This is a genomic window from Caballeronia novacaledonica, assembly GCF_900258035.1.
In the GTDB taxonomy this organism is placed as follows: Bacteria; Pseudomonadota; Gammaproteobacteria; order Burkholderiales; family Burkholderiaceae; genus Caballeronia; species Caballeronia novacaledonica.
The window spans coordinates 57,672-113,710 of the sequence record NZ_OGTP01000018.1 but is presented as its reverse complement, the minus strand read 5'-3'; the positions used below and the strand labels follow the sequence as shown (position 1 = coordinate 113,710).

General features: G+C 64.4%; 56 protein-coding genes and 1 pseudogene (2 of these 57 cut by a window edge). 19 read left to right on the top strand and 38 right to left on the bottom strand.

Going from position 1 to position 56,039, the window contains the following annotated elements; all coding sequences use genetic code 11:
- From NOV72_RS22925 to NOV72_RS22885, 9 genes are all read right to left on the bottom strand, one after another.
- Window positions 1-393, bottom strand: the 5' portion of a protein-coding gene (locus NOV72_RS22925; RefSeq protein ID WP_106856852.1) for a CopD family protein. 24 nt of this gene lie to the left of the window's left edge; 393 of the gene's 417 nt are visible here — the first part of the coding sequence; its start codon is at window positions 391-393; the stop codon falls past the left edge of the window.
- 22 nt (window positions 394-415) lie between these two features.
- A complete protein-coding gene (locus tag NOV72_RS22920) occupies window positions 416-1,687 on the bottom strand; it encodes a glutamate-5-semialdehyde dehydrogenase (RefSeq protein WP_106856851.1) in 1,272 nt (423 codons plus the stop codon).
- A gap of 115 nt (window positions 1,688-1,802) precedes the next feature.
- Window positions 1,803-2,894, bottom strand: coding sequence for a DNA polymerase III subunit delta (gene holA / locus NOV72_RS22915; protein WP_106856850.1), 1,092 nt, complete (start codon window positions 2,892-2,894; stop codon window positions 1,803-1,805).
- 19 nt (window positions 2,895-2,913) lie between these two features.
- Window positions 2,914-3,507, bottom strand: coding sequence for an LPS-assembly lipoprotein LptE (locus NOV72_RS22910; protein WP_106856849.1), 594 nt, complete (start codon window positions 3,505-3,507; stop codon window positions 2,914-2,916).
- Window positions 3,507-6,101: a leucine--tRNA ligase gene (gene leuS / locus NOV72_RS22905; protein WP_106856848.1), complete on the bottom strand. Its 2,595-nt coding sequence runs from the start codon at window positions 6,099-6,101 to the stop codon at window positions 3,507-3,509. The genes NOV72_RS22910 and leuS overlap by 1 nt, the downstream gene beginning before the upstream one ends.
- 191 nt (window positions 6,102-6,292) lie before the next feature.
- Window positions 6,293-6,733 carry an ExbD/TolR family protein gene (locus NOV72_RS22900; RefSeq protein WP_106856847.1) on the bottom strand — a complete coding sequence of 147 codons (441 nt, stop codon included), beginning with the start codon at window positions 6,731-6,733 and terminating at the stop codon, window positions 6,293-6,295.
- Window positions 6,734-6,742: 9 nt separating this feature from the next.
- Complete coding sequence (locus tag NOV72_RS22895) at window positions 6,743-7,408, bottom strand: MotA/TolQ/ExbB proton channel family protein (protein WP_106856846.1); 666 nt, start codon at window positions 7,406-7,408, stop codon at window positions 6,743-6,745.
- A gap of 5 nt (window positions 7,409-7,413) precedes the next feature.
- Window positions 7,414-8,211, bottom strand: a complete 798-nt coding sequence (gene dapB, locus NOV72_RS22890; RefSeq protein WP_106856845.1) for a 4-hydroxy-tetrahydrodipicolinate reductase — start codon at window positions 8,209-8,211, stop codon at window positions 7,414-7,416.
- Window positions 8,212-8,331: 120 nt separating this feature from the next.
- Window positions 8,332-9,132: an outer membrane protein assembly factor BamE gene (locus NOV72_RS22885; RefSeq protein ID WP_106856844.1), complete on the bottom strand. Its 801-nt coding sequence runs from the start codon at window positions 9,130-9,132 to the stop codon at window positions 8,332-8,334.
- A 189-nt stretch (window positions 9,133-9,321) separates the two neighbouring features.
- Between NOV72_RS22885 and fur the strand changes: the two genes are divergently transcribed.
- On the top strand, window positions 9,322-9,750 hold the full coding sequence (gene fur, locus NOV72_RS22880) for a ferric iron uptake transcriptional regulator (protein WP_106856843.1): 429 nt from the start codon (window positions 9,322-9,324) through the stop codon (window positions 9,748-9,750).
- Between the two features lie 138 nt (window positions 9,751-9,888).
- Here fur and NOV72_RS22875 read toward each other — a convergent pair whose 3' ends face one another.
- From NOV72_RS22875 to NOV72_RS22865, 3 genes are read right to left on the bottom strand one after another with little or no spacing between them, the layout of a single operon-like run.
- Entirely contained in the window at window positions 9,889-10,398 is a 510-nt protein-coding gene (locus NOV72_RS22875) for an ureidoglycolate lyase (RefSeq protein ID WP_106856842.1), read from the bottom strand.
- Complete coding sequence (gene alc, locus NOV72_RS22870) at window positions 10,395-11,405, bottom strand: allantoicase (protein WP_106856841.1); 1,011 nt, start codon at window positions 11,403-11,405, stop codon at window positions 10,395-10,397. Before alc ends, NOV72_RS22875 begins: the two co-directional genes overlap by 4 nt.
- 19 nt (window positions 11,406-11,424) lie before the next feature.
- On the bottom strand, window positions 11,425-12,744 hold the full coding sequence (locus NOV72_RS22865; RefSeq protein WP_106856840.1) for a C4-dicarboxylate transporter DctA: 1,320 nt from the start codon (window positions 12,742-12,744) through the stop codon (window positions 11,425-11,427).
- 227 nt (window positions 12,745-12,971) lie between these two features.
- Between NOV72_RS22865 and NOV72_RS22860 the strand changes: the two genes are divergently transcribed.
- Together NOV72_RS22860 and NOV72_RS22855 are read left to right on the top strand one after the other, a co-directional pair.
- The gene (locus tag NOV72_RS22860; protein WP_106856839.1) at window positions 12,972-13,664 is read left to right on the top strand and encodes a FadR/GntR family transcriptional regulator; all 693 of its coding nucleotides are present in this window, start codon (window positions 12,972-12,974) and stop codon (window positions 13,662-13,664) included.
- 111 nt (window positions 13,665-13,775) lie between these two features.
- The gene (locus NOV72_RS22855; protein ID WP_106856838.1) at window positions 13,776-14,165 is read left to right on the top strand and encodes a hypothetical protein; all 390 of its coding nucleotides are present in this window, start codon (window positions 13,776-13,778) and stop codon (window positions 14,163-14,165) included.
- Window positions 14,166-14,232: 67 nt separating this feature from the next.
- On the opposite strand, the gene gap is transcribed toward NOV72_RS22855, so the two are convergent.
- Both gap and tkt read right to left on the bottom strand, forming a co-directional pair.
- On the bottom strand, window positions 14,233-15,243 hold the full coding sequence (gene gap, locus NOV72_RS22850) for a type I glyceraldehyde-3-phosphate dehydrogenase (RefSeq protein ID WP_106856837.1): 1,011 nt from the start codon (window positions 15,241-15,243) through the stop codon (window positions 14,233-14,235).
- Between the two features lie 47 nt (window positions 15,244-15,290).
- Window positions 15,291-17,309 (bottom strand): transketolase, encoded by a 2,019-nt coding sequence (gene tkt / locus NOV72_RS22845; protein WP_425428759.1) that lies wholly within the window; start codon window positions 17,307-17,309, stop codon window positions 15,291-15,293.
- 501 nt (window positions 17,310-17,810) lie between these two features.
- On the opposite strand from tkt, the gene NOV72_RS22840 reads away from it, so the two are divergent.
- Together NOV72_RS22840 and NOV72_RS22835 are read left to right on the top strand one after the other, a co-directional pair.
- Window positions 17,811-18,224, top strand: coding sequence for a VOC family protein (locus tag NOV72_RS22840; RefSeq protein WP_106856835.1), 414 nt, complete (start codon window positions 17,811-17,813; stop codon window positions 18,222-18,224).
- 63 nt (window positions 18,225-18,287) lie between these two features.
- Window positions 18,288-19,025 (top strand): 16S rRNA (uracil(1498)-N(3))-methyltransferase, encoded by a 738-nt coding sequence (locus NOV72_RS22835; RefSeq protein WP_106856834.1) that lies wholly within the window; start codon window positions 18,288-18,290, stop codon window positions 19,023-19,025.
- 92 nt (window positions 19,026-19,117) lie between these two features.
- On the opposite strand, the gene NOV72_RS22830 is transcribed toward NOV72_RS22835, so the two are convergent.
- From NOV72_RS22830 to NOV72_RS22820, 3 genes are all read right to left on the bottom strand, one after another.
- Window positions 19,118-19,681: a barstar family protein gene (locus NOV72_RS22830; protein ID WP_106856833.1), complete on the bottom strand. Its 564-nt coding sequence runs from the start codon at window positions 19,679-19,681 to the stop codon at window positions 19,118-19,120.
- A 16-nt stretch (window positions 19,682-19,697) separates the two neighbouring features.
- Entirely contained in the window at window positions 19,698-20,180 is a 483-nt protein-coding gene (locus NOV72_RS22825; protein WP_106856880.1) for a ribonuclease, read from the bottom strand.
- A gap of 418 nt (window positions 20,181-20,598) precedes the next feature.
- The gene (locus tag NOV72_RS22820) at window positions 20,599-22,893 is read right to left on the bottom strand and encodes an NADP-dependent malic enzyme (protein ID WP_106856832.1); all 2,295 of its coding nucleotides are present in this window, start codon (window positions 22,891-22,893) and stop codon (window positions 20,599-20,601) included.
- A gap of 254 nt (window positions 22,894-23,147) precedes the next feature.
- Here NOV72_RS22820 and thiL point away from each other — a divergent pair, with 254 nt between their 5' ends.
- From thiL to NOV72_RS22805, 3 genes are read left to right on the top strand one after another with little or no spacing between them, the layout of a single operon-like run.
- Entirely contained in the window at window positions 23,148-24,146 is a 999-nt protein-coding gene (gene thiL, locus NOV72_RS22815; RefSeq protein WP_106856831.1) for a thiamine-phosphate kinase, read from the top strand.
- Entirely contained in the window at window positions 24,136-24,681 is a 546-nt protein-coding gene (locus tag NOV72_RS22810) for a phosphatidylglycerophosphatase A family protein (RefSeq protein WP_181291143.1), read from the top strand. Before thiL ends, NOV72_RS22810 begins: the two co-directional genes overlap by 11 nt.
- Window positions 24,682-24,706: 25 nt before the next feature.
- Window positions 24,707-25,207, top strand: a complete 501-nt coding sequence (locus tag NOV72_RS22805; protein ID WP_106856830.1) for a CinA family protein — start codon at window positions 24,707-24,709, stop codon at window positions 25,205-25,207.
- Window positions 25,208-25,272: 65 nt separating this feature from the next.
- Here NOV72_RS22805 and pyrF read toward each other — a convergent pair whose 3' ends face one another.
- The 16 genes from pyrF to mpl all read right to left on the bottom strand — a co-directional run bounded on the left by pyrF (window position 25,273) and on the right by mpl (window position 42,964).
- Window positions 25,273-26,085: an orotidine-5'-phosphate decarboxylase gene (gene pyrF, locus NOV72_RS22800; RefSeq protein ID WP_106856829.1), complete on the bottom strand. Its 813-nt coding sequence runs from the start codon at window positions 26,083-26,085 to the stop codon at window positions 25,273-25,275.
- Between the two features lie 66 nt (window positions 26,086-26,151).
- Window positions 26,152-27,255: an aldose 1-epimerase gene (locus NOV72_RS22795; protein ID WP_106856828.1), complete on the bottom strand. Its 1,104-nt coding sequence runs from the start codon at window positions 27,253-27,255 to the stop codon at window positions 26,152-26,154.
- A gap of 87 nt (window positions 27,256-27,342) precedes the next feature.
- Complete coding sequence (locus NOV72_RS22790; RefSeq protein WP_106856827.1) at window positions 27,343-28,239, bottom strand: SMP-30/gluconolactonase/LRE family protein; 897 nt, start codon at window positions 28,237-28,239, stop codon at window positions 27,343-27,345.
- A complete protein-coding gene (locus NOV72_RS22785) occupies window positions 28,230-29,015 on the bottom strand; it encodes an SDR family NAD(P)-dependent oxidoreductase (RefSeq protein WP_106856826.1) in 786 nt (261 codons plus the stop codon). The genes NOV72_RS22790 and NOV72_RS22785 overlap by 10 nt, the downstream gene beginning before the upstream one ends.
- Before the next feature lie 700 nt (window positions 29,016-29,715).
- Complete coding sequence (gene araH / locus NOV72_RS22775; RefSeq protein ID WP_106856824.1) at window positions 29,716-30,732, bottom strand: L-arabinose ABC transporter permease AraH; 1,017 nt, start codon at window positions 30,730-30,732, stop codon at window positions 29,716-29,718.
- A gap of 29 nt (window positions 30,733-30,761) precedes the next feature.
- Entirely contained in the window at window positions 30,762-32,276 is a 1,515-nt protein-coding gene (araG, locus tag NOV72_RS22770) for an L-arabinose ABC transporter ATP-binding protein AraG (RefSeq protein WP_106856823.1), read from the bottom strand.
- Window positions 32,277-32,332: 56 nt separating this feature from the next.
- Window positions 32,333-33,340 carry an arabinose ABC transporter substrate-binding protein gene (locus NOV72_RS22765; protein WP_062255355.1) on the bottom strand — a complete coding sequence of 336 codons (1,008 nt, stop codon included), beginning with the start codon at window positions 33,338-33,340 and terminating at the stop codon, window positions 32,333-32,335.
- Window positions 33,341-33,461: 121 nt separating this feature from the next.
- The gene (locus NOV72_RS22760) at window positions 33,462-34,238 is read right to left on the bottom strand and encodes an SDR family oxidoreductase (protein ID WP_106856822.1); all 777 of its coding nucleotides are present in this window, start codon (window positions 34,236-34,238) and stop codon (window positions 33,462-33,464) included.
- Window positions 34,235-34,912: a 2-dehydro-3-deoxy-6-phosphogalactonate aldolase gene (locus NOV72_RS22755; RefSeq protein ID WP_106856821.1), complete on the bottom strand. Its 678-nt coding sequence runs from the start codon at window positions 34,910-34,912 to the stop codon at window positions 34,235-34,237. Before NOV72_RS22755 ends, NOV72_RS22760 begins: the two co-directional genes overlap by 4 nt.
- Window positions 34,913-34,927: 15 nt before the next feature.
- Complete coding sequence (locus NOV72_RS22750; RefSeq protein ID WP_106856820.1) at window positions 34,928-35,902, bottom strand: 2-dehydro-3-deoxygalactonokinase; 975 nt, start codon at window positions 35,900-35,902, stop codon at window positions 34,928-34,930.
- A complete protein-coding gene (locus NOV72_RS22745) occupies window positions 35,899-36,843 on the bottom strand; it encodes an IclR family transcriptional regulator (RefSeq protein WP_106856819.1) in 945 nt (314 codons plus the stop codon). Before NOV72_RS22745 ends, NOV72_RS22750 begins: the two co-directional genes overlap by 4 nt.
- 343 nt (window positions 36,844-37,186) lie before the next feature.
- Window positions 37,187-37,945: a monofunctional biosynthetic peptidoglycan transglycosylase gene (mtgA, locus tag NOV72_RS22740; protein WP_106856818.1), complete on the bottom strand. Its 759-nt coding sequence runs from the start codon at window positions 37,943-37,945 to the stop codon at window positions 37,187-37,189.
- Window positions 37,945-38,787 carry a shikimate dehydrogenase gene (gene aroE, locus NOV72_RS22735; RefSeq protein ID WP_106856817.1) on the bottom strand — a complete coding sequence of 281 codons (843 nt, stop codon included), beginning with the start codon at window positions 38,785-38,787 and terminating at the stop codon, window positions 37,945-37,947. Before aroE ends, mtgA begins: the two co-directional genes overlap by 1 nt.
- Window positions 38,784-40,838, bottom strand: a complete 2,055-nt coding sequence (locus tag NOV72_RS22730; RefSeq protein WP_106856816.1) for a ribonuclease catalytic domain-containing protein — start codon at window positions 40,836-40,838, stop codon at window positions 38,784-38,786. The genes aroE and NOV72_RS22730 overlap by 4 nt, the downstream gene beginning before the upstream one ends.
- A gap of 72 nt (window positions 40,839-40,910) precedes the next feature.
- Window positions 40,911-41,510, bottom strand: coding sequence for a YqiA/YcfP family alpha/beta fold hydrolase (locus tag NOV72_RS22725; RefSeq protein ID WP_106856815.1), 600 nt, complete (start codon window positions 41,508-41,510; stop codon window positions 40,911-40,913).
- Window positions 41,507-42,964, bottom strand: a complete 1,458-nt coding sequence (mpl, locus tag NOV72_RS22720) for a UDP-N-acetylmuramate:L-alanyl-gamma-D-glutamyl-meso-diaminopimelate ligase (protein ID WP_425428758.1) — start codon at window positions 42,962-42,964, stop codon at window positions 41,507-41,509. The genes NOV72_RS22725 and mpl overlap by 4 nt, the downstream gene beginning before the upstream one ends.
- A gap of 136 nt (window positions 42,965-43,100) precedes the next feature.
- On the opposite strand from mpl, the gene NOV72_RS22715 reads away from it, so the two are divergent.
- The 10 genes from NOV72_RS22715 (at window position 43,101) to NOV72_RS22675 (ending at window position 51,217) form a co-directional block, all read left to right on the top strand.
- Window positions 43,101-43,748, top strand: coding sequence for a UDP-N-acetylmuramate--alanine ligase (locus NOV72_RS22715; protein ID WP_106856813.1), 648 nt, complete (start codon window positions 43,101-43,103; stop codon window positions 43,746-43,748).
- A gap of 18 nt (window positions 43,749-43,766) precedes the next feature.
- A complete protein-coding gene (locus NOV72_RS22710) occupies window positions 43,767-44,309 on the top strand; it encodes a TlpA family protein disulfide reductase (protein ID WP_106856812.1) in 543 nt (180 codons plus the stop codon).
- A gap of 205 nt (window positions 44,310-44,514) precedes the next feature.
- On the top strand, window positions 44,515-44,742 hold the full coding sequence (locus NOV72_RS32060) for a hypothetical protein (RefSeq protein ID WP_146150037.1): 228 nt from the start codon (window positions 44,515-44,517) through the stop codon (window positions 44,740-44,742).
- Window positions 44,743-44,816: 74 nt separating this feature from the next.
- Window positions 44,817-45,287 carry an acetyl-CoA carboxylase biotin carboxyl carrier protein gene (gene accB, locus NOV72_RS22705; protein ID WP_106856811.1) on the top strand — a complete coding sequence of 157 codons (471 nt, stop codon included), beginning with the start codon at window positions 44,817-44,819 and terminating at the stop codon, window positions 45,285-45,287.
- Window positions 45,288-45,441: 154 nt separating this feature from the next.
- Window positions 45,442-46,809 (top strand): acetyl-CoA carboxylase biotin carboxylase subunit, encoded by a 1,368-nt coding sequence (gene accC, locus NOV72_RS22700; RefSeq protein WP_106856810.1) that lies wholly within the window; start codon window positions 45,442-45,444, stop codon window positions 46,807-46,809.
- Window positions 46,810-46,832: 23 nt separating this feature from the next.
- Window positions 46,833-47,735 (top strand): 50S ribosomal protein L11 methyltransferase, encoded by a 903-nt coding sequence (gene prmA, locus NOV72_RS22695; protein WP_106856809.1) that lies wholly within the window; start codon window positions 46,833-46,835, stop codon window positions 47,733-47,735.
- Between the two features lie 49 nt (window positions 47,736-47,784).
- Window positions 47,785-49,029: a zinc-ribbon and DUF3426 domain-containing protein gene (locus NOV72_RS22690; protein WP_106856808.1), complete on the top strand. Its 1,245-nt coding sequence runs from the start codon at window positions 47,785-47,787 to the stop codon at window positions 49,027-49,029.
- A gap of 130 nt (window positions 49,030-49,159) precedes the next feature.
- Complete coding sequence (gene tpx / locus NOV72_RS22685; protein WP_106856807.1) at window positions 49,160-49,660, top strand: thiol peroxidase; 501 nt, start codon at window positions 49,160-49,162, stop codon at window positions 49,658-49,660.
- Between the two features lie 121 nt (window positions 49,661-49,781).
- Window positions 49,782-50,720, top strand: coding sequence for a carbohydrate kinase family protein (locus NOV72_RS22680; RefSeq protein WP_106856806.1), 939 nt, complete (start codon window positions 49,782-49,784; stop codon window positions 50,718-50,720).
- Between the two features lie 17 nt (window positions 50,721-50,737).
- Window positions 50,738-51,217, top strand: a complete 480-nt coding sequence (locus NOV72_RS22675; protein ID WP_008342914.1) for an outer membrane lipoprotein — start codon at window positions 50,738-50,740, stop codon at window positions 51,215-51,217.
- A 226-nt stretch (window positions 51,218-51,443) separates the two neighbouring features.
- Here NOV72_RS22675 and NOV72_RS22670 read toward each other — a convergent pair whose 3' ends face one another.
- The 5 genes and pseudogenes from NOV72_RS22670 to NOV72_RS22655 form a co-directional block, all read right to left on the bottom strand.
- Window positions 51,444-52,091, bottom strand: coding sequence for a histone H1-like DNA-binding protein (locus NOV72_RS22670; protein ID WP_106856805.1), 648 nt, complete (start codon window positions 52,089-52,091; stop codon window positions 51,444-51,446).
- A 31-nt stretch (window positions 52,092-52,122) separates the two neighbouring features.
- A pseudogene (locus NOV72_RS33085) lies at window positions 52,123-52,453 on the bottom strand (hypothetical protein).
- A gap of 103 nt (window positions 52,454-52,556) precedes the next feature.
- The gene (locus NOV72_RS22660; protein ID WP_106856804.1) at window positions 52,557-53,804 is read right to left on the bottom strand and encodes a ribonucleotide-diphosphate reductase subunit beta; all 1,248 of its coding nucleotides are present in this window, start codon (window positions 53,802-53,804) and stop codon (window positions 52,557-52,559) included.
- A gap of 17 nt (window positions 53,805-53,821) precedes the next feature.
- Window positions 53,822-54,064 carry a hypothetical protein gene (locus tag NOV72_RS32055; RefSeq protein ID WP_146150036.1) on the bottom strand — a complete coding sequence of 81 codons (243 nt, stop codon included), beginning with the start codon at window positions 54,062-54,064 and terminating at the stop codon, window positions 53,822-53,824.
- A gap of 409 nt (window positions 54,065-54,473) precedes the next feature.
- Window positions 54,474-54,686 carry a DUF3820 family protein gene (locus tag NOV72_RS22655; RefSeq protein ID WP_061163789.1) on the bottom strand — a complete coding sequence of 71 codons (213 nt, stop codon included), beginning with the start codon at window positions 54,684-54,686 and terminating at the stop codon, window positions 54,474-54,476.
- A gap of 122 nt (window positions 54,687-54,808) precedes the next feature.
- Here NOV72_RS22655 and NOV72_RS22650 point away from each other — a divergent pair, with 122 nt between their 5' ends.
- A protein-coding gene (locus tag NOV72_RS22650) for an MFS transporter (protein ID WP_106856803.1) crosses the window boundary here: on the top strand, window positions 54,809-56,039 show its 5' portion. It continues 167 nt past the right edge of the window; the window shows 1,231 of its 1,398 coding nt (coding positions 1-1,231); its start codon is at window positions 54,809-54,811; its stop codon lies beyond the right edge, outside the window.

Here is a 56,039-nt window from a genome sequence, read left to right as displayed (position 1 = left end):
CAGCGTCGCGCTGAGCAGTCCGAGCACCGGAAGCTCGTTATACATGCGATACCACTTGTGCGACCGCTTGTTCGCACCGCGCTCGAACGTGCGCAACAAAACGCCGCAATACGCGTGATAAACGAGCAGCAACACGACGATCGCCAGCTTCGCGTGGAGCCAGCCCTGTCCCGCGCCGATGCCGACGACGAGCCACAGCCACAGCCCGCACGCGAGCGCCGGCACGGCGATGAACGTCATGAACCGGAACAGCTTGCGCGCCATCAGCAACAGGCGCGCGGTGGCGGCGGGATCGGTTTCCATCGCGAGGTTGACGAAAATGCGCGGCAGATAGAAAAGCCCCGCGAACCACGAAGCGACCAGCACGATATGCAGCGATTTGATCCAGAGCATCGTTCTTCTTGTTCGAGCCAGCTTATTGACGGACTTCGCCGCGGCCAAGCACCACGTACTTGAGCGAGGTCAGCCCTTCGAGCCCGACCGGGCCGCGCGCGTGCAGCTTGTCGTTCGAAATGCCGATTTCCGCGCCGAGGCCGAATTCGAAGCCATCGGCGAAGCGCGTCGATGCGTTCACCATCACGCTCGCCGAATCCACTTCGCGCAGGAAGCGCATGGCGCGGTCGTGATCTTCGGTGACGATCGCGTCGGTGTGATGCGAGCCGTACGTGTTGATATGGTCGATGGCTTCATCGAGGCCGCCGACGATCTTGATCGCCAGCACCGGCGCGAGATATTCCGTGCTCCAGTCTTCGTCGGTCGCATCGACGAGCCCGCCGATCTTCGCCGCTTCGAGCGCGGCGCGCGCCTCGGCGTCGACGCGCAGCTCGACTTCCTTCGCCTGAAACGCGCGCGCCAGTCGCGGCAGCGCTTGCTGCGCGATGCCGCGCGCGACGAGCAGCGTTTCCATCGTGTTGCAGGTGCCGTAGCGGTGCGTCTTCGCGTTGTCGCAGATGACCGTCGCCTTGTCGAGATCCGCGCGATCGTCCACGTACACGTGGCAGATGCCGTCCAGGTGTTTGATCATCGGCACGCGCGATTCCTCCATCAGGCGCGCGATCAGGCTCTTTCCGCCGCGCGGCACGATCACGTCGACAAATTCGGTCATCGTGATCAGCTTGCCGACCGCCGCGCGATCCGCCGTCCCGACAACCTGCACCGCGTCCTGCGGCAAGCCCGCCGCTTCCAGCCCGACGCCGATCAGCTTCGCGAGCGCCGTATTGCATTCGAGCGCCTCGGAGCCGCCACGCAGAATGGCCGCGTTGCCGGACTTGAGGCACAGCGCGGCGGCGTCGATGGTCACGTTCGGCCGCGATTCGTAGATGATGCCGATCACACCGAGCGGCACGCGCATCTGGCCGACCTGAATGCCGCTCGGACGAAACTTGAGCCCGCTGATTTCGCCGATCGGATCGGCCAGCGCCGCGACCTGGCGCAAGCCTTCGACCATCGTGTCGATGGCTTTGTCGGAAAGCGTCAGACGGTCGATGAACGCCGCGTCGTGGCCCTTCTCGCGCGCGCGTGCGAGGTCGCGGCCGTTCGCTTCCTTGAGCGCGTCGCGCTCGCGTTCGACGGCGTCCGCCACCGCGTCGAGCGCCGCGTTCTTCGCCGCCGTCGACGCTCGCGCCATCGCGCGCGACGCCGTGCGTGCGCGGCGGCCGAGGTCGGTCATGTATTGATCGATGTTCATCGTGGGTCTCTTCCGTATGCCGCCTTCCCGAGCCGGTGCGTCAGCGCGCTCTGGAATGCGCAAAAAATCATTCTAAGCTGTTGCGCCGATTGCAACAGCATGTGACAGAAGCGTCCTAGCGACGCGGTCGTGGCGCGGGCGATGCCTGCGCCGGCTTGCCGCCGTGCGCGACGGCCATCGCGAGTTCGAACATGCCGGCCCACGGGTCCGGCGGCGGCTCGCTGCCGCGTTTTCCGGTGCTGCCGGAAAGCCCTTTCACCTGCCGATCCAGCCGCGCCGCGAGCGACAGCGCCTTTTCCAGCGCTTCGTCCGTCACGCGCGAAAGCGCCGGGCCGATCAGCCGTTCGCGCGGGCCCCAGACGCGGTTCTCGCGCATCAGCGTGGCGAGCGGCTTTCCCGAAGCGACGCCGCGCTTGATGCGCAACAGCGTGCGCACTTCCTCGACGAGCGCCCACAGCACGAGCACGGCCGCTTCGCCCTCGCCCTTCAGTCCGTCGAGCATGCGCGCGAGGCGGCCGACATCGCCCGTCAGCATCGCTTCGTTGAGCTTGAACACGTCGTAGCGCGCGACGTTCAGCACGGCGTCGTGGATCTGCTCGAACGTGAGCACGCCCTCGGGATACAGCAGCCCGAGCTTCTGGATTTCCTGATGCGCGGCGAGCAGATTGCCCTCCACCCGTTCCGCGATGAACGACAGCGCACGCCGCCCTTCTTCGCCGGGCGCGACGCGCTGCCCTTGCTGCGCGAGCCGCTGACCGACCCACATCGGCAATTGCGCGCGTTCGACCGGATCGATCTTCAGCGCGACGCCCGCGCCGAGCAACGCCGTGAACCAGGCCGACTTCTGCGTCGCGCTGTCGAGACGCGGCAGCGTGACGAGCGTGACGACGTCGGGATTGTCCGCGCCGGCGAGCGTTTTCAGGGCTTCGGCGCCTTCCTTGCCGGGCTTGCCGGTCGGAATGCGCAGTTCGATCAGTTGACGGTCGCCGAACAGCGACATCGACTGCGTTGCGCCGATGAGCGCGCTCCAGTCGAACCCGCGCTCGACGGAAAACACCGTGCGGTCCGTGAAGCCGCCCGCGCGCGCGGTGGCGCGGATGCGGTCGCACGCTTCCTGCGCGAGCAGATGCTCGTCGCCGTAGACGACGTACAGCCCCTTCAGGCCTTTCGCGAGGTGCGCTTCGAGCGCGTCGAGCTTCAGTTGCATGATGCCGGCGAACGCGCGATCAGAGCGGCGGCACCGGCAGCGGCGCGCGCGGCGCCACGCCCGGCGTCTGCTCGCCCGGCGCCGGATGCAGCGAGCGCACGGTCGCGAGACGGCGCGTCAACTGGTCGACGGCGTCGTTGCGCATGTCGTTGTAAAGCAGCGTGGCTTCCTGACCTTTTGCGAGCGTGTATTGATCGCTATAAGTCATCGAACGATTCAAGATGATGGTGCTCGGCGGAATCAGCAGCGTGCCGTCGGCGCCTAGCAGCGAATAGTTCACGTTGTAGACGAGCTCGTATTCCTGAATGACGCCCTGCGCATTCAGGCTCAGCGTGCGCAATCCCTGACCTTCGGACAGATTGAGCGTCGCGTCCGGCTTCTCGAACGGCTTGACGACCACCGTGTCGCTGCCGCCCTGAACCATGCGTTCGAGGCGCGCGACCATTTGCGGCGTGCCGCCCGTGATCGCGAGCCGCTTGAACGCGTAATCCTGCTGGCCGCGTAGCTGGAAGCCGCATGCGGACAGCATCGCCGCGCCGCCGAGGAGCGTGAGAAACGAGCGCCTGCTCGTGCTGACTTTGCCGGTCACATCCACTCCCTTGGATTTGCGCATCAGACGACCACGTTGACGAGACGTCCCGGCACCACGATCACCTTCTTCGGCGCGCGGCCTTCGGAGAATTTCGCGAACATTTCGTGCGCGATCGCGGCTTTTTCGATGGCTTCACGCGATGCATCCTTCGCCACCGTCAACGCGCCGCGCACCTTGCCGTTCACCTGCAGCACGAGTTCGATCTCCGCTTGCTCGAGCGCGGCTTCGTCGACCTTGGGCCAGGGTGCGTCGAGCAGCGGGCCGAATTCCTTCTCGTAGCCGAGCTCCGACCACAACTGGAAAGTGACGTGCGGCACGACCGGATACAGCACGCGCAACAGCACGCCGAAGGTTTCGTTCAGCACGCCGGCGCCCGCGTTCTTCGCGCCTTCGACCGCGTTGAGCATTTTCATCGCGGCGGACACGACCGTGTTGTACTGCAGGCGGCCGTAGTCGAAATCGGCCTGCTTGAGCACGGTATAGATTTCGCGGCGCAGCGCCTTGTCCGCGTCGTCGAGCGTCGAGGCATCGAGCTTCGCGTGCTGGCGCAGCGCATCGGCGTTGTCGTGCGCGAAATGCCACACGCGGCGCAGGAAGCGGCTCGCGCCTTCCACGCCCGCGCCCGACCACTCCAGCGACTGCTCCGGCGGCGCCGCGAACATCACGAAGAGGCGCGCGGTATCGGCGCCGTATTGATCGATCAGCGTTTGCGGATCGACGCCGTTGTTCTTCGACTTCGACATCTTCTCGACGCCGCCGAGCACGACCGGCTGAGCATCCGCGTTCAGCGTCGCGCCGGTCGGACGGCCCTTGTCGTCGTGCGCGACGGTGACTTCGAGCGGGTTGTACCAGGTCTTCTTTCCGGACGCGTCTTCGCGATAGAACGTTTCGTTCAGCACCATGCCCTGCGTGAGCAGATTCTTCGCGGGCTCGCCGAACTTGACGAGGCCCATGTCGCGCATGACCTTCGTCCAGAAACGCGAGTACAACAGGTGAAGAATCGCGTGCTCGATGCCGCCGATGTACTGATCCATCGGCATCCAGTAGTCGGTGCGTTCGTCGACCATCGTCTGCGCGTCCGGTGCGCTGTAGCGCGAGAAGTACCAGGACGAATCGACGAACGTGTCCATCGTGTCGGTCTCGCGCCTCGACGCCGCGCCGCACTTCGGGCACGCGCAGTTCAAGAACGCTTCCGACTTCGCGAGCGGATTGCCCGAGCCGTCCGGCACGAGGTCTTCCGGCAATACGACGGGCAGATCCTTTTCCGGCACGGGCACGTCGCCGCAGCTCGGGCAGTGGATGATCGGAATCGGCGTGCCCCAGTAGCGCTGGCGCGAGATGCCCCAGTCGCGCAGACGCCAGGTGATCTGCTTGTCGCCGAGGTCTTTCGCCTTGAGATCGGCGGCGATCGAATCGATCGCTTGCTCGGTGGTCATGCCGTCGTACTTGCCGCTGTTGATGAGGCGGCCCGCGGTCTTGTCGCCGTACCACTCTTCCCACGCGTCGGTCGAATAGGTCTTGCCTTCGACCGCGATGACCTGATTGATCGGCAAGCCGTACTTCTTCGCGAACGCGAAATCGCGCTCGTCGTGCGACGGCACGCCCATCACCGCGCCTTCGCCGTAGGACATCAGCACGTAATTGCCGATCCACACTTCGACCTGCGCGCCCGTCAACGGATGCGTGACGAAGAAGCCGGTCGGCACGCCCTTCTTTTCCATCGTGGCGACATCGGCTTCCGCGACGCCGCCGCGCTTGCATTCGTCGATGAACGCCTGCAGATCCGCGTTATCGCGCGCGAGGCGCGTGGCGAGCGGATGCTCCGCCGCGACCGCCGCGAACGTGACGCCCATGATGGTGTCGGCGCGCGTGGTGAAGACGCGCAGCAGTTTCGCTTCGCCGTCGATTTCATACGGGAAGCCGAAGTTCACGCCGAAGCTCTTGCCGATCCAGTTCTGCTGCATGATCTTGACGCGCTCGGGCCAGCCGAGGCCGTCGAGATCGTCGAGCAGTTGATCCGCGTAGTCGGTGATGCGCAGGTAGTACATCGGGATTTCGCGCTTTTCGACGAGCGCGCCCGAGCGCCAGCCGCGCCCGTCGATGACCTGTTCGTTCGCGAGCACGGTCTGATCGACCGGATCCCAGTTCACCGTGCCCGTCTTCTTGTACGCGATGCCCTTTTCCAGCATCTTCAGGAACAGCCACTGGTTCCACTTGTAGTACTCGGGCGAGCACGTGGCGACTTCGCGCGACCAGTCGATGGCGAGGCCCATCGACTGCATCTGCTTCTTCATGTACGCGATGTTGTCGTACGTCCACTTCGCCGGCGGCACGTTGTTCGCCATCGCCGCGTTCTCGGCGGGCATGCCGAACGCGTCCCAGCCCATCGGCATCAGCGTGTTGTGACCGTTCATGCGCAGATAACGGTACATCACGTCGTTGATGGTGTAGTTGCGCACGTGACCCATGTGCAGCTTGCCCGACGGATACGGCAGCATCGAGACGCAATAGAACTTGGGCTTGGCCGACGTCTCGGTCGTCCGGTAGACGTCGTTCGCGCGCCAGTTGCTCTGCGCGGCGGATTCGACGTCGGCGGGTACGTATTTATCGTGCATGGTGTGGTTTGGCTTTCGGCAAATGCTGGGAACGGACTTCGGACCGGCCGCCAACGATCTGAGCGGCGAGTCCAGGCGCTGCGGCATTGCTGACACGGCGCGGCGTCGGAATTCGGGTCTGCTGGCTACCGCAAGGCCCGCCGAACGGGGAAATGGCGATTATACCGTTCGATGCGCGCCAACCCGCGCGCTTATTGCGCGGACGCCTGCGCCCGCGGCCGCGCCGGCTGCGTGACGAAGCCGATGCGCTCCAGCCCCGCCTGCTGCGCCGCGCCCATCACCTGCGCGATGACGTCGTAGCGCGTCGCACTCGACGCCCGCAGATGCAGCTCGGGCTTTTGCGCCGCCTTGCCCGCATCGGCGAAACGCGCGCGCATTTGATCGAAGCTGACGGGCGTGTCGTTCCAGAAAAGCTTGCCGGCGTCGTCGATGGAAAGCGTGATGGTTTGCGGCGTCTCGCGCGCGGGCTGCGACGCGACTTTCGGCAGATCCAGCCGGATCGCGTGCGTGAAAAGCGGCGCCGTGATGATGAAGATGACGAGCAGAACGAGCATGACGTCGATGAGCGGCGTCATGTTGATGTCGGCCATCGGCTGGCCGTTGGATTTCTTGTCGAGTCCGCCGAAGGCCATCGCGCGCGCCTATTCGGCCGGACCGCAGACGAATGCGTGCAGATCGTGCGCGAAGCCGTCGAGCTCCTCGGAAATCTGCCGCACGTAGCGGCCGAGCACGTTGTACGCGAGCACCGCGGGAATCGCGACGACCAGCCCGAACGCCGTCATGATGAGCGCCTCGCCGACCGGACCGGCGACGTTTTCGATCATCGCCTGCCCGCTCGACGCGATGCTGCCAAGCGCGTGATAAATGCCCCACACGGTGCCGAGCAGTCCGACGAACGGCGCCGTGCTGCCCACCGATGCAAGCAGCACCTGACCGAATTCGAGCCTGCGCTGCGAGCGCAGCAACGCATGACGCAGCGCGCGCAGAACGCGTTCGCTGCGCTCCACGCGCGCGAGCAGCGCGCCGGGCATTTCGGCTTCCGACGCACGCCACGCCGCTTCGGCGAGCGGCAGAAACACACGCTCGCGATCGGCGCTGCGCAATGCGCCGATGCCGTCTTTCAGGCTCGGCGCCTGCCAGAAGCGCTGCAGCGCACGCGGGCCCTGCCATTTGGCGCGCGCGAGAATCCACGCCTTCACGAGCAGGAAGCACCAGCTCGCGAGCGACATCGCGAGGAGCAAACCCGCGACCGCGTGCGTCACGGCATCGCCGGATTGGAGGTAATGAATGACGCCCGTTGCTGCCATGAAAATCAGCGCAGGCCGAGCACGTCCTGCATGTCGAAGAAGCCTTTGTCGTGCCCTTGCAGGAAGCGCACGGCGCGCAGCGCGCCTTGCGCATAGGACAGACGGCTCGCCGACTTGTGCGTGATCTCGATGCGCTCGCCGATGCCCGCGAAGAGCACCGTGTGATCGCCGACGATGTCGCCGCCGCGAATCGCTGAAAAGCCGATGGTCGACGGATCGCGCTCGCCCGTCACGCCTTCGCGCGCGTACACGGCGCAGTCCTTCAGGTCGCGGCCGAGCGCCTTGGCGATCACTTCGCCCATGCCGAGCGCCGTGCCCGACGGCGCATCGACCTTGTGACGATGGTGCGCTTCGATGATCTCGATGTCGTAGCCGGTCGAGAAATGCTTCGCGGCGAATTCGAGCAGCTTCATGGTCACGTTCACGCCGACGCTCATGTTCGGCGCGAACACGACGCCGATCTTCTCGCCCGCCTGCTTCAACTGCACCTTTTGCTCGTCCGAGAAACCCGTCGTGCCGATGATCATCTTCACGTCGTGGCGCAGCGCGGCTTCGAGATGCGCGATCGTGCCTTCGGGGCGCGTGAAATCGATGAGGTAATCGGCATCGGCGAATACGCGCTCGATGTCGTCGGTCAGCAGAACGCCCGTGGTTTTGCCGAGGAACGCGCCCGCGTCCTGCCCGAGTTGCGGCACGCCGGGCCGGTCGAGCGCGCCGGCGAGCCGCGCGTCCGGATCGTTGAGAACGGTTTCGATCAGCATCCGGCCCATGCGGCCCGATGCGCCGGCGATGGCGATCTTCATGGCTGTCTCGTATTGAACCGCGCGCAAGACGCGCGCTGGATGATGCGGATTGGCGATGCGGCTGAAGCGGCCCCGCGCGAAAACACGTGGCGCCGCTTCGGCGTCGAACGACTGAACTGCTTACTGGCTCTGCTGCGGCAGATAGAACTGCGCCTGTCCGCCCGCGTTGGCCGGCGCCGGCGACGTACCTGCCGGGCCCACCGCGCTGCTGTCCGGGATGTTGATCGTCTGCGGCCGGCGCTGCAATTGAATCTGCGAGTTGCTGCCGCTCTGGCCGCTCGAACCGGGCGCGCCGCCCGCCGTCTGCGGCGCGTTCACGCGCACCGACGACTGCGTGCGGCCCGTCGGCGTGTCGACCTGAGCCGTCGCGCGATTCGCGGCCTGCGCGGCTTGCTGATTGGCGTCGCCCGCGAATGCCGCCGCCGTATTCGGCTGCGTGGACGGCTCGCCGGAAGGCGCGGTCACCGCCGCCGTCGATGCCACCGGCGCCGATGCCGCCGCGGTCGCAGCCGGTTTCGCGACCTTGACGCCCTTGTCGCCGTCGATTTCCGCGAGCAGTTCGAGGTTCGACGGCAGATTCTCGCCGCCCGACCAGCTCACGACGCGATCGCTCGCGAAGTTCACGACGAAGTCACGCTGCTGCACGACAGACGTCGAGCCGCGCTTGAAATAGAACACATAGTCCCAGCGATCGGCGTGGAACATGTCGGTCAGAAGCGGCGTGCCCAGGAGTTGCTTCACCTGATCCCGCGACATGCCGACCTGCATCTGATTCGCCGCTTCCTGCGAAACGAAATTGCCTTGCACGACCGTGATCCGATACGGTGTGATGCTTTGCGCGATCTTCTGCGTGGCGCTGTCGTACGCCGTGCAGCCAGCGAGCAATACAGCCAAGGTTCCTGCGATCACGGTTCCCCGCATGCGACGGCTCTCCCTGCAATTCGATAAGGATTTGGAAAACATTTCACCTCTCACGCGAGGCGCTCCGAAGTCGCGCTTCTTTCGTTCCGCTCTTTTCGTCCGATTCGCCTTGCGCCCGGACGGGATGTCAGGAATCGGAAAAACGCATTACTATGAGAACCTTGAATTGTACTCTAGGGATGCCTAGCCATGACCAATCCCGCCGATCTCAAGAATATCGGGCTCAAGGCGACCCTGCCCCGCCTCAAGATTCTCGAAATTTTTCAGCATAGCCCGGTGCGCCATCTGACCGCGGAAGACGTGTATCGAAGCCTGCTCAACGAAGAACTCGATATCGGTCTCGCGACGGTTTATCGCGTGCTCACGCAGTTCGAGCAAGCCGGCCTGTTGTCGCGAAGCAATTTCGAATCGGGCAAGGCCGTCTTCGAGCTCAACGAGGGATCGCACCACGACCATCTCGTGTGCATCGACTGCGGTCGCGTGGAAGAGTTCTTCGATGGGGAAATCGAACGCCGTCAGCAGTCGATCGCGAAGGAACGCGGCTTCAAGCTCCACGAGCATGCGCTCGCGCTGTACGGCGCATGCACGAAGGAAAACTGCCCGCACCGCAAGCATTGAGGTTCGCGCGCCGCACGCCGGCGCGCGAATGAAGAAACCGCCGTCCATCGGCTCGATGGACGGCGGTTTCGTTTCGTCTGTACGTTTCGCGATTTGCGTCTGCGTTCGATTCGCTTTTGCGTTTCGATGCAGCGCGATTCAGGCCGCGCGCGCTTCGTGTTCGATCAGCGTGTATGGCTCGGGCAGATCGATCTCGTCGCAATTCGGAAGATCGCCGCCGCGATCCACGACGATGAAGTCCGCAGCCTTGTCGAGCACGATCAGCGGGTGATGCCACACGCCGGGCGCATAGTTCACGCCTTGCCAGCCGCGTGCGTAGAACGCGCGCATCCTGGCCGGATCGAACTCGCCCGCGGGCGCGACGACCACGAGATAACGCACGTCCGCGAGCGGCACGAACGCCTGACTGCCGAGCGGATGCCGCTCCATCATCGAGATCACGACGGGCTGCGGACGCGGCTGCCCGCGAAACACGTTGATGAGCGGCCGCCCGCCGCTCTCGAAACCGACTTCCACGTCCGCGAGATCGTGAAAGCGCTCGGTCGTGCCCGCGTTGATCGGGAAATGGCGCGCGCCTTCGAGTTCGATCACGTCGCCGAATGTAGCGAAGGCTTCGCGCGTCAGCGGTTCCAGCGTGAGCGTTCTCATTCGATTTCTCCGAAGACGCGCAGCCGCGACACCCCGCCGTCCGGATAGATGTTGAAGCGCACGTGCGTCACCGGGCCGAGCGCCGCGATCTCGTTCTCGAAGCGATGCACGCTGTCCATCGACAGCTTTTGCTCGTCGAGCAGCACGGGCCAGAACATCGCCTGCGTGACGAGCGATTCGTCCGTGCCGCCTTCCACGCGCGCCGCCTGCAGCGAGCAGCGGTCCGGATAGTTGCCCTTGAAATGCGCGGTATCGACTTCGATCGCGCGGATCACGCCGGGATTCGCCAATGCGACGATCGCCCAGTCGTTGCCCGGCTCGCGACGCCGGCGCGTTTCCCAGCCGTCGCCCATGTTCACGCCGCGTCCCGGCATCAGCATCTGCGACGCCGGACCGAAGTGCTGATTGTTCGCGGCGACGAGATACGCGCCGTTTTCGATCGCCGCGAGATCGAGCAGCGTGCCGCGTTCGACGCGCGAGAAATCCGTCTTCGGCTGGCCATAGACGCGCAAGCGCGCGATGCCGCCATCGGGATAAATATTCACGCGCAGATGCGTGTAAGCGCGCGTGTCGCCGATCTCGAGATAGTGATGATTATTGCCCTGCAATGTCGTCGACGGCACGATCTCGCGCCAGTCGCCGTCTTCCTGCGGATGGCCGCTTTCGCTGTAGCACGCTTCGATCGACGCCGCCGGCGGGAAATTGCCCGTGAAGTGGCTCGTATCGATATCGATGCCGTGAATCACGCCCGCGCGCGCGAGCTTGACGATGCAGTAGTCGTAGCCCGTCGTGCGCTTGCGGCGCGTCTCCCAGCCGTCCATCCACTTGCCGTGCTCGTCGTACTTGCCGGGAATGAACACCGCGGGCTGCGGCTCCAGCATGCGCTCCTTCGGCGCGAAGAATTCGTCGGTGGCGAAGAGCGCCTGCGCGCCGAGCCGCGGGTCCGCGAGGTTCATGTAGCGGCGGGCGAAAGCGGGAGCGTCTGCGTCGAGAATCGGATTGGCCATTTCAGTGTCCTTCGTCAGTTCAGATTGCGTGGGCGTTTTCGTGGCCGTGCGCGGGTTCCGGCGCGGCGGGCACGAAGCGGTATTCGGCGTCCTGGTCGAGCACACGCTTGGCGCGCGCCCGGTCGATGTCGTTCTCCCAGACGGCGACGACCACCGTCGCCACGCAGTTGCCGATGAGATTCGTCACCGCCCGCGCGATCCCGACGAACCAGTCGACCGGCAGAATCAGCACGAGGCCGAGCACGGGAATCGCGGGAATGGCGGAGAGCGTCGCGGCGAGAATCACGATCGCGGAGCCGGGAATGCCGTGCGCGCCCTTCGACGTCACCAGCGACACGAGCACGACGACGATCAGGTCATGCAGCGACAGCGGCGTGTTGGTCGCCTGCGCGATGAAGATCACCGCGAGCGTGAGATAGATCGAGAAGCCGTCGAGGTTGAACGAGTAGCCGGTCGGAATCACGAGACCGACGGTCGAGTCCTTCACGCCCATCCATTCGAGCTTGCGCATGATCTGCGGCAGCACGGCATCCGACGAAGCCGTGCCGAGCACGATCGACAGTTCTTCGCGCAGATAGCGCACGAGCTTGAAGATCGAGAAGCCCGCGAGGCGCATCACCACACCCAGCACGACGAACACGAACAGGAAGCAGCTCGCGTAGAACACGATCACGAGCAGACCCAGTTGCTTGAGCGACGCGACGCCATACTGGCCGGTCGTGAACGCGATCGCGCCGAGCACGCCGAGCGGCGCGAGCTTGATGATGAACGCCATGATGCGGAAGAACACGTTCGACAGTTCGTCGATGAAGACCGTCACGCGCTGCGCCTTGTCGCCGAGCATCGAGAGCGCCGCGCCGAACAGGATGGCGAACACGAGCACTTGCAGGATGTCCCCTTTGGCGAAGGCATCGATCGCGGTGTCGGGGATGATCTTGAGCAGGAAGCCCGCGGTGTCCTTCAGGCTCTTCGCGTGTTCGGTGTAGGTGGAGAGCGACGCCGCGTTGAGCGTGTGCAGATCGATATTCATGCCGACACCCGGACGCGTCACCCACGCGAGAATCGCGCCGATCACGAGCGCGAGCGTCGTCATGATCTCGAAGTAGACGACCGCCTTCAATCCGACGCGCCCGACCTTCTTCAGATCGCCCGCGCTCGCCATGCCGCTCACGACGACGCAGAACACGATCGGCCCGATCACCATCTTGATGAGCTTCAGAAAGCCGTCGCCCAATGGCCGCAACGACTGGCCGAACTGCGGAAACAGCGCGCCGACCACGATGCCGATGACCAGCGCGATCATCACTCTGCCGAACAGCGAATTCAGAAATCTCGACACGACCGTCTCCTCTGGAATGTCTCAGGACTCGAGCAACTGTTCCGACTGGTCGGACCAGTGCTGTGATGGGGAATATTAGAAAGCCGATATAACCTCGTCAAGAAAGCATTCGTAGCGGTTTACCCTGCTGAAATCGGGCATGAAAATCCCGGCGAAGCGGCCGTTCACACGCGCGCCCGGCACGCGCATACAATGGCGGTCAGACCGGCCAATACTGTTTTCTTCCTATGAAAAACGTCCCGCATACCGTGACCGACGCCGCGATCGCGACCATTCGCGAGCGCATCGAATCGAGCATGTACCCGGTCGGGAGTCTGTTGCCGGCGCAACGGCAACTGTCGGACGAACTGTCGATCAGCAGGGCGTCGCTGCGCGAAGCGCTCTCGACGCTCGAAGCGCTCGGCATGCTGCATATCCGGCCGGGCAAGGGCGTGTACGTCAGCAACGCGCAGGCGAGCAACGCGCATCCGTGGCGTTTCGCGGATCAGGCATCGCTGCCCGACACGTATCAGATGCGCTTCGCGCTGGAAGGATTCGTCGCGCGGCTCGCGGCGCATTCGATCGGCGATGCGGACATCGACTGGCTCGACGACAATCTCGACTCGCTGCACGCCGCGCTGACCGAATCGGCGCTGGAGGAAGCCGCGCAACTGGATTTCGCGTTCCACATGCGCATCGTGAGTCTCGCGGGAAACGCGGCGATCGAATCGATCCTGCGCGGCAGCGCCGACATCATGAAGGAGAGTCAGCGCCTGCCGTTTTATCGGCGCGAACTGGTGTTGTCGACGTATCACGAACACGCGGTGATCATCGAAGCGTTGAAGGCGCGCGACGGAGAGAAGGCCGGCCGCGCGATCGAAGGGCACATCGTCAACGCGGCGCAGCGCGCGGGCGTGCATTTTCCGGTGCCGAACAGATAAAGCACGGCACTTCCCGACGTGTTCACAGTCTCAGCAAGGGCCGTGCGTACCGGAGGTTTCTATCCGCTTGCGCTGCCCTGCAATTGGCGAACATCAAGGGGAGCAGCGTCGATGGACATGCAACAACTCGTTTCAGAATTTCTATCCTCGGAGCACGGCGCGCAGGCCACACAAGCGCTGACCGATCAAGGCTTCAGCACCGGCGATAGCCAGCAAATGCTCAGTACCGCTGCGCAAACCGCGCACGCGCACGCCGAAGAACAGAATCAAGGATTGCTGGGCGATCATCCCGGCAAGAGCTTCTTCGCCGCGTTCGCCACGGGGCTCGTGCGAGGCGACGGCTTTCTGAAATCGATGGAGGAAGGTGGCGAAGGCGTGCTCACGGGGCGCATCGCCGAATCGATCGCGGCGCGCATGGGAATCGATCCCGGCACGGCATCGACGGTTGCCGCGGCGGCGACGCCTTACGTCGTGTCGTTTCTGCGGGAAAAGCTGGCGTAACGCCCGGTCCAGCACAAAAAACAAAGCCGCTCCGAAGAGCGGCTTTGTCATTTCAGCGGGCTGAAACTTACTTCGCGTTCGCGAGCGCCACCGCCGTGTCCAGCATGCGGTTCGAGAAGCCCCACTCGTTGTCGTACCAGCTCGACACCTTCACGAGACGGCCCGAAACCTTCGTGAGCGTGGAATCGAACGTCGACGAAGCCGGGTTGTGGTTGTAGTCGATCGAGACCAGCGGTGCATCGTTGTAGCCGAGCACGCCCTTCAACTCGCCTTGCGACGCTTCCTTCATGATCTTGTTGACTTCCTCGACCGTCGTGTCGCGCGCGGCGATGAACGACAGATCGACCACCGACACGTTGATCGTCGGGACGCGGATCGCGTAACCGTCCAGCTTGCCGTTCAGTTCCGGCAGCACGAGACCGACCGCCGAAGCAGCGCCCGTCTTCGTCGGGATCTGGCTGTGCGTCGCCGAGCGCGCGCGGCGCAGGTCTTCGTGGTACACGTCCGTCAGAACCTGATCGTTCGTGTATGCGTGGATCGTGGTCATCAGACCGTTGACCAAACCGATCTTGTCGTTCAGCGGCTTGACGAGCGGCGCGAGGCAGTTCGTCGTGCACGATGCGTTCGAGATGACCGTGTCCGAAGCCTTCAGCACGTTGTGGTTCACGCCGTACACGATGGTCGCGTCCACATCCTTGCCGCCCGGCGCCGAGATGATGACCTTCTTCGCGCCGCCCTTGATGTGCGCGCTCGCCTTTTCCTTCGTCGTGAAGAAACCCGTGCACTCCATCACGACGTCGACCTTCAGCTCGCCCCACGGCAGTTCGGCCGGGTTGCGGTTCGCCAGCACGCGGATCTTGTCGCCGTTGACGACGAGGTAATCGCCGTCCACCGATACTTCGCCCGGGAACTTGCCGTGCGCCGTGTCGTATTGCGTCAGGTGCGCGTTGGTCTTGGCATCGCCCAAGTCGTTGATGGCGACGATCTCGATGTCATGCTTCTTGCCGTTCTCATAGAGGGCGCGCAGCGTGTTGCGGCCGATCCGGCCGTAGCCGTTGATTGCAACGCGAATCGTCATGGTCTATCTCCTGATGGCTAAAAAAACCTGCTTCGCTGACGTCGGTATTACGCGGCGAGAACGGCCTTTGCCGTCTTGACCACGTTCTCCACCGTGAAGCCGAAATGCTTGAACAGCGCGCCCGCCGGCGCCGACTCGCCGAACGTGTCGATGCCGACCACGCCGCCTTCGAGGCCCACGTACTTGCGCCAGAAATCCGTCACGCCCGCCTCGATCGCCACGCGCGCCACGCCCTTCGGCAGCACGCGCTCGCGATACTCGGCGTCCTGCTTGTCGAAGACGTTCGTGCAGGGCATCGACACGACGCGCGCGCCGATGCCTTCCTTCGCCAGCGCCTCGACCGCTTCCATCGCGAGCTGCACTTCCGAGCCGGTCGCGATGAGGATGATCTTGCGCGCGGGAATGTCGTCGTTCCAGTCGCGCAGCACGTAGCCGCCCTTCGCGACGTTGGCGATCTGAATGTCGTTGCGCGCCGAGAACTGCAGGTTCTGGCGGCTGAAGATCAGCGTCGACGGACCGTGATGCGCGATCGCATGCGTCCACGCGACGGCCGTTTCGACCGTATCGGCCGGACGCCACGTCTGCAGATTCGGGATCAGGCGCAGGCTGGACACGTGTTCGACCGACTGGTGCGTCGGGCCGTCTTCACCGAGGCCGATGGAATCGTGCGTGAACACGAAGATCGAGCGCGATTTCATCAGCGCGGCGACGCGCAGCGCGTTGCGGCTGTAGTCCGAGAACGTCAGGAACGTGCCGCCGAACGGACGATAGCCGCCGTGCAGCGCGATGCCGTTGATGGCCGCGCTCATGCCGAATTCGCGCACGCCGTAGTTGATGTGATTGCCCCACTGGATGCCCGCGTGCTCCGGATTCGCGTTTTCCGCGTCTCCGGCGGCGCGCACGGCTTTCGACGCCTTCCAGTTGGTCAGGTTCGAACCGGTCAGGTCGGCCGAACCGCCGAGCAGTTCCGGCAGCGCGGCGGCGAGGCCTTCGATCGTGTTCTGCGATGCCTTGCGCGTCGCGATGGTCTCGGCCTTCTGGTTCGCGTCTTCGATGATCTTCGCAGCGGCTTCCGTCCAGTTCGCCGGCAGTTCGCCGTTCATGCGGCGCGCGAATTCCGCGGCATCCGCGTCGTACTTCGCGCGGTAAGCGCCGAACGCCTTGTTCCACTCGGCTTCCGCGTGCGTGCCCTGCTCCTTCGCGTCCCACGCTGCGTACACTTCCTGCGGAATCTCGAACGGACCGTAGTTCCAGCCGATAGCCGCGCGCGTCGCCGCGATTTCCTTGTCGCCGAGCGGCGCGCCGTGCGCATCGTGGCCGCCCGCCTTCGTCGGCGCGCCCTTTCCGATGACCGTGCGGCAGCAGATCAGCGTCGGTTTGTCCGACTTTTTGGCTTGCGCGATGGCGGCATCGACCGCATCGACGTTGTGGCCGTCCACTGCACGGATCACGTTCCAGCCGTAGGCTTCGAAGCGCTTCGGCGTGTCGTCGTGGAACCAGTGCTCGACGTGGCCGTCGATCGAAATGCCGTTGTCGTCGTAGAGCGCGATCAGCTTGTTCAGCTTCAGCGTGCCGGCGAGCGAGCAGCCCTCGTGCGAGATGCCTTCCATCAGACAGCCGTCGCCGAGGAATACATACGTGTAATGGTCGACGATCTTCGCGTCAGTCTTGTTGAATTCGGCGGCGAGCAGCGCTTCGGCGAGCGCCATGCCGACCGCATTGCCGACGCCCTGGCCGAGCGGGCCCGTGGTCGTCTCGACGCCCGGCGTCATGCCGACTTCCGGGTGGCCCGGCGTCTTCGAATGCAGTTGGCGGAAGTTCTTCAGTTCGCTCAGCGGCAGGTCGTAGCCGGTGAGATGCAGGAGCGAGTACAGCAGCATCGACCCGTGACCGTTCGACAGAACGAAACGGTCGCGGTCGAACCAGTGCGGGTTCGCCGGGTTGTGCTTCAGATGGCGCGACCACAGCGCGACGCCAATTTCCGCCATGCCCATCGGCATGCCGGGGTGACCGGAGTTGGCTTGTTGAACGGCGTCCATGGCGAGCGCGCGGATTGCGTTGGCCATGAGGGCGGACTGGCTGGAGGTCGGGATCGTCATGTCGAGTCGGGGCAGGTCCTGAAATGATCCATGGTGCTTCTCTGGCGTTACTTTTCGCTCGAGCCGGACCCGCGGGGCACAACGTTTTCAGGACCGGAACGACGAGAAACGACGAGGATCGGGAGGCCGTCATTCTAACAGACCGGTCCGATTGACTCGTGCCTGTCAGGCGCGAATCCAATGCGGCGAGGCGTCCCGGCGCGCGGGCATGTTCCGTGCAAATCACGCTCGGCGATTCGCGGGAACCGCGCCGCCCTCGCGCGCGTCGCAAGCGATACAACACTCGCACGACTCTGTGACAACGCATGACATTACATGGTATCGCGCGTCGCCAACGGACGTTCATCCGGCGAAATCCGTCCGGCGCGCGACCTTTTTTTGCAAGTTTCCTGCCGGTCCGTTATTCGTGCGGCTTCATGGCAAAATGTTCACCAATGTGCAGCAGCAAGGCTTCAAGGAGTGCTTTCGATGACCGACCCTCGCCCCGCCGACGTCCCCTGGCTGATCCCGTACCTCACCGTGCGCGACGCGCGCGTCAGCATCGCGTTCTATGAGAAGGCGCTCGGCTTCGTGGTGCGCGACAGCGTGAACGACGACGGCACGATCATCCATGTCGAGATGACGTATCGCGGACAGTTGATCGTGATGTTCGCGCCCGAAGGCGCATACGGTTCGCAGGCGCGCACGCCGAAAAGCTCGGGGCTGATGGCGCCGCAGTCGTTCTATCTTTATGTCGATGACGTCGACGCGACTTTTCAGCAGGCGCTCGCCGTCGGCGCGAAGCCGCTCATCGAGCCGCAGGACCAGTTCTGGGGCGACCGCTTCGCGCAGATCGAAGACCCGGACGGCTATCGCTGGGCGATCGCGCGACATCTGCGCTGAGCCGCCGCGTCGCCGGAAGGCATCACCACTATCCGCGAACGGAAGGTTCGCGATCGGCCATTCATGCCACGTTTTCATATCGACGGTCCGCTGTTCGCGGGCCAAACCCTTTCTCTTCCCGATGACGTCGTGCGTCACGTGCAGGTGCTGCGCCTGCAAACCGGCGATGCGATCACGCTCTTCGACGGCCGCGGCGGCGAGTATCGCGGCGAGCTCGTCGATATCGCGAAGCGCGCGGCGACCGCGCGCATCGACGAACACAGCGACCGCGAGGCCGAGCCGCCTTATCGCGTGACGCTCGCGCAAGGCATCGCGGGCGGCGACAAGATGGACTGGCTCATCGAGAAGGCAGTGGAACTGGGCGTGGCGGCCATCCAACCGATCACCGCCGAGCGCGGCGTCGTGCGCCTTTCCGGCGAGCGTGCGCTCAAGCGTCAGGCGCACTGGCAGGCGCTCACGCGCGCGGCGTGCGAGCAATGTGGACGCAACCGCGTGCCCGAGGTCGCGTCGCCGCGCGATCTGCACGCCTGGCTCGCCGGCCTGCCCGCCGCCACCGATGGCGAACTGCGCCTGCTGCTCTCGCCGCGCGCCGAAGTGAGCTTCGCGTCGCTGCCGGCCGATGCGCCGTCCAGCCCGGTCACGTTGCTGATCGGACCGGAAGCGGGTTTTTCGCCGGGTGAAGAAAGCGCGATCATCGATGCGGGATTCGCGACGCTCGGACTCGGCCCGCGCGTGCTGCGCACCGAAACGGCGGGCATCGCGGTGCTCGCGGCGCTGGCCGCGCGCTGGGGCGGCTGGTGATCCGCGTGGCGAACAAACGAAAACAGCCCGATGGACAGGTCCATCGGGCTGTTGCCGACCTCGACTAGCGCGCTCGCGCCAGCCGCGCCGGATCAGACGAACGAATAAAACACGCGGAACGCCACCTTTCTTTCCGCCCAGAACTCCGCCGCGTCGCGAAACACGTCGAGCAGGACTTCGCGGCCTTCCTTGTCGAACTTCTGCGCGATCGGCAGTTGTTCGAGCACGATCACGAAACCCGGCTGCGAGCCCGCCTTGTGAACGAGATCGGTGAGCGAATCGTAGAGTGCGTCGTAGTTCTTGCCAAAGTGCTTCGGAAAAAGGAACGACGTGGCGATGGTCTCCAGCACTTCCTGCTTGCTCTGCGCCTGACCGAGATAGGCATAGAGGAAATGCTGGCCGAGGCGATTCGCCTCGTCCGCGAGATCCTGCACGCGAAAAGCGCGGATCGACTGCACGATGTTCGAGCGCACCGTGGCGAACAGCGCTTCCGGATCCTCTTGCGGATGGCACTCCTCAGGCCTGGTCTCGTCGTCGGGTCTGTTGTCGTGTTCTGTCATGCGTAGCCGCAATACTCGCTGGAACAGGTTGCCATCGCCGGTGGCGAAAAGATCACTCGCGACGTTGTGGTCGTGCGCGTAGATGTTGTCGCTCATGCCGTAAATCCCGTAGTTAATCCGCAATCCGTTTGAAAGTAGCGTAGTGGTCGTCGGTGTAGTAGCAGTCGCCGACCTGCTTCTTCGGGCCGCCACACACGATCCGGCGCGCGCCGCGATCCCTCGCGCGAGGCGTGGGAACCGTGTACTCGTGGTAGTAGCCGCGCGCATGCCGCGGAAGCAAACGCTCGCGATTGCCGAACACGACGCCGTCCTTCTCGTAAGGGAATGGGCCACCGGTTTCGATCAGCCGCAGGGTCGCGACCGCCTGTCTCGGCAACTGCGCAATGTGGACGGTGGCCAGTCCGTCACGCTCCTGCCCGCCGGTCGCGTCCGGTTGCCGTTCCTGCGCCGCCCGGATCGGCGCGGCCGACGAGACCGGCGCCGAACTCGCGGACGCAACCGGTTCCTGTCCGCCGCTTCGAGGCTCATTCTTGCCGCACGCGCCCAAAAGAACGCTCAAAGCGACGAAAAAGGAAAGCCCTCGCGCGCGCGTCACCAAACGGCTGCCCTCGCGTTGCACCAGAATCCGGCGACCATGAAAGATGTAAGGGTATCGCTAATGACAGGGCGAAGCAACGTTACGCGGGAAATCGGAAATTTTTTCTCAGATCGGCGCAAGCCTGACATTTTCTGGCGACCGTCCTTGGACTATTTAGCCCAAATCTGAGAGATTTTTATCGCGCATGAGATAATAATTTGCTCGTGGGATCTTGAAGCCCTTGGATGAGCCGCCTCACTCGTCGCCAGCTTCACGGCATCGCGCTCCGCCGACGATCCCGCATTTGCGGGTTAAAGCAAATGCCCCCTTTTGCTTTTTCTCGGGCGTGCCGTTCCACACGGCACGCCTTTTTTTTCGCCCAAACGAAAACGCGGCGAGCAAGCCCGCCGCGTTTCATCTCACATCGAAGCCGCGATCAGCGCGCCGCCGACGCGTCCGCCACCAGCAACGCCGTCATATTGACGATCCGCCGCACGGTCGCCGACGACGTCAGCACGTGAACCGGCTTCGCGGCGCCGAGCAGAATCGGCCCGATCGCGATGCCGCTTCCCGCCGCCGTCTTCAGCAGGTTGTACGAGATGTTCGCCGCGTCGATATTCGGCAGAATCAGAAGATTCGCGTCGCCTTCGAGCGTCGATTCCGGCAGCACTTCCTTGCGCAGCCGCGCATCGAGCGCGACGTCGCCGTGCATTTCGCCATCGACGTCGAGATCGGGCGCGCGCTCTTTCAGGATCGCGAGCACGTCGCGCATCTTCTGCGCGGTCGGCGCGTTGCTCGTGCCGAAGTTCGAGTGCGACAACAGCGCGATCTTCGGCGCGATGCCGAAGCGCTTCACTTCTTCCGCCGCGAGCATCGTGATTTCGGCGAGCTGCTCGGGCGTCGGATCGACGTTCACGTGCGTGTCGACCAGGAAAATCTGGCGGCCCGGCAACACCAGCGCGTTCATCGCCGCATAGACCTTCGCGCCTTCCTTCTTGCCGATGACCTGATCGATGAAGTGCAGATGACGATGCGTCGTGCTCACCGTGCCGCAGATCATGCCGTCGGCTTCGCCCTTTTGCACCAGCATCGCGCCGATGAGCGTCGTGCGGCGGCGCATTTCGAGCTTCGCCATCTGCTGGCTGATGCCCTTGCGCGCCATCATCTTCGCGTACGACTGCCAGAAGTCGCGATAACGCTCGTCGTGATCCGTGTCGACGACACTGAAATCGACGCCCGGCGCAAGACGCAGACCGAACTTCTGGATGCGCTGCTCGATGACCGCCGGCCGGCCGATGAGAATCGGCTTGGCGATTTTTTCATCGACGGCGATCTGCACCGCGCGCAGCACGCGCTCCTCTTCGCCTTCCGCGAACACGATGCGCTTCTTCTCCGGCTCGACGCTGCGCGCGAGCTGGAACACGGGCTTCATCGTCGTGCCGCTGTGATAGACGAACTGCTGCAGATGCTGCTCGTAGGCTTCCATGTCCTCGATCGGACGCGTTGCCACGCCGCAGTCCATCGCGGCCCTCGCCACGGCGGGCGCGATCTTCACGATGAGACGCGGATCGAACGGCTTCGGAATCAGATATTCCGGGCCGAACGACAAATCCTGAATGCCGTACGCGGTCGCGACGATATCGCTTTGTTCCTGACGCGCGAGTTCCGCGATCGCGTTCACCGCCGCGATTTCCATTTCCTTCGTGATGACGGTCGCGCCGACATCGAGCGCGCCGCGGAAGATGAACGGAAAGCACAGAACGTTGTTGACCTGATTCGGATAATCCGTGCGGCCGGTTGCCAGCACCGCGTCCGGACGCACTTCGAGTGCGAGTTCGGGCAGGATTTCCGGCGTCGGATTGGCGAGCGCGAGAATCAGCGGCTTCGCGGCCATCTGCTTGACCATGTCCTGCTTGAGCACGCCGCCGGCGGACAGACCGAGGAACACGTCCGCGCCTTCCATCACTTCGGCGAGCGTGCGCGCGCTGGTTTCGCGGGCGAACAGTTCCTTGTCCGGGTCCATGAGTTCGGTGCGGCCCTTGTAGACCACGCCGGCGAGATCGGTCACATAGATGTTCTCGCGCTTCATGCCGAGATCGACGAGCAGGTTCAGACACGCCAGCGCCGCCGCGCCCGCGCCCGAGGCGACGAGCTTCACTTCGCCGATATCCTTGCCGACCACCTTCAGACCATTCGTGACCGCCGCCGCGACGACGATCGCGGTGCCGTGCTGGTCGTCGTGAAAGACGGGAATCTTCATGCGTTTGCGGCATTCCCGCTCGACGATGAAGCAGTCCGGCGCCTTGATGTCTTCCAGATTGATGCCGCCGAAGGTCGGTTCGAGCGCGGCGATCACATCGACGAGCTTGTGCGGATCGCTTTCGTTCAGCTCGATGTCGAACACGTCGATGCCCGCGAACTTCTTGAAGAGCACGGCCTTGCCTTCCATCACCGGCTTCGACGCGAGCGGCCCGATGTTGCCGAGGCCGAGCACGGCCGTGCCATTGCTCACGACGCCCACGAGGTTGCTGCGCGCGGTGAAACGCGCGGCGTTCAGCGGATCTTCCACGATCGCTTCACACGCGAACGCGACGCCCGGCGAGTAGGCCAGCGCGAGATCGCGCTGGTTGATCATCTGCTTGGTGGGCGCGATCGCGATCTTTCCGGGGACCGGGAATTCGTGATAGTCGAGGGCAGCTTCGCGCAACTTCGTATTAGCGTCGGTCGTCATAAGGCGGGCTAGCAGTGCGGGATTTAGAATGGAAGTTCGAACGCATTGTAGCGCCATTCAGCGGCGGTTTCGGACCGCGCTCCATGCATTTCGGCTACAAGTGCCATGACCGGAAAAGGTCTGATCGCTCCACGGGGCAAGGCTCGCGGCACATCGTTCGATTTTTTCGAGACGCGGGACGGATGCTTTCGGGGTTCCTTGCACGTTCCGCGCTTTGCTCTTGCAGCGCACAAAAAACCTATTCATCGCCGACGATGCTCTCCGAGTTTTCACTGATCGACCGATTCTTCGCACGCCGCGCGACGGCGCCCTCGCCACGTTTTGACGACGAGGCCGCGACGCCGCTCGGCATCGGCGACGACTGCGCGCTCATCGCGCCGCCCGCCGGGCATCAGCTCGCCATATCGACGGACATGCTGGTCGAAGGCCGCCACTTCTTCGCCGATGTCGATCCGCACGCGCTCGGCCACAAGGCGCTCGCGGTGAATCTGTCCGACCTCGCCGCGATGGGCGCGAAGCCGCACGCGTTCACGCTCGCGCTCGCGTTGCCGCGCGCCGACGAAGCGTGGCTCGAAGCATTCAGCGACGGCCTCTTCGCGCTCGCGGAACGTCACGACTGCGCGCTCGTCGGCGGCGACACGACGAGCGGTCCGCTCAACCTCTGCATCACCGTGTTCGGCGACGTGCCCGACGGCACGGCATTGCGCCGCGACGCCGCGCAGCCCGGCGACGACATCTGGGTGTCGGGCACATTGGGCGACGCGCGCGCGGGCCTCGGCGCGATTCGCGGCGAATGGCGCGCACCCGACGACGCCACCGCCGCGGACTGGAAGCGCGCGCTGGAGCGGCCCGAGCCGCGCGTCGCGCTGGGCCTCGCGTTGCGCGGCGTGGCGCACGCGGCGCTCGATATCTCCGATGGCCTCGCCGGCGATCTCATGCACATCCTGAAGCGCTCGGGCATGCGAGCCGTCGTCGATGCCGATTCCGTGCCGTGCTCGGACGCCGTGCGCGCGCTGCCCGACGCCGCGCGCCGCGCCTGCGCGCTCGCGGGCGGCGACGACTACGAACTCTGCTTCACCGCGCCCGTCGATGCGCGCGACACGCTCGCGAATATCGCGACGCGCGTGAAAGTGCCGCTGACCCGCATCGGTACAATCGAATCATCCGGTGCGCCGGGTATCGTCTGGCGCGATGCCTCGGGCGCCCCGCTCTCTCTGACGTTGCAAGGCTTCGATCATTTTCATGCAGACTGACCCGACACTCGCGGGCGAATCGAACGATTCGCGCAATCCGCCGCGCGCCGCGCCGCGCAAGGCGAGCGCGCGTTTCATGCTCACGCATCCGCTTCATATTCTTTCGCTCGGCTTCGGCAGCGGGCTGTCGCCCGTCGCGCCGGGCACGGTCGGCACGCTGTTCGCGTGGGTGTCGTTCGTCGTGTTCAATCCGCATCTGACGGTCGCCGAATGGGGCGCGCTGATCGTCGCGGGCTTCGTCGCCGGATGCTGGTTCACCGCCTTCACCGCGAAGAAAATGGGCACCGCCGATCCGTCGCCGGTGGTGTGGGACGAGATCGTCGCGTTCTGGCTCGTGCTGCTGCTCGTCACGCCCGCGACCTTTACCGGCCAGTTGTGGGCGTTCATCGTGTTCCGTTTCTTCGACATGGTGAAGCCGCCGCCGATCCGCTATTTCGACCGCCATTTGAAAGGCGGCTTCGGCATCATGTTCGATGACCTCGTCGCGGCGTTCTTCACGCTGCTCGTAATCGCGCTCTGGCGCATGACCGCCTGATTTTCAATTCTTCGAGAACACCATCATGCCAACCGACACCGTCGTTCACCAACTTGCGATTCGTGTCGGCAACAAGCTGCGCGACGAACGGCTGATGCTCGCAACCGCCGAGTCGTGCACGGGCGGCATGGTCGCCGCCGCCATCACCGATATTTCGGGCAGCAGCGCGTGGTTCGAGCGCGGTTTCGTCACGTATTCGAATCTCGCGAAGATCGAGATGATCGGCGTGCCGGCCACGTTGATCGAGCAGCACGGCGCGGTGAGCGAGCCCGTCGCGAAAGCGATGGCCGAAGGCGCGCTGCGCAACAGCCGCGCGCAGGTTTCGATCGCGATCACGGGCGTCGCGGGACCGGCGGGAGGAAGCGAAGCGAAGCCGGTGGGCACGGTGTCGTTCGCGTGGAGCAACCGGCTGCATACCGGCGTCGAGACGCAACTGTTCAAGGGCGATCGCGAGCAGGTGCGCACGCAGGCGGCCGCGCATGCGTTGCGCAAGCTGCTGGAGTTTCTGGAACAGCGCGAGCGGTGAGACGCCGGCGGCATATGCCAAAGAGCAGGTGGCCCGCGCCGCTTCCCGACGCCTGAACCGCGCCCTTAACGGTACGCGTTGATCGTATCGCGCGTCTTCTTCGCCGCTTCCGCTGCGGCTTGCGCGTAGTCGTCGCCCTTGCCCGCGTAGATGATCGCGCGCGACGAGTTGATCAGCATGCCCGCGCCGTTCGCGGTGCGGCCCGCGCGCACGGTCGCTTCGACATCGCCGCCTTGCGCGCCGATGCCCGGAATCAGCAAGGGCATATCGCCGACGATCCCGCGCACCGTTTCGATTTCCTTCGGAAAGGTCGCGCCGACGACCAGCCCGAGCTGCCCGCTCGCGTTCCACTTTTGCGCCGCGAGCGTCGCGACGACCTGATACAGCGGCTTGCCGTCGGTCGTGAGGAATTGCAGATCCGATCCGCCCGCATTCGAGGTGCGGCACAACACGATCACGCCGCGGCCTTCATGCGCGAGATACGGCTCGATCGAATCGAAGCCCATGTACGGATTGACCGTCACGGCATCGGCCTGGTAGCGCTCGAACGCTTCCTTCGCGTACTGCTCGGCCGTGCTGCCGATATCGCCGCGCTTCGCGTCCAGAATCACCGGAATGCCGGCGTGTTTCTCGTGGATATGCGCAATCAGCGCTTCGAGCTGGTCTTCCGCGCGATGCGCCGCGAAGTACGCGATCTGCGGCTTGAACGACGACGCATACGGCGCGGTCGCATCGACGATGCTCTTGCAGAACTCGAAGATCGCATCGGCGCGGCCGTTCAGGGCGCCGGGAAATTTGGCGGGTTCCGGGTCGAGGCCGACGCACAGAAGCGATTGCGTCCGCGACCACGCGGCGTTGAGAGTCTGGATAAAGGACATGGCGGGATTTCGTTGAACGTCGATGTCACGCATTTTAACGTGCGTGGCAGCGCGTTCCTTGCGGCATCAGCGCGACGCGTCCCGCGCCCGCGCCTTCGCGCCCGCTCGCGTGCGCGGCCTCGCGCGGCGCGCCGCTTCGCCGGTGCGCTCGACGGTAAAGCGGAATTCGCGCGACAGCCGCTCGCCCGGTTCGAGCACGGTCATCCCGTGCGCTTCGCCGCCGCCGGGCAGATTCACCGCGTTGATCGGATGATCGACCGGCTCGAAGCAGAAAAAGCTCTCGCCGGGCGGCGCGTAGAGCACGTAGTAATCGGTGTCGGCGGCGATCGTCAGCGACAGGCGACGCTTCGGCCACAGCACGCTCGTGCGGCCGCTCCAGCCGGTGAACGCGTTGTTCACCATCTCCGAAGGCATCGGATACGCAACGCCGAATTGCCACGCGGGCGGCGCCGGCACGTGCCGCACCGGAAGCCAGTCGTCGCCGCAGAGCCATACGCCGCCCGCCGCCGCGGACAATTCCGTGTCCGCCTCGCGCATCAGGAACGGATGCAGCCCGAGGCCGAACGGCAGCGCTTCGCCGCCGGCATTTTCCACGTCGAGCGTCACGACGAGCGTGGCTTCGTCGAGCGTGTAGGTCTGCGCCGCGCGAAAGGCATACGGCTTGCCGTCGCTGCGATCGAGCGTCAGGCGCACGCGCGCGGACGTTTCCTCCGCGACGTCCCACGCGCCGAGCCAGCCGTCGCCATGCAGCGGCAGCGGTTCGCCCGCGCGGTTGCACGGCACGTCGATCGAGCGCCCTGAAAACTGAAAGTGCCCGTTGCCGATACGGTTCGAGTACGGCAGAAGCGGATAGCACGCGAGCTGATTCGGATCGGTGTCCGGTCCGGGATCGACGCACGGCCGGAAGATCGGCACGAGCGCGCCCTGATGCCGCCAGTCGAAGCGCGTGATGCCGCCGCCGAGCGACGGCGCGAGTTCGAGCCGCAGATGCGCGTTGGCGAGCGTGATGCAGCCTTCGACATCGCGGCCGCCCATCGCGACGATGGAGGTGCCGGGGCCGGGCCGGACCGGCGGTTCGGTTGCGGCGGCGAGCCTCGAACGGCGGGCGTTCGCCTGTGCCTTGGATGTCGATGCAGGATTCGGTCTTTGCTCTGTGCGCGCAACAGCCATGACTCGTGCTCCATCGAGAGGCGAAAATCCGGCGTCGCCGGGGTGTGCCGGGCGGCGCGTCGATCGCGCGCCGCCTCGTTATTTTCGTTACGCCTTGCCCGCGAATACCGCTTCGGCGATACCGCGCGCGCCGGGCGTCGCGACGAACACGCCGCCTGCGTGCGCATCGCTTTGCAGCGCGTCATCGGCGAGACCGATGCGCGCGCTCGTCACGAACAGCGTGCCGAAGTCCGCGCCGCCGAAAGCGACGCAACTCGGCTGCGCGGTCGGCACGTCGATGCGCGCGGTCTCGCGGCCATCGCGGCCATCGCGTCCGTAGCGCACGACGCGCGCGCCGCCCCATTGCGCGTTCCACAAGCCGCCCTCGGCATCGACGATCGAGCCATCGGGCACGCCGGTCGCATCCGTCAGCTCGACGAACACGCGATCGTTGGCGAATGTCGGATAGTCGCAGACGCGAATCTGGCGCGTCGGCGAATCGCAGTAGTACATCGTCGCGCCGTCGGGCGAAAAGCCGATGCTGTTCGAAATCGCGCAATTGCCGAGCGGCAGGCGCTCCAGTGACAGATCCCGGTTCAGCCGATAAAACCCACCGATCGCCTGCGCGTCGTCCACGTCGTGCTTCGTGCCGAACACGAAGCGGCCTTCGCGGTCGCAGCGGCCGTCGTTCAGACGCGTCGGCAGATCGGCTTCGACTTCCATGATCGTTTCGATACGGCCCGTCGCGATTTCATAGAACGCGAGCCGCGACGCGAGGCCGAGCAGCAGGAAACGCGCATCGGCGCAGGGCGAGAAGCAGCCGAGCCGCTCGGGCATCGCGAACGATTCGCTCGCGCCGTCGCGCGGATCGTGGCGCCACAGCTTCTCGCCTTCGATATCGGTCCACCAGAAATGGCCGCTCGCGGCGCACCACGTGGCGCCTTCGCCGAGCGAGCATTGGCTGTCGATCAGAAGCTGCGCGCGAGTCGAGTTCATCAGGCCCATCCTCCGTCGACGACGATGTCTTGCGCCGTCATCATGCCGCTGTCGTCCGAAGCGAGGAAGAGCGCGGCGCGCGCGAGATGCGCGGGCAGCAATTCCCCGCCGATGCACTGGCCCTGCTTGATCGCTTCCTTGCCGGCCTCGTCGAGCCACAGGCGCTTTTGCTTTTCGGTCATCACCCAGCCGGGCACGAGCGTATTCACGCGGATGTTGAACTTGCCGAGGTCGCGCGCGAGGCCGCGCGTCATGCCCTGCACCGCGGATTTCGACGTCGTGTAGACGGGGAAGTTGCCTTGCTTGAGCATCCAGCTGATCGAGCCCAGATTGATGATCGAGCCGCCGCCCAGGCGCTTCATGTCGTCGATCACGGCCTGAGCCGCGAAGAACTGATGACGGATGTTGACCGCGATGCCCGCGTCGTACGACTCGGGCGTGACGTCTTCGATCGCATGGCGCTTGTCGTTCGCGGCGTTGTTGACGAGCACGCCGATCGGGCCGAGCGCGGCTCTCACGTCTTCGATGCCTTTTCTCAGCGCGTCGATGTCGGTGAGGTCGACGTTGAGGAACATCGGGCGGGTCTGGTTTGCTTTCAGGGCTGCGCCCAGGCGGTCGGCAAGCGCCTCGCCGGCGTCGGTGTCGATGTCGAAGAAGGCGACTTTCGCGTTCTGATCGAAGAAGTGTTCGACGAAGCCCTCGCCGATGCCGGTTGCACCGCCGGTGATCAGGACTGTTTTGCCTTCCAGGCTGGGGTAGCGGGCTAGTTTGCTTTCTATTGCCATGGTTGTCTCTTTTGCTTTTGCGCTTTCTTCTATGGAATCCTGCTTTCGCGTCGGTCTATTTGCACTGCCCCTGTGCGGGGCGGCAGTCACTTTCTTTGCTGCTGCAAAGAAAGTAACCAAAGAAAGCAGCTTCTCAGGCCCGCGGTCACACGCACGTTGGCCACTTTTCTCCTCGTCCGTGGCACTCGCCTAAAAAGTGCCCTCATCACAATCGCCGGGCTTGGCTCGCGCACGGTCCGCCTCCACTCGCCACACGACAAACCGGTTCAGCACGAAATTGCTCCAGCCCGCTTCGCGGCCGATGGGTCAATCGGGTCGGCACGTGCTCCCTTCCTAACGCCGCCATCAGCCTCGCCGCCCATGCACACCATCGGTTTCCCTTGCAGACCCGGCGGCAGCGCGTAGCGCTGTGCCGGAACGCTTTCGTGCTGAACCAGTGCCCTAAAACATGTGGTGCGGCAGACCGTGCGCGGTCCACGCCGCGCGAGTTTTGTGGGGGCACTCGCTACTGCCGTTCCATTCAGCCAATCGCCTGTGCCGCGGCCGGCGTGAGGCACTTTGGATGGAAAAGCTGCTTTCTTTGGTTACTTTCTTTGCAGCAGCAAAGAAAGTGACTGCCGCCCCGCACAGGGGCAACACTAATAGACCACTAAGAAAGCAGGATTCCATCGAAGAAAGCGCACTCACCCCGCGAAAAGAATCAATCCCGCGATCCGCGATTCTTCAACTGATCGAGCAGCACTGCAGCAAGCAGAATCGCCCCCCGCACAAGGTACTGATAAAACGCATCGATATTCAAAAGATTCATGACGTTCTCGACCGTGCCCATGATCAGCACGCCGATCACCACGCCCGAAATCGTCGCGCGCCCGCCGAGCAGCGACACGCCACCCAGCACGCAAGCGGAAATCACGTTCAGCTCGAAGCCCTGAGCCGCGTTCGGCTGCCCCGAAGTAATCCGCGAAGCGAGGATGACACCCGCCAGCGCAGTCACCGCGCCCTGAATCAGAAAGATCCAGACGCGCGTGCGCTCGACATTGATACCCGCAAGCCTCGACGCCTCCGGATTGCCGCCGATCGCCAATGTATTACGTCCATACACAGTCTGGTTCAGCAATACGCCAAAAACGATGAAGCACGCAAGCGTCACCCAGATAGGCAGGGAAATCCCGACCATCGACAAGCTGCCAAGCCCGATAAACGTATCCGACGACACACCGACCGCCTGTCCGTGCGACACGATGAACCCGAGTCCGCGCACGATTTCCATCGTCGCCAGCGTGGTGATCAGCGCATTGATGCGCAGATAGGCAATCACCGCGCCGTTCACGAAACCGATGACCGCGCCCGCCGCCACCGCCGCCATGATCGCGATAAACGTGTTATCCGTCGCATTCAGAACCATCGCGCATAAGACGCCCGCGAAGGCGATGGTCGAGCCGACGGAAAGATCGAAATCCCGCGACGCGAGACAGAACATCATCGTGCACGCCACCATGCCGATCTGCGAGATCGACAACGCCAGACCGAGCATGTTCTCGATCGAGAAGAAGTGATCGACCGTCAACGACATCGTCAGGAACATGACGACGAAAATCACGATCAGGCTGTACTCCGTGATCTGCTGCCACCACTTCTGCTTGTCGTTCTTTTGCGGGATCAGCGCGTTCGCGACGGTTTCCGTCGCCTGCCCCACGATGTTTTCTCTTGCTTCCATGATTCGCTCCTCTTGTCCTGGTGTCGCCTTCATGCCGCCTGCGCGACGCTCTCGCTCTGCGGCAGCGCAAGACTCAGCACCGCCTGTTCGTTGGCCTTGTCGCGCGGCAATTCGCCCGCGATCCGCCCCTGCCGCATCACGACGATCCGGTCGGACACGCCGAGCACTTCCGGCAACTCCGACGAAATCATCACGATCGCGCAGCCGCGCTCGGCGAGCTGATAGATCACGTTGTAGATTTCATGCTTCGCGCCGACGTCGATGCCGCGCGTCGGCTCGTCGAGAATCACGACCTTCAGATCCGGCTCCGCGAGCCAGCGCGACAGAATCGCCTTCTGCTGGTTTCCGCCCGACAAAAAGCGAATGCGCTGCTTGCGGCTCGGCGTCTTGATCTTCAGTAGCTGAATGAAGCGCTCGGCCGTCTGCGCTTCCTTCTTGCGATCGAGAAACAGGCCGCCGCGCAGATAGTGACGGCGGCACGAGATGTTGATGTTCTCCGCGACCGTCGCCATCGCGACGATGCCCTCTTCCTTGCGATCTTCCGGACACAGCACGATGCCGTGGCGGATCGCCTCGCCGGTGCTGCGCACCTTGATCGGCTGGCCGTCGAGCGTGATCGTGCCGTCCTTCTTCTTGTCGGCGCCGTAGACGAGATGCATCAGTTCGCTGCGGCCCGCGCCGACGAGCCCGAAGAAACCGACGATCTCGCCGCGCTTCACCTCGAAACTCGCGGGCGCACTCAATGCGTCGCCCAGCACGTTCTTCACCGAAAAGCGCACTTCGCCGAGCGGCCGCGCGCGATAGTCGTAGATGTCGCTGATTTCGCGGCCGACCATTTCCTGCACGAGCGTCTCGCGCGGCACGTCCGCGAGCGACAGATGCGACGCGATCTTGCGGCCGTCGCGGAAAATCGTGCACGCATCGCACAACGCGTAGATCTCGTCCATGCGATGCGAGATGTAGATCAGCGCGCGGTTGTCGGCCTTGAGATCGCGCACGAGCTTGAAGAGCACTTCCGTCTCGCGATGCGACAGTGAGCTCGTCGGTTCGTCCAGCGCGATCACGCGCGCGTTGCGCAACAGCGCCTTGCAGATTTCGACCATCTGCCGCTGCGCGATCGAGAGCTTGCGCAGCTTCGCGTTCGGATCGAGATCGACGCCCATCGCGGTCAGCCGCTCGCGCACGTGCGCTTTCGCCGCGCGCTTGTCGACCCAGCCGAGCCGGTTCGGCAGCGCGCCGAGCAGCAGGTTCTCGGACACGGTCAGGTCCGGCACGTACTGCAATTCCTGATGAATCACCGCGATGCCCGACGCGATCGAAGCCGCCGCGCTCGCGAAATGCACTTCCTTGTCGTCGATGAGCACGCGCCCCGAATCGGGCTGATACTCGCCGCCGAGAATCTTGAGCAAGGTCGATTTGCCCGCGCCGTTCTCGCCCATCAAGCCGTGAACTTCGCCGGCGTTGACGTCGAACGACACGCCGTCGAGCGCGCGCACGCCTGGAAACACCTTGCCGATATTGTCAAAACGCAGCGTCGCTGACACATCGCCTCCTATTCTTCAGCGGACCGCACGCGCGGCCCGCTTCCCGCACGAAAGACTTAGTTCGAAGCCAGCCCCATCTGCTGACGCACCGACGCCACGTTCTCACGCGTGGCCAGCATGCCGGTCGTGAGCGTGAGCGGCGGCGGCGCCTTGCCGTCCTTGATCCACGCGTACATCAGTTCGGACGTCTCTTCGCCGTGACGCTTCGGGCTGATGATGACGGTGCCGTAGAAGCCCGTCGGATTCGGCTTCTTGAACTCGTTGAGCGCCGAGTCCGAACCGCCGATGCCGATGCCGATCATGTTGTCCGCCTTGAAGCCGCGGCCTTCCGCGGCACGCACGGCGCCGAGCACGGCTTCGTCGTTCAGGCCGTAGGCGACCCAGTGCTTGTATTGCGGGTTCTTCGTGAGCGCGATGTTCGCGGCGTTGAACGCGTTTTCGGTGTCGGTCTTCGCTTGCGGCGCGGCCACGATGTTCGCCTTCGGGAAGCCGGCGGCGACGAGCGCATCGGTGGCGCCGCTCGTGCGGTCGTGCGCGGTCGGCAGTTGCTCGTAGGTGACGTCGATCGCGCCGACGTCCTTCATGTCCCAGCCGCGCTTCTTGATTTCGGCGGCGATGCCGTCGCCGACCTGCTTGCCGATGTTGTAAGCCGAAATGCCCATGTGCGGCACGGCTTCGATCGGCTTGCCCGAACCGTCGACGAGACGGTCGTCGACCGTCATCATCTTGAGCTTGTCGGCCTTCGCCTTCGCGACGATGCCCGGCCCGAGCTTCACGTCCGGCGTGCAGATGATGAAGCCCTGCGCCTTCTGCGCGGCGAGGTTGTCGATCGCGCTCATCACTTTTTCACCCGACGGCGCACCGATCTTCACGAGCGTGAAGCCCTTCTCCTTCGCGGCCATTTCCGCGAATTTCCACTCGTCCTGGAACCACGGCTCTTCCGGCTGCTTCACGAGGAAGCCGATCTTGACGTCGTCGGCAGCCTGCGCGACGGGCGCCGCGATCATGGACGCGCTCGTTGCCGTGGCGGCGGCGATCAGCGTGAGGAACAGTCTGCGTTTCATTTTTTGTCTCCCGACTTCTTCCGTTATCTCAAAGATGCCCGTACGCGGGCGCTACGAAGGTGTGTGGCCGCGTTTTGTTGTCGTGATGTCGCACCGCGGCCAGTGCGTCATTCTTTTGCGCTTAGTCGTGATAGAGCGCGGAGCGCCCGCCATCGACCGTGATGCAGCTCGCGTTGATGAACGGCGCCTCGTCCGATGCGAGAAACACCGCCGTCATCGCGACTTCCTGCGGCTGGCCGATGCGCTTCATCGGCTGAAGATCGAGCGTCGCCTGGCGCGCGGCCTTCGGATCGGCCTGCGAATCCCACCAGTCCAGCGTCAATTGCGTTTCGATGTAACCCGGCGCGATCGCATTCACGCGCACGTTGTCCGGCGCGTATTCGATGCCGAGCGCGCGCGTCAGTCCGATCACGCCGTGCTTCGCCACCGGATACGGAAAGCAGCCGGGAATAATCTTGAAACTGTGCGTCGAGGCGATGTTCACGATGCTGCCCCGCCCGCGCTCGACCATGCCCGGCAGCACGGCGCGGCAGCCGTTCCACACGCCGTCGAGATCGACGGCGAAGCAGCGGCGCCAGTCGTCGTCGGTCATCGTGAGCGGATCGCAAAACACGTTGATGCCGGCGTTGTTCACGAGCACGTCGAGCGGGCCGAACTGCGCCTGCGTCTGCTGCACGGCTTCCTTCACCGATGCGCTTTGCGTCACGTCCGTCGCCACCGTCAGCACGTCGGCGCCGGTTTCCTGCCGGATACGTTCGGCCGTCGCGCGCGCCGTTTCGATGTCGAGCTCCGCCAGCGCCACCGACGCGCCCTCGCGCGCGAACGCCAGCGCGATCGCCGCGCCGATGCCGCGTCCCGCGCCCGTGACCATCGTCACTTTGCCGGCGAGCCGGTTCATTTCGTTTCGCCTCGCGCTTTCGCGAGTCCGTCGATGAACGCCTTCGCGTGCGACGCCGTCGCCTCCGCGCTCTGACCCGGCTTGAACAGCGCGGAGCCGAGGCCGAAGCCGTTCGCGCCCGCGCTCAGAAACGGTCCCATGTTGTCCGGCGCAATGCCGCCGACCGGCACGAGCGGCACTTCCTGCGCGATCACCGCGCGCCACGCCTTCGTCACGGCCGGGCCGAGCTGCTCGGCGGGGAACATCTTCAGCACGTCCGCGCCGTTCTTCAACGCGAGAAACGCCTCGTTCGGCGTCGCGACGCCCGGCGCGCACGCGAGACCGTGCGCCTTCGCGGCGCGCACGACATCGGCGTCGCTGTGCGGCATCACGATGAGCTCGCCGCCCGCGGCCTTCACGCTATCGACGTAACTCGGATGCAGCACCGTTCCAGCGCCGACGATCGCGTCGGCGGGCAGCGCCTGCCGGATCGCCGCGATGCTGTCGAACGGCTGCGGCGAATTGAGCGGCACTTCGACGATGCGAAAGCCCGCTTCGTACAGCGCGCGCGCGTGATCGGCGGCATCGGCGGGCGTGACGCCGCGCAGGATCGCGATCAGCGGACACGCGGCGAACGCCTTCGCGAGACCGCCGTGCATGCCGTACGGCGCGGGCAAATTGATGGGAGGCTGCATCGTGTTGGCTCCTTCTCAGGCCGTGCGCACGGGCGCGGCGACGAGCCCGGCAAGCGCGGCGATTCGGTAAAGGCCGTGCTCGGTGGCCTGCGCGACGGTCGGCGCGTCGTGGCAGCCGAAGCGCGCGAGCGCCGCGCGATAACGGTCGCAAAGCGCGTCGTTGCCGATCAGGCGCAACGTCTTTCCGGCGAGCGCGGCGTGTTCGCGGGTGAGCACTTCGTTCAGGCCGCGCAGTTCGTGGCCGATCAGCAGGCCCGACAAATAATCCGGCTGCTGCTCGCCGGTGAGTTGACCGGTGAGGCCGAGCGTGCGCGTGGTGAAGATGGTCGCGAGCACGCCTGCATGACCGGCATCGCGCGCCGTATCGACGCCGCGAATGAACGCCTGTTCGTCGTGCGTCGCGCTCGGATGCATCGTTCGGCCGAGAATCGAGTGATCGCGCAGTGCGCCGAAGGTCTCGCCCGTCATGAAGGTGTAGAAACGCTCGATGCGCTCATCGCCGACGAACGCCCATTTCGCATGCGTGCCCGGCAAGCCGATCAGCGCGCCGCCCGACGTTCCGAGCGACGGCTCGCTCGCCAGCGCGCCGAAAATCTGCGTCTCTTCGCCGCGCATCACGTTGGGCAAGGCGCTCTGCTCCAGCACGCCCGGCACGACATGCACCGCGACGCCGCGCGCCGCCTTCACCGTGACGATGCCCGCGACGAGCGCATCCGGCCCAGCGGGCGTCTCGACGTAAGGCGCCTCCACCCAGCCCTGCGCGCTGCCGACCATGCCCGCCGCGATCACGGGCAACGGCGCTGCATCGAGCCATTCGCCGCAGGTTTCCTCGAAAGCCTGATCGAAGCCGCCCGCGGGCAGATTCATGATGCCCGCCGACGATGCACGCGTGTCGAGCGCGACGCCGTCGGCGCCAAGCAGATAGGCGCGCAGCGACGTCGTGCCCCAGTCGAGCGCGATGAGCGCGGGCGCGGAAACGGATGCCGTCATCGCTTGATCCTGCGTGCGTTCTGCGGGGCGCGCCAGCCGAGTTCCTCGGAAATCGCGCGCGCCTCGCGCTGCACGACGGGAATCAGTTCTTCCATGCGCTCGTGCGGCATGTAGGGAATCGTGCTCGCCACCGAAAGCGCCGCGACGATCGCGCCCGACGCATCGCGCACCGGCGCGGCGACACAGCGTATCGACGCTTCGTTCTCTTCAAGATCGAAAGTGAAGCCGCCTTGCGAATAGCGCGTCATGCGCTGCTGGAAGGTGTCGAAGTCGGGGCGATTGTCGGGCTTGAAGCTCGTCTTCGCGAGCACGCGATGCGACGCGTCGAGCAGCTTCTTCCACGCGTTCGATTCGAGGTCGAGCATCATCGCCTTGCCGATGCCCGTCGACGCGAGCGGCATGCGATGCCCGACGCGCGAACGCATCTCCAGCCCGCGCGTGCCGGGAATCTTGTCGATGTAGAGGACGTCGTCGCCATCGCGCACGCCGAGGTGAATGGTGTCGTGCGTGTGTTCGGCGAGCGCCTGCAAATGCGGGCGCGCGACCGCCGTGAGCGGCATCTGTTCGAGCGCGATTGTGCCCAGTTCGATGAGCTTCGGCCCGAGCAGATAGCCGCCCTGCACTTGTCGCAGATAGCGCGCCTGCACGAGCGAACTGACGAGCCGGTGCGTCGTGCTGCGCGTCGTGCCGAGCGCCGCGCCGAACGAGCGCAGATCGCGCGCGCCGTTCGCGGCGGCTTCGAGAATCGCGAGGCCGCGCAGGAGCGTCTGCGTGCCGGCCTGCTGCGGCGTGACGTCGACGAGCGCGCTCGGCAGCGCGATCGCATCGGGATCGGGCGTGTGCTTCGCTCCGTTCGCGCCGTTTCGCTTCATGTGCGGACCGGCCGCGTGCGCGGCTTGCGCTTCTGCGGCGTCGGTTTGCGGATCCTGGAATTTGGTCATGGCGCGGGTCTCTCGTCGATCACGATGCGCGTCGAATCGCGCGCGCCGTCGAACGGGCGTGCGAAACGTGCGAATCGTGTGAAAGAGCCCGCGAGCGCGAGCAGGCGATCGAGTGCATGACGTGTCTCCATTGTTCTGGTCGTGCGCGCCGCAGGGTTCTTCGGTCGTCGCACGCATGCCGTTTCAGGCTTTGGTCGGATTGTAGTTCCGCTTTTTTGAATTATTCAATATGTGATCGTCATGCTCACATAATGGGAATGATTTCTGACCACCGACAGCTATTTGAAAACAAAAAGCCCTGATAAATCAGGGCTTTATATTGTTTAGCTTCACGGACTAAATATCACTGCGGCAATTCCGCCGCCCCCATCCGCCGCGCGATGACGCGCGAACGCTGAGACAAATACGGCGCGTTGCGATGATCGTCGAAATACTTGGGGCGGGGCAGCATCACGGCGAGCCGCGCGCTCTGCCCGACAGTCAGATTCGCCGCCGACGTCTTGTAGTAGTACTGCGCCGCCGCCTGCGCGCCGTACACGCCGTTGCCCCACTCGACCGAATTCAGATAGATCTCGAAGATGCGTTCCTTGTCCATCCAGAATTCGAGCATCCATGTGATAGCGAGCTCCTCCGCCTTGCGGACGTAGCTCTTCTCGCGCGACAGGAAGAGATTGCGCGCGAGTTGCTGCGAAATCGTCGAGCCGCCCGCGACGATCTTCCCGCGCGCCTTGTTTTTCTCCCACGCCTGGAGAATGGCGTCGGTTTCGTAGCCGTTGTTGTTGACGAAGTTGGCGTCTTCCGACGCGATGATCGCGCGCTTCAGGTTGCGCGAGATCTGGTCGTACGGCACCCACGTGCGCTGCAGCGACACGCCGGGATGCGTCTTCGCGAGCGTCCACGCGTCGGAGCGCATGAAGGCCGTCGGACCCGGATTCACGACCGTCCAGATGCCGATCTGCGCGAAGAAGTAGAGCTGCGTCGCGATGAATGCGATGCCGAGCACCGAGACGCCGTACATGATCCATCGCGCCGGACCGAGCCGCACCGCCTTGTGCGCGCGCGGCGCGCGGCTCCCCGAGCTACCGACAGGCGCGGTGGTCATCAGGCTTTGGCTGCGAGCGTCTGGCGCAATTCGCGCAGGACCGCGCCGCCGTCCGGGCGCACGCCGCGCCAGATGAAGAACGATTCGGCGGCCTGCTCGACCAGCATGCCGAGGCCGTCCGATGCGCGCGCGCCGAGCCTCGACGCGTGCTGCATGAAGACGGTCGGTTGCGCGCCGTACATCATGTCGTAGGCGAGCGTGCCCGCGCCGAACGCGCGGTCGTCGCAATCGGGCAAGGCGGCGTCGAGGCTGCCGGCGGTCGCGTTGACGATCACGTCGTAGCGCTCCGCTTCCGCGCTGTCCGCGCCGCCGCCCCAGAAGCGCACGCCGCAATCGGCCGCGTTTTGCGCGAACTGATCGACGAGATGTTGCGCCTTGGCCGCCGTGCGATTGACGATGGTGAGCGCCGCCGGCGCGCGATCGAAGATCGGCAGCACGACGCCGCGCGCCGCACCGCCCGCGCCGAGCAGCAGAATGCGCGCGCCTTTGAGACTCACGCCGAGATTCGCTTCGATATCGCGCACGAGCCCGACGCCGTCTGTGTTGTCGCCGCGCACGCCATCGGGACCGAAGGTCAGCGTGTTCACCGCGCCCGCCGCCGCCGCCCGCGGCGACAGCGAATCTGCGAGGGCGTGCGCTTCGAGCTTGAACGGCACCGTGACGTTCATGCCGCGCCCGCCCGACGCGATGAAATTCTTCACCTCACGCTCGAAGCCGTTGAGCGGCCCGAGAATGCGCCCGTATTCGATCGGCTCGCCGGTCTGCTCCGCGAACTTCGCGTGAATCCACGGCGATTTGCTGTGCTCGACCGGATTGCCGATCACCGCGTACTGGTCTTTCATGGCGTCGGTTCCTCCGCGTTGCCGGGCGTTTCCGGTTGGGGCTGCTCGGCCGATGCCTCGGCCTGCGCTTCGGCTTCGCTTTCGGCGGAAAGATCGTCGGTCTCGATGATTTCCTCTTCGGCTTCCTCTTCCTCGACCGGCGCGCTCGCGGACGGCGCATCGATCACGTGCAGCAGACGGCACGACGCTTCGACGGTCAGTTCGTCGATCGACACGACTTCCAGCATCACGCGCGTGCCGCGTGCATGCACGCCGAGACCCGGCACGTGCAGGATCAGCGGAATTTCTTCGAGCCGGACGAGATCGTCCTTGATCACCGACGCCGGAACCTGCTTCCTGTTTTCCTGCTTCAGCCAGCGCAGGCACCAGAAATACTCCATGCGGCGCTGATGATCGGCGTATGCGGTGTAGGTGTCGTCGAAGCCCTGCACGACGGCGAAGAGATCGGCGTCCTTCGGCTTGAACGGCGCGGCGAGCTTGGCCGTCACGCCATGCTGCACGCACGCGATCAGTTGCCATTGATTGACGAGATCGACGTAACGGCGCAGCGGCGACGTGCTCCACGCATATTGCGCGACGCCCAGCCCTTCGTGCGGCGCGGGCATCGTCTGCATGCGCGTGCGCTTCGGGCCGGGACCGCCGAAGCCGCGCTGCGAGCGATAAATGCCCGGCACGCCGTGATCGTCGAGGAATGCGCCCCACGACGAATTCGCGAGAATCGCCAGTTCGGCGACGATCAGATCGAGCGGCGAACCGCGACGGCGCGGCGTGATCGTGATGTGCTCGCCATCGACATAAAAGTTGAAGTCGTTGTTGCGCTGCACTTCGCGCTTGAGACCGTAACTCGCGCGCGCCTGCTGGCGCTTTTCGAAGAGCGCCTGCGCGAGCGGCCACAGCACCGCGATGTCGTCCTTGTGCGCGTAATCGCCCGTGCCGGCGGCGAGGCTTTCCTCGGTGACGAACTCGTCGAGATGGTTGTGGCGCAGATTGCTCTTCACGAACACGCGCTCGGCGCGCGTTTCCGTCGCGACGATGTCCTGCGTCTCGCGATTCACGATGATGTACAGCGACAGCGCCGGCCGCAGCCCGCCTTCGCCGAGCGTGAACACATCGACGACGTTGTCCGGCAGCATCGTGATCTTGTCGCCGGGCATGTAGACCGTGGAGAGACGCCCGCGCGCGATGGCATCGATCATGTCGCCGCGCGTGATGCCGAGCGCCGGCGCCGCGATGTGGATGCCCACGCGCACGCGGCCATCGGAGAGATGCTGGACGGAGAAGGCGTCGTCGATTTCGGTCGTGGTGACGTCGTCGATGGAGAAGGCTTCGACATCCGCTTCCGGCAAGTCATCCGGCAACGCGCCCGGCTGCACCGACGGAAAGCCGACGCCGTGCGGAAAGAACTCCGACAGAAATTTCGCCTCGTGCAACGCGCGCGGCGACGCGATGCCGCCGCATTCGAGCATCAGCCGCGCCTGCGAAATGCCGCGCGCGGCCGCCGCCGCTTCGAGCGCCTTGTACTCGATGGAATTCTTGTCGGGCTTGGTGAGCAAACCGAGCGCCTTGTCCTTCAGCGCGTCGGGCAGCTTGCCCGCCTTCAGGTCGTCTTCGTAGCCTTGTTGCACGAGCGCCTGCTGACGCTTGCGTTCGAGCGACGCGAGCGCCATCTGCAGTTGCTCTTGCGGCGCGCGCTGATACTGGCCGCGCCCCTTGCGCCGGAAGTACACCGGCGCGCCGTGCATGCGCAGCACGAGCGCCGCGCGTTCCGTGGGACCGAATTTGTCGCCGAAATAGTCCGCGCCGAGTGCGGCGAACGGAAATTCGTCGTCGGGCGCGCATTCCCAGAGGAAGTCGAGATCGATTTCCTGCGCGATGGCGTCGGCTTCCTGCATCAGATCGCCGGCGGCGGGTTTGTCGAATTCGATCAGCACGTCTTTCGCGCGCACCTTGGCGCGCCGCCCGCCCGGCAGCTCGACCTGAAACGCGTCGCCCTGTTTGGACAACACCGATCCGGCCTTGAAACTACCCGATTCCTCGAAGAAAACGTTCACTCAATACTCTCGTAAAACGGTGGACCGGACAGCTTCGTTTGCGCCGGTAATTGAATTAGTGCGACGCCGCGCTCACGCCGCCGCCGGCGCGACGCGCGGTGGCGGCGCCTGATCGCAAAACGCGATGACATCGGCGAGATAGGCCGGGAAGTCGCTGATCGCGTGATCGCCGCCCTGGATCAGCGTGGTCCGCACGCCGGGATAGTGGTCGAGCATCGTGCGGTAATCGAGCACTTCGTCGCCGGTCGCCGCGATCAGATAGTAGCGCTCGGGCCGCGTGATCGATGTGATCGCGAGCGCGCGCAGTTCGTCCAGATGGCGCGGCAATACGGTGACGCTGCCGCCGCCGTGCCACAGCGGCTGCTCGCCGAGATAGTGGCTCAGGTCGCGATCGGGCATGACCGCCGGATTGAGCAGCACGGCGCGCCAGCCGTGCTTTTCCGCTAGATGCGTGGCGTAGTAGCCGCCGAGCGAACTGCCGACGACGGTCACATCGCTCGTCTTCTCGCCCGCGACGAGCGATTCCGCCAGCGCGACAGCCTCGAACGGCGACACCGGCAGCGTCGGGCACCGCCATTCGCCGAGCCGCCCGAGTTCCGCGAGGCGTGCGTGCATCACGCGCGCCTTGAACGACTGGGGAGACGAGCGAAAGCCGTGCAGATAGAGAATCACGAATGTCCTCCCGCGCCACGCGCCGAGAGCGCGTCGAGCAGTTTCTGATGGACGCCGCCGAAGCCGCCGTTGCTCATCACGAGCACGTGGTCGCCGGGACGGGCGGCGGCCGCGACCGCCTTCACCAGAGGTTCGATCTCGTTGAATGCCCGCGCCTTGTCGCCGAGCGGCGCCAGCGCTTCGGCGAGATCCCAGCCGAGCTTGTCGCGGCCTTCGCGCGCGCCGTAGCCGAATACCAGATTCGCGCTCGCAAGGCTCGCGGGCAATTGCGCCTTCATCGTGCCGAGTTTCATCGTGTTGGAGCGCGGCTCCAGCACGGCGAGGATGCGCGCATCGCCGATTCGCGTCCTCAATCCGGCGACGGTGGTTTCGATCGCGGTCGGATGGTGCGCGAAGTCGTCGTAGACGGTGACGCCATCGACGCTGCCTTTCACTTCCATGCGCCGCTTGACGTTGCGGAAGCTCGAAAGCGCCTTGACCGACTGCGCCGCCGGCACGCCCACCGAGCGCGCCGCCGCGATCGCCGCAAGCGCGTTCATGCGGTTGTGCTCGCCCTGCACCTGCCAGTCGACGACGCCCTGCCGCTCGCCTTCCCAGTACACGGCGAAGCGCTCGTCGACGAGCGCGTTCTCTTCGGCGGGCAGCGCCTGCCAGCCGCCATCGACGCCAAAGCGCTCGACGCCCGACCAGCAGCCGCGCGTCAGCACGCGTTCGAGCGCGGCCTCGCGCCCGTTCGTGACAATGCGCCCGACGCCCGGCACCGTGCGCACGAGGTGATGAAATTGCGTCTCGATGGCAGCGAGATCGGGGAAGATATCGGCGTGATCGAATTCGAGGTTATTGAGCACCGCCGTGCGCGGGCGATAGTGGACGAACTTCGAGCGCTTGTCGAAGAACGCGGTGTCGTATTCGTCGGCTTCGATGACGAAGAAGCTCGAATCGGTCAGACGCGCCGAGATGCCGAAGTTGAGCGGCACGCCGCCGATGAGGAAGCCGGGGTTCATGCCCGCGTCTTCGAGGAGCCACGCGAGCATGGAGCTCGTCGTCGTCTTGCCGTGCGTGCCCGCGACGGCGAGCACCCATTTGCCGTTCAGCACGTGCTCACCGAGCCATTGCGGGCCGGACGTGTAAGGCAGGCCGCGATCGAGAATGGCTTCCATCAGCGGATTGCCGCGCGTCACGACATTGCCGATGACGAACAGATCCGGTTCGAGCGCGAGTTGCTCGACGCCGTAGCCTTCGATCAACTCGATGCCTTGCGCTTCGAGTTGCGTGCTCATCGGCGGGTAGACGCCCGCGTCGCAGCCGGTGACCTTGTGGCCCGCCTCGCGCGCCAGAACGGCGAGTCCGCCCATGAACGTGCCGCAGATGCCGAGGATGTGGATGTGCATAAACCGTGTCGCGCCGCGCGGGCGATTGAGATGCAAAACAGGAACGGCGCCATACGTGCGAATCTGGGGGCAAACCCGTGCAGAAAGGCGCCTGAAGGCGCATATTGTAACCGAGCACGTCGGACGCTCTTCACCGGCGCGAGCGTGCCGCGCCGAGTCCGCAAACGGGCCGTTCGAGCTTATCTAGTATCATTCCGGCATGGTTCGCAAATCACATTTCGATCCGCAGCGCGTGCGCGAGGAAATCGCGATCGCCGCCGCGAGAATGATCGCCGAGGACGGCCTCGACTACTCCACCGCCAAGCGCAAGGCGGCGCGGCAAGTCGTCGGCGAGGCGAAGATCGGCGGCGAATTCCTGCCCGATAACGACCAGATCGAAGAGGAAATCCGCGAATATCAGGCGATTTTCCAAAGCGACAGCCAGCCGGTCGTGCTGCGGCGCATGCGCGAAGTCGCGCTCGAATGGATGGAGCGCCTGAAGCCTTTCGATCCGTATCTGACGGGCGCGGTGCTCAACGGCACGGCGGGCGAGCACTCCGACGTTCACCTGCAATGCTTTTGCGACAATCCGAAGGAAGTCGCGATTTATCTGCTGAACGTGAACGTGCAGTACGACGTGTCGGAGACGCGGCATTTCGCCGGGCGCGGCTATGTCGAGACGCTGAGTTTTCTGCATCGGGTGCGCAACGACGAGCCGATCGGCGTGCATATCGCGCTGTATGGCGCCGACGATCTCCGTGGCGCCGTACGCGCCGACGGTCGTGGACGGCTCGCCCGCGCGAACGCGGCTGCCGTGCGCACGCTGCTCGATCATCCCGACGCTCCGCCGCTCGAAATCGGCGGCTGATCTTTCTTCTGGACGCTCATGAAAAGCACACGCATTCTTGCCGCCCTCGTGGTCGCGGTCGCCGCGACCGTCGGCGGCTTCTACGCGGGTCACTGGTTCTCCGGCGGCGATAGCGTCGCCGCGACGACTCCGGCAAGCGGGAACGCCGTGGATCAACTGTGGAAGGCGACGCCACCCGGCGCCTCGGGCACGTCCGTGCCGCTCGCATCGTTCAAGGGCAAGCCGGTGGTCGTAAACTTCTGGGCGTCGTGGTGCGGGCCGTGCGTGAAGGAGATGCCGGCGCTCTCGGCCATGCAGCGCGATTACGAGAAAAAAGGCATCAAGTTCATCGGACTTGGCGTGGATAGCGAGAAAAACATCAACGACTTCCTGAAGAAGGTTCAGGTCGCGTATCCCGTCTACGTCACCGGCTTCGGCGGCGCGGATCTTGCGCGCAGCTTCGGCAATAACGCGGGCGGCTTGCCGTTTACCGTGGTGATCGACGCAAAGGGCCAGATTCGCTCGACGAAACTGGGCGAAATCGACCCCGCCGAGCTGAAGCGCACGCTCGACAGCCTGTAAAAATTCGCTGTCCGTAAGCAGCCGCTTGCGCTAAGTAAGCTGTGAGTTAAGGTACAGTACGCCGATCTTGCGCGACATTCGGCTTTTCGGGCTTCGGCAAGCGGTAATTTGTCCCATGGTTTCGGACTAGCCCGCACGGTAAAACTAGACAAAATTCTCTAAAAGGCGCTAAAGTGCGCCGAATTCCGCACAACCCGAAGCGACTATGACTACTCTGCCGGTGCCATGTGGCCACCTTACCGTCGCGTCCGACCTCCGTGAAAACGGCGACGGCCGCCGCCGGGCATCCGCAGCCGTCATGCGCGGGCCGTTCGGGCGCGCGCTTCAAAGCGACCACGCCGATGCGTTCGACACGAACGCCTTCGACGTGCCGACCGATTTCGCCGTCGTCGAAGCGCGCGTCGGCCCGCCGGCCGCGCCGACTCGCGGCTGAGCAGTCTGAACACCCACAAATCAAGTCAAGCACCGGGCAACCCCGGTCTCCAAGTATTGAAAGGGGATTTTTCGATGGACCTTCGTAAACTGAAAACGCTGATCGACCTCGTCTCGGAATCCGGCATCTCGGAGCTGGAAGTGACGGAAGGCGAAGGCAAGGTTCGCATCGTCAAGAACGCCGCGCCTGTGTACATGCAGGCGCCGCAGCAGTACGCGCCGCAAATGCAGGCGCCCGCCGCGCCGCATTTCTCCGGCGCAGGCGAAGCCGGTTCGTCCGCCGCCGCGCCGGCGGCAGCCGCGCCGCAAGGTCACGTCGTGACTTCGCCGATGGTCGGCTCGTTCTATCGCGCGCCGTCGCCGGGCGCGGACCCGTTCGTCCAGGTCGGCGATACGGTAAAGGAAGGCCAGACGCTGTGCATCATCGAAGCGATGAAGCTCTTGAACGAAATCGAATCGGATAAGGCCGGCGTCGTGAAGGAAATCCTCGTCGAAAACGGCCAGGCGGTCGAGTACGGCCAGCCGCTCTTCGTGATCGGCGACTGAAGGCGCATCGGGCCGTGCGGCGCATGCGATCTTCATCGCCGCCGCCCGGCTTCACCGCGCTGGCGCGCGAAGCGGCATCGATCCGTCGAGAAGCGCGCCGCCGATTGGATCCCCGAGGGCCGCTCACGCGAGCCCGTTGATGAGCCGACCCACTATGTTTGAAAAAATTCTCATTGCGAACCGCGGCGAAATCGCGCTTCGCATCCAGCGCGCGTGCCGCGAGCTGGGCGTCAAGACAGTCGTCGTCTACTCGGAAGCCGACAAGGAAGCGAAGTACGTCAAGCTGGCCGACGAAGCCGTGTGCATCGGACCGGCGCCTTCCAACCTCTCCTACCTGAACATGCCGGCGCTCATCAGCGCGGCCGAAGTCACCGACGCCGAAGCCATTCATCCCGGCTACGGCTTCCTCTCCGAAAACGCCGATTTCGCCGAACGCGTCGAGCAGTCGGGTTTCACGTTCATCGGACCGCGTCCCGAGACCATTCGCCTGATGGGCGACAAGGTCACCGCCAAGCAGACGATGATCAAGACCGGCGTGCCGTGCGTGCCGGGTTCCGAAGGCGCGTTGCCGGACGATCCGCGCGAGATCGTGAAAATTGCGCGCGCGATCGGCTATCCCGTCATCATCAAGGCGGCGGGCGGCGGCGGCGGGCGCGGCATGCGCGTGGTGCACACGGAAGCGGCGCTCGTCAACGCGGTCAACATGACGCGCGAGGAAGCGGGCCGCGCCTTCGGCAACCCGCAGGTGTACATGGAGAAGTTCCTCGAGAACCCGCGTCACATCGAGATTCAGGTGCTGTCGGATTCGTTCCGCAACGCGATCTGGCTCGGCGAGCGTGACTGTTCGATGCAGCGCCGCCACCAGAAGGTGATCGAGGAAGCGCCGGCGCCGGGCATCGCGCGCCGTCTGATCGAGCGTATCGGCGACCGCTGCGCCGACGCCTGCAAGAAGATGGGCTATCTCGGCGCGGGCACCTTCGAGTTCCTCTACGAGAACAACGAGTTCTACTTCATCGAGATGAACACGCGCGTGCAGGTCGAGCATCCGGTGACGGAACTCATCACGGGCGTCGATATCGTGCAGGAACAGATTCGTATCGCCGCGGGCGAGAAGCTCACGATCCGCCAGAAGGACATCCAGTTCCGCGGCCACGCGATCGAATGCCGCATCAACGCGGAAGATCCGTTCAAGTTCACGCCGTCGCCGGGACGCATCACGTCGTGGCACACGGCGGGCGGCCCGGGCATCCGCGTCGATTCGCACGCGTACGCCAACTATTTCGTTCCGCCGAACTACGATTCGATGATCGGCAAGCTGATCGCCTACGGCGCGACGCGCGAGCAGGCGATCAACCGCATGCGCATCGCGCTGTCGGAAATGGTCGTGGAAGGCATCTCGACCAACATCCCGCTGCATCGCGAGCTGATGATCGACGCGAAGTTCGTCGAGGGCGGCACGAGCATCCACTACCTCGAAAACAAGCTCGCCGCGCGTCAGGCGGCGGTCGCCGAAGAGTCGTAAGCGCATTGGAACGAGACACGAGCATGAGTTACCGGGAATTGATCGCCGAGCTGGATCGCGAGCACGCGGAAGCGCTGTCGGACGCGCTGCTTGAAGTCGGCGCGCTGTCGGTGTCGGTCGAAGACGCCGACGCCGACACGCCCGACGAGCAGCCGCTCTTCGGCGAGCCGGGGCTCGTGCCCGAGAAGAGCGCGTGGAACCGCTCGCGCGTCGTCGCGCTGCTCGCCGAGGACGCCGATCCCGACGTGCTGCTCGCCGCGGCCGCGAATGAAATCGGTCTCGCGGCGGCGCCGTCGTTCACCGTGCGCGAGGTCGAGGAGCAGGACTGGGTGCGTCTCACGCAGGCGCAGTTCGATCCGATTCCCATCGGCGAGCGCATCTGGGTCGTGCCCTCGTGGCACGACGCGCCCGATCCCGACGCGCTCGTGCTCGAGCTCGATCCGGGGCTCGCGTTCGGCACCGGCAGCCATCCGACCACGCGCCTGTGCATGGAATGGCTGGAGCAATCCGTGCAGCCGGGGCAATCGCTGCTCGACTACGGCTGCGGCTCCGGCATCCTCGCGATCCTCGCGAAGAAATGCGGCGCGGAGCCGGTGGTCGGCATCGACATCGATCCGCAGGCGGTCGAGTCGGCGCGGCAGAACCGCGAGCGCAATCGCGCCGACGTGACCTACGGTTTGCCCGATGCGTGTCCCGCCGGCGAATTCGATATCGTCGTCGCGAACATTCTCTCGAATCCGCTCAAGCTGATGGCGTCGATGCTGTCCGCGAAGGTCAAGCCGGGCGGCCGGATCGCACTGTCGGGCGTGCTCGCGCGGCAGGCCGACGAGGTCGCGGCGGTCTATGCCAAATGGATCGACATCAGCGTCTGGCGTGAGCACGAAGGCTGGGTATGCCTCGCGGGAACGCGGCGCGAAAGCCTTTAGAATAGCGCCATCCTCCACGATCAGGCCGTCAGGCCAACGGCACTTCTATATGGCGCTGGCAACCCGCTGCCCTCACTGCGAAACCGTGTTCAAGCTGGACCCGCACTTGCTCGCGCCGCACGATGGCCGGGTGCGCTGCGGTCACTGTCAGGAAGTTTTCGACGCCGCGCATCATCGCTTCGAGCTTCCCGATGAGCCAACTGAGTCGGCGGTCGCCCAGCATGCCGCGATCATCGACGACGATGTCGCCATCGGTCCCGCGACGAGTTCGAGCGCCGGCACCGCTCCCGATACGCCGAAGCACGTCACGGCTCCGCCCGACGCTCCCTTGAAGCCGCGGCCGTTCGCGCCGCGCAATCTCGATCTCGCAGCGGCCGCACCGGCGAAAGCCGGCGCGTCCGGGCAGACTCGCGCCACGCCGCCACGCACAGAACCGGCGCAGGCCGACGCAGCCAACGAGCCGTCCGCGCTGCCCGGCGAAGCGGAACGTCCGAAGCCATTCATCCGCGTGGGCGAGCCGCATGCCGATGCCGCCAATGCCGCGCAAGCCGGCACCGATGCGCCGCTCGGCGAGCCGCCCGTCGCGCGGTTCGATCCCGTCGACGATCGCGCCGAGCCGTTCATCGGACCGGTTCATCAGCCGGTCGAGGAGCCCGCGCCGGAGCCGCCCACAACATCCGCATGGAGCGACGGCGCCGAGCCCGGCTTCAGCGCCGGCAAGCCGCCCGCCCCCGTTCGCCGCGTCAGCGCGAACGAAGCGTTTCCGGTCATCCGCGAGCCGCGGGAATCGCGGGCGCCGGCGCGTGCCGGCGCGAGAAAGGGCATGCGCGCGGTGGGCATCATCGTCGCGGTGCTGCTGGCGTTGCTGTTGCTCGTGCAGCTCGCGTGGTGGCAACGCGAATCCGTGATGGTCTACGTGCCCGGCTCGCACGCGTTCTATTCGAACGTCTGCGAACAGATCGGCTGCACGATCTCGCCACCGCGCGACATCGACGGATTGCAGATCGAGAGTTCGGGCCTGCGTCAGGTCGACGGTCCGCACAAGCTCGAACTGAAACTGTCGCTGCGCAACCGGCTGGACGTGGCGCTCGCGTATCCGGCGCTCGAACTCACGCTGCTCGACGACAAGAACAATGTCGCGGTCCGTCGCGTGCTGTGGCCGCAGGATTACGCGCGACCGGGTACGATATTCGCCGTCGGCCTTCCGCCGCAAAGCGCGCAACCGGTCGTCGTCCGGCTCGATACGGGCGACGCGGTCGCCGCGAATTACCGGGTTCAGGTCTTCTATCCGTGATCGCGGCCTTGCGCCGCTTCATCGCGCGCGAGGCGGCCGGACCCAGTGCCACACGACGCGCGTGCCGCCCTTCCCGGCCCGGCACGCGCGATTTTTCCCGTCAGCATCTGACAATTCTCTGGAGCGCAACATGAGTCAAGTTACCCTCGGCGGCAATCCCATCGAAGTCAGCGGCACGTTCCCGGGCGCGGGGCAGCAAGCGTCCGAATTCACGCTCGTCGGCGCGGATCTCGGCGACATCAAGCTCGCGAATTTCGCCGGCAAGCGCAAAGTGCTGAACATCGTGCCGAGTCTCGACACGCCGACCTGCGCCACCTCGACGCGCAAGTTCAACCAGGCGGCCGCGAACCTGAACAACACGGTCGTGGTGGTCGTTTCGGGCGATCTGCCGTTCGCGGCGAAGCGCTTCTGCACGACCGAAGGCATCGCGAATGTCGTGACGGCCTCGACCTTCCGCGGCCACGAGTTCGCGCAAGCCTACGGCGTCGACGTGACGAGCGGCCCGCTTAAAGGCCTGACGGCGCGCGCGGTCGTCGTGCTGGACGAGAACAACAAAGTGCTGCACTCGGAACTCGTGCCTGAAATCAAGGAAGAGCCGAACTACGATGCCGCGCTCGCCGCACTGAAGTAATTCTCTTGCCGGACGGACCGCTTTTCGACCGAAGCGGTCCGCGCATACGAGGCGCGGTCAAACTCGCCGCGCGCCGTATGCGCTTTTTCTCCTCGGCCCCTATTCATAAAGGACGTTTGCCTTGGCTACGCTCATTTGCGGCTCGCTCGCCTACGACAACATCATGACCTTCCAGGGCCGCTTCGGCGACCACATCCTGCCGGACCAGGTGCACATGCTGAACATCAGCTTCCTGGTGCCGACGATGCGGCGCAACTTCGGCGGCTGCGCGGGCAACATCGCCTATGCGCTGAAGCTGCTCGGTGGCGATCCGAAAATCATGGCGACGCTCGGCGCGGCGGATTCGCAGCTTTACGTCGATCGGCTCGACGCGCTCGGTCTGTCGAAGGAATACGTGCGCGTGCTGCCCGATCAGCATTCGGCGCAGTGCTTCATCACCACCGACCTCGCGAACAACCAGATCACGGCCTTCCACCCCGGCGCGATGATGGAATCGCACCTGAATCGCGCCGACGAAGCGCGCGGCATCTCGCTCGGCATCGTCGCGCCCGACGGCGCGCAAGGCATGCGCGAGCACGCCGAAGGGCTGGCGCGCGCCGGCGTGCCGTTCGTGTTCGATCCGGGCCAGGGTTTGCCTATTCTCGAAGGTGTGGAACTTCGTCGCATGATTGAACTCGCCACCTACGTGGCGGTCAACGATTACGAAGCCAAGTTGTTGAGTAACAAGACCGGCTGGTCGATCGAAGACATCAAGAGCCGTGTCGATGCCCTCGTCGTCACACGCGGCGAACACGGCGCGCAGATCTATCATGAAGATGGCGTGCTCGACGTTCCCTCGGTGAAGGCGCAACAGGTGGTCGATCCGACCGGCTGCGGAGACGCTTTCCGCGGCGGCCTGCTGTACGGCATCGAGAACAAGCTTGGCTGGGAGAAAACGGGTCGTCTCGCGAGTCTGATGGGTGCGCTTAAAATCGAACATCAGGGACCGCAAACCTACGCGCCGACGCGCGCCGAAATCGAAGAGCGTTTCAAACAGGCTTTCGGAAGCAGCCTGTTCTGAGTGATTGGAGTAAAGGAATGAAAACGGTAAGTCGTATCGCGCTGGCAATGGCGCTCGTCGGCTCGGTCGCGCTGACGGGCTGCGCCTACAACAGCAGTTCTTCGGACGTTTATACGGCGTCGCAGGCCCAGCGCGAGGAAACGGTGCGCATGGCCACCGTCGAAAGCGTGCGCGGCGTGAAGATCAGCTCGAACAACGGCCAGCCGACCGGTCTCGGCACGATCGGCGGCGGCGCGCTGGGCGGCGTCGCGGCGGCCAGCGCGATCGGCGGCGGCAATGGCTCGATCATCGCGGGCATTATCGGCGGGCTGGCTGGCGCCGTCGCCGGTAACGCCGTCGAGAACAGCGTCGCGATGAAGAACGGCCTGGAGATCACCGTGCGCCTCGATAACGGCGACCTGCGCGCGATCACGCAGACCGCGAACGGCGAGGTCTTTCAGGCGGGCGAACGAGTGCGTCTGCTGTCGAGCGGCGGCGTCACGCGCGTCACGCACTAATCCTATTCGGCGGACGAATAGCCGCCGCAAGACCACGAGCGCATGTATCGAAAGATGCATGCGCTTTTTCTTTGGCCGCCCGAAACGAGCGGCACGCGAGCGATGCAATTCGTTCGCCGAAACGAAAAACCCGCCGCCAGATTTCCGGCGACGGGTTCAGGCCGGGTAGGCTTACCCGGACTAAGGGCACAGCGCAGTGTGCCTGGGTGTCGCGTACTGCGAGAGCTTACGGACGGCTGCCCGTCGGGAACGGCCATGCCGCTGCCGGGTTCAACGCCGTCTTGACCGCAGCGGCCGGAGCCGGAGCAGGCGCCGATACGGTCGTTGCCGTCGTTGCGGGAGCAGCAGCCGTAGTCTTCTTCGCAGCAGCGGCCTTCTTGGCCGGAGCTTTTTTCGCGGGGGCCTTCTTCGCGGGAGCGGCAGCAGGCGCAGGCGCAGCGGCTGCGGTCTTCGCAGCAGCCTTTTTCGCAGGAGCCTTTTTCGCAGCGGCCTTCTTCGCTGCGGCCTTCTTCGCGGGCGCCTTCTTCGCTGCGGCCTTCTTCGCAGGCGCCTTCTTCGCTGCAACCTTCTTCGCGGCTACCTTCTTGGTCGCGACTTTCTTCGCAGCGGCTTTCTTCGCGGGCGCCTTCTTGGCGGCGACCTTCTTCGCTGCAACCTTCTTCGCCGCTACTTTCTTTGCTGCTACTTTCTTGGTTGCCACTTTCTTGGCCGCAACCTTCTTCGCTGCAACCTTCTTCGCCGCTACTTTCTTCGCTGCGACTTTCTTCACAGCGACCTTCTTGGCGGCAACCTTCTTCGCCGGAGCGGCCTTCTTGGCGGTGACTTTCTTCGCTGCGGCCTTCTTTGCAGCGGGTTTTTTCTTGGCAACTGCCATGGTTTTTCTCCTTCAGGTTTTAAGATGAGAGTCAGTTCAAACAACACCCTTCGTCAAAACCCGCTTCTCACGCGTCGCCTCTCACAGCGCACGCTACGAAGCGGATTATTCATCGGCGTACGCTGATCCCGCCCGCTTACGCTAATGAATACGGCAAGGCGCGCCGTGCCCCGAGGCACCGCGCGCCAAATTGAGTCAGCACCGCATCTTCGCGGCGCCGGCCATCGCTTGATCGAGCCAGCGAGCATGCCGCTGGCATTTTCCGGGGGGAAGTTTGCCCATCCCATTGAAGGGATCGCAAAATGCCTGTCTTCAGTTCGTGCCGATAATCGGCTCGCCAAGTCAGTAGGCGCACTTTGCATCAGGCGACCGTTCTCCTAAACCTTGTCGATCAGGCGCGCGTGAGCGACACGCTGCTGCCTGACCGTTCCATCGATTTCGTCTGCAACACGTCCTGGATTTTTATTATTCCCAGGTCAGCGCGCCGCCGGTTTGATACTCAATCACGCGTGTCTCGAAGAAGTTGCGTTCCTTCTTCAAGTCGATCATTTCGCTCATCCACGGGAACGGGTTTTCCTCGTTCGGGTAGAGCGGGTCAAGCCCGATCTGCTGGCAACGCCGGTTGCAGATGAAGCGCAGGTAGCTCTTGAACATCGACGCGTTCAGGCCGAGCACCCCGCGCGGCATGGTGTCTTCGGCGTAGCGATATTCCAGTTCCACCGCTTCCTTGAAGAGCTCGCGGATCTCGGCCTTGAATTCGGCGGTCCACAGTTGCGGCTCTTCGAGCTTGATCTGGTTGATGAGGTCGATGCCGAAATTGCAGTGCATCGACTCGTCGCGGAGGATGTACTGATACTGCTCCGCCGCGCCCGTCATCTTGTTCTGGCGACCCAGCGCCAGAATCTGCGTGAAGCCCACATAGAAGAACAGCCCTTCCATGATGCAGGCGAACACGATCAACGACTTCAGCAATTTCTGGTCCGCTTCCAGCGTGCCGGTGGTGAAGGCCGGGTCGGTCAGCGTCTGGATGAACGGAATGAGGAACTCGTCCTTGTCACGGATCGACTTGACCTCGTGGTACGCGTTGAAGATCTCGCTTTCATCGAGACCCAGCGATTCGACGATGTACTGATACGCGTGCGTGTGGATCGCCTCTTCGAACGCCTGGCGCAGCAGGAACTGGCGGCACTCCGGAGCGGTGATGTGACGGTACGTGCCGAGCACGATGTTGTTCGCGGCGAGCGAGTCCGCCGTGACAAAGAAGCCGAGGTTGCGCTTGACGATGCGGCGCTCGTCGTCCGAGAGACCGTTCGGGTCTTTCCACAGGGCGATGTCGCGGGACATGTTCACTTCCTGCGGCATCCAGTGGTTCGCACAGCCGGCGAGGTACTTCTCCCACGCCCACTTGTACTTGAACGGGACGAGCTGGTTCACATCCGTCTTGCCGTTGATGATGCGCTTGTCGGCGACATTGACGCGCGCTTCGCTTTGCGCGGCGATCGCGCCGGCGGACGGTGTGGCGGCTGCGGGCGGAACGAAGCCATCGGAGAAGATGTTCGTCGAGTTCGCCTGAGCAGTCTGATGGGTCGCTTGATGAGCAGCAGCGTGCGCTGCCTGCGTACCGAAAGTCGTGCCTTGAGCGTTGCGCAACGTGCTCTGTTGCGAAGCGCTCGAGGGAGCTACGGCAGTGGTCTCGTCATCCCAGTTGAGCATAAATTCTCACCATCAATTTAGATCGGTTTGTACCATCTTTTCATGAGCGATAAAAGAGTTTGCTCATGAAAATTCTCGTTTTCATGCGATTTAGATTCGACGTTGCTACCTGCATACAACACTTGGCTCGCAACCATGTGTGTGAAGCTCGATGCGGCATCTGTTGAATCGTGTGTGAAGCGGTCCTGATCGAGTGACTTCGATGGCATCGCAGCGTGCTTGCGAGCGGCTTCATCGATGTCTTCGAAGCCTTGTGTCACGGTGCTTTGCGGCCGACGCGCGATGTCTGATGCGAAGCACGTCGCGTTTCGTTGCACGTATCGAGTCAGTGCCGAGTGTGCGATCTCAAACGCAGCGAAGCGTGACTCGCTTCGTTCATCGATCGATGTCTCTCGACGACACGCGACGCGAAGCAAAAACATGTGTCGAGCGCGAGCGTCTTGCTACCCTCACTCGCTCTCTTCGATGAGCTTCGATGCTTGTCATCGGACACACGCTTCACCACTCGAACCGTTGCGTTTCGGGACCGCTCATTGCCTGCTGCGTGCTTCGAATTCGTTGCCGAAGTCTAGCATTTTGGGCCTCGTTTTTCCACAACATCTTGTGCTTGCAAATCCTGCCGATACAACCTATAGCGTGTTTACGTCGCACCTGGAAAGCATGCGCAACTCATCGGCCTCTCAATGGATCGAGCAGCGAGCGCAGGTTGTTGTGGTCGATCTCATGCATCAACGCGAGCAGCCTGCCGAGCTTGCCCTCTGGAAAACCCTCACGCGCGAACCACGCGAGATAGTGACCAGGCAGATCCGCGATGAGCCGATCCTTGTATTTGCCATAGGGCATCGTCTGCGTGACGAGACGCTGCAGATCCTGCGGGTCCATCGTTTCTTCGCTCCTCGTTCAATGTTCATCGCACCACGCAACACGCTTCGATCACTCAGCGACTGCTCCATATCGGTGCCATAATCGCCGCTCTTGCCGCCAAGAGTTGATCGCGATTCGCCATGCCGCTTGCCGTCAAAGCTTTCATTGCCCCTCTCATCGTCGCGTGCGCGATGTTCATGGAAAGCGTCGACGCCAACGTCATCGTCACCGCGATTCCTGAAATGGCGCGCGCCTTCGGACGCGATCCCGTCACATTGAAAGTCGCCGTCACGAGTTATGTGCTCGGGCTCGGCGTCTTCATACCGATCTGCGGCTGGGTCGCCGACCGCTTCGGCGCCCGTGCGGTGTTCCGCGCGGCCATCGGCGTGTTCGTCGTCGGCTCGCTGCTCTGCGCGGCCTCCACGTCGCTCGGCCCGTTCACCGTCGCCCGCTTCATCCAGGGCGTCGGCGGCGCGATGATGGTGCCTGTCGGCCGCATCATCATCTTTCGCTCGGTGCGTCGCTCGGAGTTCATTCGCGCGATGAACTACCTCTCCGTACCCGCAATGCTTGGACCCGCGGTCGGTCCGTTGCTCGGCGGCTTCATCACCACTTATCTGCACTGGCGCCTGATCTTCTTCATCAACATCCCGATCGGCATTGCGGGCATCTATCTGACCAACCGCTACATCGTCAATTCGCACGAGGATCATCCGGGCCGGCTCGACTGGTTCGGCTTCTTCCTTTCCTCGTGCGCGGGCGTGTTGCTGCTGCTCGGGCTGTCGCTCGTCGGCGGCGAACTGATTCCGCAACGCACGGCCTTCGCGATGTGCGCAGCCGGCGCGCTGATGGTCGTGCTGTACTGCATCCACGCGCGCCGCTCGGAGAAGCCGCTGCTCGACTTGCGCTTCTTCCGCGTGCCGACGTTTCAGGCGAGCGTTCTCGGCGGTTCGATGTTTCGCATCGGGCTCGGCGCCGTGCCGTTCCTTCTGCCGCTCGCGTTGCAGGAAGGCCTCGGCATGACCGCGTTCAAGTCCGGCGCGATCACCTGCGCGTCCGCGTTCGGCGGCATGTTCATGCGCTCGCTCGCGTCGCGCGTGCTGCATCGCTTCGGCTTCCGTCAGACGCTCTTCTATAACGCGGCGCTGTCGGGCATCGCGATCGCGGCGTGCGGCACGTTCTTTCCCGGCACGCCGACGTGGGTGATCTGGTCAGTCGTGCTGCTCGGCGGCTTCTTCCCCGCCTTGCAATTCACGAGCCTCAATTCGCTTGCGTATGCGGAAATCGAAACGCGCGATGTCGGCCGCGCGACCAGTCTCGCGAGCTTTGTGCAGCAAGTTTCGCTTGGTCTCGGCGTGACGATCGCCGGGA

Bases quoted from the DNA above. Each gene is read 5' to 3' on its own strand.
- NOV72_RS22920 (WP_106856851.1), bottom strand. From the start codon at position 1,687: ATGAACATCGATCAATACATGACCGACCTCGGCCGCCGCGCACGCACG.
- holA (WP_106856850.1), bottom strand. From the start codon at position 2,894: ATGCAACTGAAGCTCGACGCGCTCGAAGCGCACCTCGCGAAAGGCCTG.
- NOV72_RS22910 (WP_106856849.1), bottom strand. From the start codon at position 3,507: ATGCGCAAATCCAAGGGAGTGGATGTGACCGGCAAAGTCAGCACGAGC.
- leuS (WP_106856848.1), bottom strand. From the start codon at position 6,101: ATGCACGATAAATACGTACCCGCCGACGTCGAATCCGCCGCGCAGAGC.
- NOV72_RS22900 (WP_106856847.1), bottom strand. From the start codon at position 6,733: ATGGCCTTCGGCGGACTCGACAAGAAATCCAACGGCCAGCCGATGGCC.
- NOV72_RS22895 (WP_106856846.1), bottom strand. From the start codon at position 7,408: ATGGCAGCAACGGGCGTCATTCATTACCTCCAATCCGGCGATGCCGTG.
- dapB (WP_106856845.1), bottom strand. From the start codon at position 8,211: ATGAAGATCGCCATCGCCGGCGCATCGGGCCGCATGGGCCGGATGCTG.
- NOV72_RS22885 (WP_106856844.1), bottom strand. From the start codon at position 9,132: ATGCGGGGAACCGTGATCGCAGGAACCTTGGCTGTATTGCTCGCTGGC.
- fur (WP_106856843.1), top strand. From the start codon at position 9,322: ATGACCAATCCCGCCGATCTCAAGAATATCGGGCTCAAGGCGACCCTG.
- NOV72_RS22875 (WP_106856842.1), bottom strand. From the start codon at position 10,398: ATGAGAACGCTCACGCTGGAACCGCTGACGCGCGAAGCCTTCGCTACA.
- alc (WP_106856841.1), bottom strand. From the start codon at position 11,405: ATGGCCAATCCGATTCTCGACGCAGACGCTCCCGCTTTCGCCCGCCGC.
- NOV72_RS22860 (WP_106856839.1), top strand. From the start codon at position 12,972: ATGAAAAACGTCCCGCATACCGTGACCGACGCCGCGATCGCGACCATT.
- NOV72_RS22855 (WP_106856838.1), top strand. From the start codon at position 13,776: ATGGACATGCAACAACTCGTTTCAGAATTTCTATCCTCGGAGCACGGC.
- gap (WP_106856837.1), bottom strand. From the start codon at position 15,243: ATGACGATTCGCGTTGCAATCAACGGCTACGGCCGGATCGGCCGCAAC.
- tkt (WP_425428759.1), bottom strand. From the start codon at position 17,309: ATGGCCAACGCAATCCGCGCGCTCGCCATGGACGCCGTTCAACAAGCC.
- NOV72_RS22840 (WP_106856835.1), top strand. From the start codon at position 17,811: ATGACCGACCCTCGCCCCGCCGACGTCCCCTGGCTGATCCCGTACCTC.
- NOV72_RS22835 (WP_106856834.1), top strand. From the start codon at position 18,288: ATGCCACGTTTTCATATCGACGGTCCGCTGTTCGCGGGCCAAACCCTT.
- NOV72_RS22830 (WP_106856833.1), bottom strand. From the start codon at position 19,681: ATGAGCGACAACATCTACGCGCACGACCACAACGTCGCGAGTGATCTT.
- NOV72_RS22820 (WP_106856832.1), bottom strand. From the start codon at position 22,893: ATGACGACCGACGCTAATACGAAGTTGCGCGAAGCTGCCCTCGACTAT.
- thiL (WP_106856831.1), top strand. From the start codon at position 23,148: ATGCTCTCCGAGTTTTCACTGATCGACCGATTCTTCGCACGCCGCGCG.
- NOV72_RS22810 (WP_181291143.1), top strand. From the start codon at position 24,136: ATGCAGACTGACCCGACACTCGCGGGCGAATCGAACGATTCGCGCAAT.
- NOV72_RS22805 (WP_106856830.1), top strand. From the start codon at position 24,707: ATGCCAACCGACACCGTCGTTCACCAACTTGCGATTCGTGTCGGCAAC.
- pyrF (WP_106856829.1), bottom strand. From the start codon at position 26,085: ATGTCCTTTATCCAGACTCTCAACGCCGCGTGGTCGCGGACGCAATCG.
- NOV72_RS22795 (WP_106856828.1), bottom strand. From the start codon at position 27,255: ATGGCTGTTGCGCGCACAGAGCAAAGACCGAATCCTGCATCGACATCC.
- NOV72_RS22790 (WP_106856827.1), bottom strand. From the start codon at position 28,239: ATGGGCCTGATGAACTCGACTCGCGCGCAGCTTCTGATCGACAGCCAA.
- NOV72_RS22785 (WP_106856826.1), bottom strand. From the start codon at position 29,015: ATGGCAATAGAAAGCAAACTAGCCCGCTACCCCAGCCTGGAAGGCAAA.
- araH (WP_106856824.1), bottom strand. From the start codon at position 30,732: ATGGAAGCAAGAGAAAACATCGTGGGGCAGGCGACGGAAACCGTCGCG.
- NOV72_RS22765 (WP_062255355.1), bottom strand. From the start codon at position 33,340: ATGAAACGCAGACTGTTCCTCACGCTGATCGCCGCCGCCACGGCAACG.
- NOV72_RS22760 (WP_106856822.1), bottom strand. From the start codon at position 34,238: ATGAACCGGCTCGCCGGCAAAGTGACGATGGTCACGGGCGCGGGACGC.
- NOV72_RS22755 (WP_106856821.1), bottom strand. From the start codon at position 34,912: ATGCAGCCTCCCATCAATTTGCCCGCGCCGTACGGCATGCACGGCGGT.
- NOV72_RS22750 (WP_106856820.1), bottom strand. From the start codon at position 35,902: ATGACGGCATCCGTTTCCGCGCCCGCGCTCATCGCGCTCGACTGGGGC.
- NOV72_RS22745 (WP_106856819.1), bottom strand. From the start codon at position 36,843: ATGACCAAATTCCAGGATCCGCAAACCGACGCCGCAGAAGCGCAAGCC.
- mtgA (WP_106856818.1), bottom strand. From the start codon at position 37,945: ATGACCACCGCGCCTGTCGGTAGCTCGGGGAGCCGCGCGCCGCGCGCG.
- aroE (WP_106856817.1), bottom strand. From the start codon at position 38,787: ATGAAAGACCAGTACGCGGTGATCGGCAATCCGGTCGAGCACAGCAAA.
- NOV72_RS22715 (WP_106856813.1), top strand. From the start codon at position 43,101: ATGGTTCGCAAATCACATTTCGATCCGCAGCGCGTGCGCGAGGAAATC.
- NOV72_RS22710 (WP_106856812.1), top strand. From the start codon at position 43,767: ATGAAAAGCACACGCATTCTTGCCGCCCTCGTGGTCGCGGTCGCCGCG.
- NOV72_RS32060 (WP_146150037.1), top strand. From the start codon at position 44,515: ATGACTACTCTGCCGGTGCCATGTGGCCACCTTACCGTCGCGTCCGAC.
- accB (WP_106856811.1), top strand. From the start codon at position 44,817: ATGGACCTTCGTAAACTGAAAACGCTGATCGACCTCGTCTCGGAATCC.
- accC (WP_106856810.1), top strand. From the start codon at position 45,442: ATGTTTGAAAAAATTCTCATTGCGAACCGCGGCGAAATCGCGCTTCGC.
- prmA (WP_106856809.1), top strand. From the start codon at position 46,833: ATGAGTTACCGGGAATTGATCGCCGAGCTGGATCGCGAGCACGCGGAA.
- NOV72_RS22690 (WP_106856808.1), top strand. From the start codon at position 47,785: ATGGCGCTGGCAACCCGCTGCCCTCACTGCGAAACCGTGTTCAAGCTG.
- tpx (WP_106856807.1), top strand. From the start codon at position 49,160: ATGAGTCAAGTTACCCTCGGCGGCAATCCCATCGAAGTCAGCGGCACG.
- NOV72_RS22675 (WP_008342914.1), top strand. From the start codon at position 50,738: ATGAAAACGGTAAGTCGTATCGCGCTGGCAATGGCGCTCGTCGGCTCG.
- NOV72_RS22670 (WP_106856805.1), bottom strand. From the start codon at position 52,091: ATGGCAGTTGCCAAGAAAAAACCCGCTGCAAAGAAGGCCGCAGCGAAG.
- NOV72_RS22660 (WP_106856804.1), bottom strand. From the start codon at position 53,804: ATGCTCAACTGGGATGACGAGACCACTGCCGTAGCTCCCTCGAGCGCT.
- NOV72_RS22655 (WP_061163789.1), bottom strand. From the start codon at position 54,686: ATGGACCCGCAGGATCTGCAGCGTCTCGTCACGCAGACGATGCCCTAT.